The sequence below is a fragment of the Neobacillus niacini genome, from assembly GCF_023715415.1.
Lineage (GTDB): Bacteria > Bacillota > Bacilli > Bacillales > Cytobacillaceae > Neobacillus > Neobacillus niacini_C.
In genome coordinates, this window is the sequence record NZ_JAMBOB010000012.1 from 1 (window position 1) to 57,671 (window position 57,671).

Here is a 57,671-nt window from a genome sequence, read left to right on the forward strand (position 1 = left end):
ATCAGAAGGTTATGGGTTCGACTCCTTTCGGGCGCGCCATATTTTACGGGAAGTAGCTCAGCTTGGTAGAGCACTTGGTTTGGGACCAAGGGGTCGCAGGTTCGAATCCTGTCTTCCCGACCATTCTTTTAAAGCAACAAAATGGGGCCTTAGCTCAGCTGGGAGAGCGCCTGCTTTGCACGCAGGAGGTCAGCGGTTCGATCCCGCTAGGCTCCACCAATGTTTTTTAAGGAAAAATGACTTACATTTTAATCAGAATTTGGCGGTGTAGCTCAGCTGGCTAGAGCGTACGGTTCATACCCGTAAGGTCGGGGGTTCGATCCCCTCCGCCGCTACCAAGTATTTTTATAAAGAAAAAATACAAAAGTTTTTATTTGGAGGAATACCCAAGTCTGGCTGAAGGGATCGGTCTTGAAAACCGACAGGCGGGTAACACCGCGCGGGGGTTCGAATCCCTCTTCCTCCTCCATAATTTCATATTATTAAATTCTCCAATGTGGAGGGGTAGCGAAGTGGCTAAACGCGGCGGACTGTAAATCCGCTCCCTCCGGGTTCGGCGGTTCGAATCCGTCCCCCTCCACCAAAGTTTTTTGTGCATTACTTTATATTTTAGGGGTATAGTTTAAAGGTAGAACGAAGGTCTCCAAAACCTTTGGTGTGGGTTCAATTCCTACTACCCCTGCCAAATATTTGCCGGTGTGGCGGAATTGGCAGACGCGCACGACTCAAAATCGTGTTCCGTGAGGAGTGTCGGTTCGACCCCGACCACCGGTATAGTGTCACTGCTTGCCAATGCAGTGAAAAAACGTTTCTTACACATTGTAAGGAACGTTTTTTTAATTTGAAAGAAAGCTGGGGCGAAGAAACTTTCGCCCCTTAATTTTTGCTTGTTTATAGTGTTTTTGTTCAGCTTACATATCGACATTCAAATAATAAAATAATAAGACATATAAAATTAGTTTGGTGTTGACTGGGAGTGAGAAAAGAAATTGATGTTTTTCGGCAAATTTGAGACTTTTTAAAGTCATACCTATTTCCTATAATACTGTTTTGGAGAGTAACCAGTTATATTTTTAAATGCCTTAAAGAAGGTGGAGTAATCTCCAAATCCAACTGCATGTGCCACATCTAGTGCTGTATTTCCGGACATGAGGAGCTCCATGGCTCTCATAATTCTTTTATATGTTATGTACTCAAAAACCGTAAAGCCTGTACTTTTCTTGAATATATGACATAAGTAATACTTGTTAACGTAAAATTCTGTTTGCAGCAAATCTAGTGTAATCTTTTTATATAGGTTTTTATTGATGTAGTCTAAAATGGAGACTATCTTTTGATCATAATTATGACTGTTTACAACAGTATTATTATATTTTGAAAGTATTTTGTTTATAGTAATAAGCATTTGTATAAAAAGGCTTTTCATCAGTATTGGGCTTTCTGGAGAGAATTCTTGGGAAGCCTTTTCAATTTTATCCCAAATGTCACTAATCCCATCAGCGAGAACATCTTTTGCAGGTATTCTATTAAAATAACCTAGCTTTCTATTTTCAATATAGGAAAGCATGCTATATTCATCGGTTTGATAAGGGGATATATACTCTGGTTTAAAGTGTATATACTTCCTTTCATAGTGGGATTTGGAGTTAAACACAATTCTATGTAGTTCTCTGGAATTCGTTATGATCAAGTCGTTTGGATAAAGTTTGTATGCCTGACCTTCAATATAGTAGGTGAGATCTCCAGAAATAAAGTGAAACAATTCATAGCAGTCATGGATGTGAGTTGCAACATCATTAGGGGATTCAGTTACCACATGGTTCATAAAAAAATTATTACTATTATACTGTAGGATCGGTTTGTCCATGAAATCCACCTCTTTAACAATTTGTTTTGAGTGTATTTGTAATTCATCTTATTCTAATCAAACTAAAAAAAAGCAATATTTGCAATATAAAAAGCAAGAAATACAAAGATTAACCATCCAGTTTATTATAGAATACTAGATACTTAGAGAAGAAAGGCAAAAAAAGAGAGGATGGTATTTATGAGTAAATTTCTGTTATCTGCATTTGCGGATGAAATCGATTCAGATTTAAAAACACAGATGGATGTATTAGATCAGCATGGTATTAAGTTTATAGAAATGAGAGGTGTTAATGGTAAACTGCTTGTTGATTATACGTTAGAAGAAGTTAAAGAGATTAAGAATCAGCTTGACGCTAGAGGCTTTAAACTATCTGCGATTGGATCGCCGCTTGGAAAGATTAAAATCACCGATGATTTTGAGCCCCATTTAGAGCTATTTAAGCATACTTTAGAGATTGCTAAAATTATGGAATGTAAGTATATACGGATGTTTAGCTTTTTTATGCCCAAAGGAGAGGATCCATCGAACTATAGGGACGAAGTAATCCATCGCTGGAGAAGCTTTATAAAGGCAGGAGAAGGAAGTGGAGTAGTTCTCCTGCACGAAAACGAATCAGGAATCTACGGAGATACTCCAGAAAGATGTCTAGATCTACTGGAGACATTGAATGGTGACTATTTTAAAGGGATTTTCGATTTTGCAAATTTTGTCCAATGTAATGCAAGAAATTATCCAGATGGCTTTGAGTTGCTTCAAGACCATATTGTGTATGTTCATATCAAAGATGCGGTATACAGTGACCACCATGTAGTACCAGCAGGATTAGGCGATGGAAATGTGGTGGAAATCCTAAAAGAATTACATAACCGAGGATATGAAGGTTTTTTATCTCTTGAACCACACTTATCGGGTTATTCAGACTTTTCCTTACTTGAGCCGAATTCTCCTGGTTATGATTTACCAGAGGGTGGCGCTAAAAGCTTCGCCGTTGCGGTTCAGGCATTGAAAAATATAGTAAAAGATATCAAGGGGGAATAGTTATGGACAAAGTCCGAGTTGGTATTATAGGGATAGGTAATATGGGAACAGGTCATGCGCAAGGTTTGATAGAAGGGAAGGTTCCGAATGCGGAGCTCACTGCTGTATGTGATAGTAGATCGGAAAGATTAGAATGGGCGAAAGAAAACTTTGGTGAAAAAGTTAAGCGCTTTAATGATACGGAAAGCTTTTTCCAATCAAAAGCTTTTGATGCCGTTTTTATCGTTACACCGCATTATGACCATCCTACTTTAGCCATACAATCATTAAATGCTGGATACCATACGCTTATTGAAAAACCTGCTGGAGTGTTTACAAAAGCTGTTAGAGAAATGAATGAAGTTGCGTTAAAAAGTAATAAGGTCTTTGCCATCATGTATAACCAGAGAACCAATCCTTTATATAGAAAACTAAAAGATATCATCGATTCAGGGGAACTAGGTGACCTAAAGAGAACCAATTGGATCATAACGGATTGGTACAGACCACAAAGCTATTATAATTCAGGAGGATGGAGAGCTACTTGGTCTGGAGAAGGCGGCGGTGTACTGTTGAATCAAGATCCACATCAATTGGATTTATGGCAGTGGATGTGTGGAATGCCAAAACGAGTTCGATCCTTTATGTCTTTTGGAAAATATCATGACATTGAAGTAGAAGATGATGTCACCACTTATGTCGAGTATGAAAACGGTGCAACAGGTGTGTTTGTCACTTCCACTGGGGAAGCACCAGGAACCAATCGATTAGAAGTGACAGGGGATAGAGGAAAGATTGTCATTGAGCATGGTAAGCTAACCTTTTGGAGGTTACGTGTATCAGAAAGGGAATTTAATAGAGATTTTACAGGCGGATTTGGAAGCCCTGAGTCCTGGAAATGTGAAATTCCCACAGAAGGGGAAAATTCTCAACACATAGGGATCTTGAGAAATTGGACTAGTGCAATCCTCAATGGAACGGAGTTAATTGCTCCTGGGATCGAGGGTATTCATGGGTTAACCATTTCCAATGCTATGCATCTATCTGCTTGGACGGATAGCTGGGTCGATATTCCACTTGATGAAGATCTATTCTATGAGAAGCTGCAGGAGAGAATAGATAACTCTACATTTAAGAAGAATGTCAGGGATTTAACGCTAGATGTTACAGGAACATATTAACGAAATACTATTACTTGGACTAGAAATCTATTTTTAATTTCTAGTCCTAAGAAACAATCCAATACTCTGTAAAATTACCAATAACAATAAAATTAGTTATTAATCACAAATGAAAGATGATTGGGGTGTCTCGATTTATATGGAATTTATACTGACGGCTAGGAGTAAAGAACAGGAGAGCATTGACTACCTTACATTACAAGAGCATGGACTAAGTGCATCTATAGAGATAAATGATGGAGACGGTACACCTCAGGATCCATATCATGCAAGAGCCTGGATTCGTAACGATAACGCAATTAAGTGGTCCGGGGTTATACATATAGAAACTCAATTCGCAAAAATAAATCCCCGCTATTTCTTGCCAGCTTTTATGTACGGTAGAAACCGAGGTGAGGCTCCTCAGAATGTTCCTAATGAATTTCCACGGATACGAGAGGGGAATCTAAATCGCCCTTCTTCTCCTTGGTGGATGGTAAGAGCTGATAAATTATCACATCCTGCAGCCCTTGTATATGATACAGATAAAATATACGGACTTAGTGCGAGTCCATATTTTATTTACAAGAATGGATCTAAGGAGCAATGGGAGCCTGAGGCGGAAGGTGCATTTTATCAATACGGAGGGTATTCATGTTCGCTGTCTAAAGGGACGATTGGATACACGCTTGGTTATGAAAATGCACCATGGCTATTTATAAAGTCACATCTGGTTAAAGACAGAGTTCCACTGAGTGATAATTGTTTTGAATTGGAACCTGGAGAGACTGTTGAATTCACATTGAATTTATATGAATTCAATGCAAAATCGGAATTAGAAATTTATGACGTTATTCAAGAGGTTTATTACAATTATCACCAAAATCCAAGGAAGTCTAGTGACGTAAAAACAACGGTTACGGATTTGGCACAAGCCATTCATCAGGATGGATGGCTACAGGATGAACTAAATTATGCTTGCCAGGTTTTTGAGGACAACGGAGGCTTACGTTATAATAACCTGATATCTATCAGTTGGACTAATGGGTTGCCGGCAGCAATTCCTGTACTAATGGCTGGTTTGCGGCTTGGAAATGAGTCGATGCGAGCGCAGGCACTATCCTGTATTACAAACATTGTGGAGCATTCGATGAATCCAGCCTCCGGCTTACCTTATGATGCTTGTAATAGTGGAAAGTGGTGTATTAATGGATGGTGGTTCGACGGGGTACATACACCGGGTCACAGTTCCTACTTGGTCGGGCAGGCACTCTTCTATATTTTGAAAGCTTATGATTATGAAAAAAGGTTTAAAAACTGTTCTCATGAGGATTGGCTGGCATTTGTGAAGGCAGTTCTTATGAAAATTGAGCAAACGAAGAATACAGACAATGAATATCCTTATATCTTCTCTGAAAAAACCGGTGCCGGAATTGAATATGATTCGTTCAGCGGGACATGGTGCATGGCTGCTTTGGCTTATTATTATTGGCTGACAGATGACAGGACACATTTGGAAAGTCTTAAGGCAAGTGAAAAACATTATTATGAGTCATATGTTAAGCGTATGGAATGCTACGGGGCACCGCTTGATACGGATAAAGCGGTTGATTCGGAGGGGATATTAGCATATATAAAAGCAGTCAAATTCTTGCATGCTTTAACCAACGAGGAACTTTATCTGGACCATATGAGGGATGCAATATGCTATGAATTTTCTTTTAAGTTTTGCTATAATTCTCCAGTAAAGGTGCCGCCTCTTAGTAGCATTGGATGGTCGAGCTGTGGGGGCAGTGTAACTTCTACCGCTAATCCGCATATTCACCCAATGTCTAGCAATCTTGTAGATGAACTATTATATTACGTTGATAATCGTGATGATCAATATATTCGAGACCGTATTTCAGATATTATCGGCTGGGGATGTCAGACATATAACACGTATGATCTTGAATTCGATCATGGAAAGAAAGGCTGGATGTCGGAGCGGTTTTGCTATTCCGAAGGACTGGTGACTGAAACATACAGTGATGGCTCTCCTGCCAGCACATGGTTTTGTTTGATGCCATGGGCAAGCGCGAGTATTATTGAGGGAATGGCCGGTGATTATTGGGATAAATATATATTAAAATTAAGGGAAATGAAGATTGAGATATAAACCTATTGAACTATAATTAAAACTATTAAATATAATTATTAGCTAAAAAACTAACTATACTGACATACAGTAAAGGAGTTAAAATTATGAATTTTCAAAATCCAATTCTTCCAGGTTTTTATCCTGATCCGTCCATATGCAGAGTGAACGAGGATTATTATCTAGTTACTTCTTCCTTTACCTATTATCCAGGGGTACCAATTTTTCACAGCAAAGATCTTGTTAATTGGAAACAGATAGGACATGTATTAGATAGACCATCTCAGCTTCCATTAGATGGTCAAAGGCAATCTAGAGGGATATTTGCGCCTACAATTCGATATAACAATGGTGTTTTTTATATGATTACGACTAATGTAGAAAAAGGCGGAAACTTTTTGGTTACAGCAACAGACCCTGCAGGACCTTGGTCTGATCCCTATTATTTGGATGCTCCAGGTATTGACCCTTCCTTGTTTTTTGATGATGATGGTAAAGTCTATTATCACGGTACACGTCCCGCACCAGAAGGGGAAAAATACAGCGGCAACTGGGAAGTATGGCTGCAGGAGTTAGACCTGGAATCCATGACATTGGTTGGAGACTCTATCGGTTTGTGGAGAGGTGCTTTAAGGGATGTAATTTGGCCAGAAGGGCCACATATTTACAAGGTTGATGACTATTATTACCTTATGATTTCGGAGGCAGGAACAGGTCATCACCATGCTGTTTCCATTGCTCGCAGTGAAGCTATCACAGGACCATACATAGGAAATCCAGGTAACCCAATCATGACTCACCGACATTTAGGGAGAGATTATCCAATCGTTAACGTTGGGCACTGCGATTTAGTAGAAACCCAAAATGGTGAATGGTGGGCAGTTGGGCTCGCTTCACGTACTTATGGTGGTTATTACCGTAACCTGGGGAGAGAAACCTTCTTACTTCCAGTAAAATGGGAAGATGGTTGGCCAATCATGAGTCCTGGGACAGGCAAACTAGAAATGACGTATCCAATGCCTAATTTACCAGAAAGTAAGCTTCTTACACCTTCAGCATGTGACCATTTTGATGAAGATAAACTAGATTTTAAATGGAACTTTCTACGTACACCAAGAGAGGAATTCTATAGCTTATCTGAGCGGCCAGGTTATCTAAGTTTAAAACTTAGACCAGAAAGAATAACGGAACTAGCCTGCCCAAGCTTTGTGGGGAGAAGACAACAGCATATCAATTTTGCAGCTTCCACTTTATTAGAGTTTACTCCAATGAATGAAAATGAAGCAGCAGGTGTCGTGTTATTACAAAGTAATGAATTCAACTTTAGCTTTGTTTATACAAAAAATGGTGAAGAACAAGTAATCAGAGTAATCAAATGTGCCGGAGGAGAGGAAGAGATTCTGAAGGAACTGCCAATTCGTGCACCTAGAGTATTGTTGAAGGTTGAAGCACATGGTCAGGATTATAGCTTTTGGTATGGTGAAAGTCCGTCAGATTATAAACCCCTGATTGAAAATGTAGATGGAAGAATCTTAAGCACAGATGTTGCTGGAGGATTTGTTGGAACTGAAATAGGATTATATGCGAGCTCAAATGGTGCAAGCAGCAATAATAAAGCTTATTTTGATTGGTTTGAGTATGTAGGATTATGAGTATAGAGAGCAGCAATTAAGCATTTTTATTAGTATCAAATTATTAAAACAAAAACACGCAGAAATGTTGTTGAATCAACATTTGTGCGTGTTTTTTTCGTTTTGTTGAAATGGATGGGTGTTCAACTAGGCGATGTGCGTAATTTTTCTTGTTTACCCAGGATTTTTTTGTACGCTAGATTTGCAGATGAGAGAATAACGAGACCTAACATGCTTACGCTGAAAAAGAACCCTACTCCAGATAAATAAGTAACAGCGAAGTATACGGCAGCAAATCCAAAAATAAGAAATAGACTAGGTATCGGATTGGAAATCGTAATGAGAAGTGCATTTTTAATATGTGTACCTATTGGTTGATCAAATTCAACATAGGATGCTAAAGTGTAGCAAATGTTGAGAAAGTAAATACAACTTATAATAATGCTAGAATAAAAAAGAAAAGAGGACATGTTCGTTGATGTTGAGTGTAAAAATCGGATATTAACAAACAAAATAAAACCGATTGCTACTATTATTAAACCTAATTTATTACTGTTAAGGAATTCCTTTTTATAATAGTGCCAAAAAGTTTGGAACACAGGTGGATGATTTTTTCGGATAAATTGTCTTAATGTTGCTAACATCGCAATTGTTGCTGGAAAAAATCCAAAAAACACGAGTCCACTTAATGTAAATAGAATCCATAATAAATTTATATAAGCTAATCTTGCTACCCAATCACAAAAGGTATAAACAGCGTTTGAAAATGAACCTAATTGCATGGTACTCCCCCCTTATCCATAAATATATCATGCACAGAAGGAGTAAGTTTCTTTTTTTATAATGAGGTAAAAATTTTATCTAAAAAGTAAAAATAAAGCATGAAATAAATAGGTAATCGAGCAAAAGGAATGGTGAAACTGGATTTTCCACAAATGTAGTAAAAATTTTCTCAATTATGTAAAAATTCCACATTGTTGAAAGCGATTACACTAACTATACTAAAGCTACAAAGAAAGACGAAGGGGTGAAAATGTTGAATAGCGAGGTAAAGGTCGAAACAAAAGTGGTCCCAACAACGAAAAATAAAGTATCCAAAAGTGTGAAAAAAGGCTCTCCATTTAGTGGCTGGAGGGAGAATTTGGCTGGATATGCATTTATTGGGCCAATGTTTATTGGAACTTCTATACTAGTATTGTTTCCGATTCTCTCTTCATTTGTATTAAGTTTTACCGATTGGAATTTTGTATCTGGCTATAAAAATGCGAAATTTGTAGGATTTGAAAATTTCTCTAAATTGCTAACCAATGCATTATTCCTTAAAGGATTATTCAATAATGTTCTATTAATTTTAGCAGTACCGATTACTTTACTTTTTTCTCTTGCATTAGCTGTAATCATTAATAAATATGTATATTTGAAAGATTTGTTTAAGGTGATTTATTTTATGCCGTTTATTTCGAGCGTGGTAGCGGTTGCGGTTGTCTTTCAAGTGCTTTTTCATCCAACGAAAGGTCCTATAAACCAATTACTTTTGAAGCTTGGGGTTGATAATCCACCTGGTTGGATAGCCGATATTACCTTTGCATTACCATCTGTTATGCTAATTATGGTTTGGACTGGAATTGGCTTTAATTTAATCATTTACTTGGCGGGTTTGCAGAACATTCCAAAAGAATTGTATGAGGCAGCACAAATCGATGGTGCTACTGCTTGGTCTCAATTTACGAAGATTACGATACCACTAGTGTCGCCTACAACCTTCTTATTGTTTGTTACTGGTGTTATTTCAAGCTTTAAAGTATTTGATTTAATCATCGTTTTAACAAATGGCGGTCCAGCAAATTCAACCATCACACCAGTTGTTTATCTGTATCAGCAAGCATTTGTTGAATTAAAAACAGGCTACGCTTCAGCCATTTCATTAGTAATGTTCATTATTATTTTAATCATTACTTATATTCAATTTATTGGTCAGAAAAAATGGGTGAATTATTAAAAAGAAAGGAGGAGTACAGATGGTAGAAAAATTGGATATGAGAAAACTGATCGTGACTGCCATTATGGTTCTAATCGGAATTGCTTTTCTAATGCCATTTTTTTGGATGATATCTGCTTCTTTTAAAGTAGAAGAGGAAGTATTAACTTTTCCAATCCAATGGATTCCTGAAACCTGGAATGCGGTAGAAAATTATAAAGAGGTTTGGACAGGTTCTATGCCATTCCTTCTATTATATTGGAATTCTATTAAAGTAACGGTTCTAACAACACTCGTTTCATGTACAATATCCTGTTTAGCAGCCTATGGATTTGCCAAAATAAATTTTAAAGGAAGAGATTTCATCTTTTTAATTGTCTTGGCAACGTTCATGATTCCGCCTCAAACGTTGTTAGTTACACAATTTCTATTATATAGATGGCTTGGACTTTACGATACACATACAGGTCTTATTCTATTAAATAGTTTCAGTGTATTTGGAACGTTTATGCTGCGCCAATTCTATCTCGGAATTAGTAACGAAATCATAGAATCAGCGAGAATGGATGGAGCAGGACATTTTAAAATTTTCACTTCGATTGCTTTACCATTAGTAAGACCTGCAATTGCAACGTATGCAATCTTACGTTTTATTTGGACCTGGAATGACTTCCAAAATCCATTAATCTTCCTTAGATCAAAAGAATTATATACCATTCAGCTAGGAGTACAAAGTTTCTCAGATCAACATGGCAGTGTTTATTCCTTAATGATGGCAGCATCTGTGTCCGCCATTTTGCCTTTACTGATTATCTTCATAATTGGACAGAAAAATGTTATTGAAGGCATACAGCTTGGTGGAGTGAAAGGTTAATCGGTATGCGTTCTCTCTATTTAGATAGAGAGAGTTGATATACAAACAATATAAAAAGGGGGAAAGTATAATGATGAAAAAATGGGGTTCATTGTTACTAGTTGGACTAATTGCAATGTTTATGTTAGCTGCCTGTTCAGGAAACGATAAAACTTCATCAGATAAAGGTAAATCTGATTCATCTGATGAAGAAGTTACGTTGAAATTTGTCCACTGGGTTAATGAGGATGTTGGGAAATGGGAAAGTGTCATTGCAAAATATGAAGCAGAGAATCCAGGAATAAAAGTGGAATCCATCCCACTTGTAGAAAACATGAACTCTGTAGATTATTTCAAGCAGTTAGATTTAATGGCATCAGCTGGTGATGAGATGGATGTGATTATGTTCAACAATCCTCAAGAATTAGCAAAACGAGTTGATGCTGGACTGGTTGAACCAATCACTAAATTTGCTGAAAAAGAAGGCATTGATATTAATAAAGTATACAATAATAGTTATCCAGCATTTGGTGGTGAGAACTATGGCTTGCCGATGAAAAATATCACAATGCTTATTATGCTAAATAAAGCGCATCTGGATGAAGCTGGCTTAGAAATTCCGACTGAATGGACTTGGGATGACTATGCAGAATATGCTAAAAAGTTAACTACAGACAAGCATTATGGATCTTATTTACACTCTTGGCATAATTTCCATTCTGTTTTAAAAACAATGAGTAAAGCAGAGGATAATTTAATTTTACACGAAGATGGAACATCAAATGCAGATGATTCGATGTTACGGGCATCATTAGAACTAAGAAATCAATTAGAAAATGTCGATAAATCATCCGTTCCATTTACTGAAATTTTATCGCAAAAAATGGATTATCGTCAGCAATTCTTTAGTCAAGCAGCTTCAATGGTTCCTACCGGAAGCTTTATGATTACTGAATGGGGTCAATTTACACCAGAATTTGAAATTGCTTGGGCGCCGTGGCCAAAAAATAAGGAAAGTGATAAAGCAGTTGCTGTAATGAGCGGTGATTTACTATCTATCGCAAAAAGCTCAAAACACAAGCAAGAAGCTTATGAATTCATGAGATGGTTGTCAACAGAAGGTATTGTAGAACAAGGAATCTGGACTCCTTCTTGGAAGGAAGCTGATATGGACAAAGCGTTAGAAACAGTGGTGAATGGAACCAAAAAACCTGATGCCGTTCATATGGAATCATTGAGGAATGCACTTACCTCTGTTGAGCCAAGTGAAGTCATTACTCCAGCTCCTTATATTACGGAAGTATTCACTGAATTTGGTGCAGAGGTGGAATTATATCTCCTTGGTGAACAGGACCTTGATAAAACAATGAAAAACATCAAAGAAAAAGTTCAAGCGATTGTAGATGCAAATAAATAATTAGAATATTCATGCTATAATAGAGGGAAGACAGACATGTTTTCTCTCTATTTTAATTGGTTTAACTATTGGAAGCGGTGATCATCATTGAAATTTTTATGGAAAACAATAAAGCAAATGTCGCTTAGAATGAGATTAATGATTTCAGTTATTCTCTGCATTTTATTTCCTTGGGTTAGTACCTATATTGTCTCAAACTATTTTACAAAGGATGTACTAGAACAACGTGCAGCAACACAATCAGAGGATGACTTAAGGATGCTTGAATTAGGAATAAAGAATATGTTGGATGATATCATGTATACCTCTAATTATATTCAATTTGATTCAAACATGAGTCAGTTACTAAAATCTCATAAGTTAATTGATGCAGATTCCCCAAATGCAAAACAAAAAATAGCCCTTAATTATATACATATATCAAATGAATTGTCTGGAATTACAGATTTATTAATGCCTTTGTATATTACCATCATGTTTAAAAACGACTTGTATTACACCAATTATTCTCCAATAGATTTTAATCCTTTAGAATTCAAAGAAAAACCATGGTTTCAAAAATTGGATAATTTAAGTTTTTATCAAACTTATTGGTTAGGTGCACACCCAACTTACATTAAATCCGAGAGAGAGACGTACCCATATCTCATCACCATAGGGAGAAGAATTCAAAGTGCGTATTCCTCCAATTCCTATTTAATTATTAGTTTAAAAGAAAATGAGATTAAGAAACTCTTTAGTCAATATCAAAGTGAAAAGAGAGTGAAATTTTATTTGACCAACAAGGGTGGAGATATCTACTCGAGTTTGAATACAGATGAGTTAGGAACGACCTTACCCTTTGACGTTGCCAGCAGTGATTATCAAATTGTTGATTATGAAGAAGAGAAGCACATATTGGTTTCTTATCCAGTTTCCTATTCGGATTGGAGATTGGTCAGCCTTGTACCTTATAAGGACACCATTGGTTCTATAAATATGATAACGAGGACGACTATTTTAATTCAAGGTGGTTTTTTAGTTCTATTTTTAATCGGACTTATCATGCTTGTCCGGGAATTTACGAAACCAATTACAAGATTACACCAAGTAACAAAAGCCATAAAACAGGGGGACTTAACCGCTAGAATCTATTTATCTGGCAGTAATGATGTCGCTCAATTAGGGCAATCATTTAATCATATGTTGGATACCATCGAGGAAATGATTGAACAGATAAAAGTTAAGGAAGAAGCGAAACGAAATGCTGAATTAGAAATGCTTCAAGCACAAATTAACCCGCATTTCTTATTTAATGTATTAAATGCGATTCGCTTGAAGATAAGAATGGAGGGTAATACTGGCAGTGCTTCACTCATTTATTCCTTATCAGCACTCCTCCGAATGACAATCAATCGTAATAATGCATTTATTTCCTTAGAAGAAGAGGTAACGATTGTGAAGCATTATGTAGATTTGATGAATTTCCGACACCAGCATAATGTTGATTTGGAGATACATGTGAGCGAAGCTGCTTCTAGTATTGAAGTGCCTAGATTTTTTCTACAACCAGTAATTGAAAACGCTATCATCCATGGGAAATGTAATAGAAAAGAAACCATACAAATAATTGCAAATGAACAAAGTAACAGTTACTTGGAATTAATCATTACTGACAATGGGAAAGGGATGGATTTGCTCACATTAGAAAAATTGAAAGCGAAAATTTTTCATTCTAATAGTAATACCTATACTAAAAGTAACCTGTCGTTTAACGGAATAGGAGTGCAAAATGTCTACCAAAGAATGAAATTGATTTATGGAGAAGCATTTCAAATGTGGATAGACAGTATTGAAGGGGAAGGAACGACTTTAACATTTCATATTCCAGTGGAAAAGGGGAATTAAGATGTATGATGTAGTTTTGGTAGATGATGATGTGATCGTTATTGAGTTTCTGAAGACAATTATTCCATGGCATGACTATGGATTCCAAGTAGCTGCAAACTTTCAAGATAGTAGTGATGCTTTGGAGTATATGGTAGAAAACCCTTTTGATGTATTGATTACGGATATTGGAATGCCAAAACTAAATGGAATTGAATTAATTGGGAAATTGAAAAAATCTAAGATCACTTCATATAATGTAATCCTTTCTTGCCATGACGAGTTTACCTTTGCGCAACAAGCCATCAAATTAGGAGCTTTTGATTATATTTTAAAAGAATCGATGGAAGAAAGTAATATCAATGCTTTACTTGAAAGATTAAAGAATAAGTTAGACCAAGAACGTTATACAGATAATCAGCACTTAAAAGCCACCAAATTTTTAGAAATGAGTACTAGAAATGATGATGTAGTAAAAGCGCAAAAATATGTAGAAACCCATCTTGGTGAAAAGATTTCTTTAACAGAAGTAGCTGCCCATTTACATTTAAATTCTAGTTATTTCAGCAGGATGTACAAGAAAGAAACGGGAGAAGGTTTCGTTGAATATGTGACAAGAGTTAAAATGGAAAAAGCAATAGAATTAATAGACCAATCGATAAAGTCAGTAGAACAGATTGCATATGAGTTAGGCTTTGATAGCAAAAGTTATTTTCTAAAAACATTTAAAAGGTTTTATGGATTATCCCCGAAATCATATAAATTTAAAGATAAAGTATCTTTATGATGCTACTTAACCAACACGGACAAACAGGTAGGTTATTTACAAATTTAACATTTGTGAGTAACTTACTTTTTTTCTTTGTTAAAGACATTTTACAAAAGAATGGAGAAAATATTTAGTAGTGTGAGATGAGAGGCATATCTTGAATACTTTAAGGGAGATAATAATGTGAAATTGATTAAAAGAAAAGGGAATTTAGTAAGTTTGCATCCTGCACAAATACTGGTATTAGGGTTCAGCAGTCTAATACTATTAGGAACGTTTCTTTTCATGCTTCCAATCGTCACCTATGAAAAGGGTCGTGGACTCAGTTTCATTGATGCTTTATTTGAAGCAACTTCTGCAGTCTGTGTGACAGGTTTGGCTGTTGTGGATACAGGAACAACCTTTACTTTATTTGGTGAAATTGTTCTTCTATGTTTGATTCAAATTGGCGGTTGGGGTTTTATGACTACAGGAATATTTATGTTTATCATCTTAGGTAAAAAGATTGGACTAAAGGAACGCTTATTACTACAAGAATCTTTAAATGTATTTTCTCTTGCCGGAGTTGTTAGCCTGGTAACACGAATCATCCTCATTACGTTTATTGTGGAACTAATTGGTGCTGCTGTATTAGCAATTCGTTGGTCATTTGAAATGCCGCTTACGAAAGCCATTTACTATGGAATATTCCATTCTATTTCTGCTTTTAATAATGCTGGATTCGCTCTTGAACCTGACAATCTAAGCAAATGGGTAGGCGATCCCACTGTAAATATAATGATTACTTTCCTTTTCATCACGGGTGGTATCGGTTTCACTGTCATTCTAGATCTCTTTCGAAAAAAATCGTTACGGAAACTATCCCTACATTCTAAAATCGTCCTGCTTATGTCACTAATCCTTAATATTGTAGGACCTTTAGTCATATTGCTATCAGAATATAGTAATCAAGCTACTATTGGAAATTTGCAGTTTGGAGATAAGCTATGGGCATCCTACTTTCAAGGGGTTGTAACACGTACTGCGGGTTTTAATACGATTGATATTGGAGCGATGAACCTTTCTTCACTCGTTTTCATGATGGCTTTAATGTTTATTGGTGCTTCTTCAGGGTCTACAGGCGGCGGTATTAAAGTAACAACTTTTGCCATCATCATGTTTGCTTTCTGGGCTGTGGTGACGAATCGAAATGAGGTAAATATTTTTAAACGACGAATTTCGTGGGAATTGGTAAATAAATCACTATCAATTGTTGTGGCGGGAATATTTTTTATCTTCCTCATCTTCTTTTTATTAACGTTTACCGAAAATGCGGATATGAGTAAAATTCTATTTGAAACCATTTCAGCAGCTGGTACAGTAGGTTTGTCTGCTAATTTCACACCCGAACTATCACCTTTCGGAAGAGTTTTGATTACCATTATGATGTTTATTGGCAGGCTTGGACCATTAACAATGGCCTTTGCCCTTTTAAATACTCGAAAAGAAGCAAAGGTTCGATATGCAGAAGAAAAAATATTAATCGGCTAGGGTTTATTCAATCAATCTTTTGGGGTGAATGCTAATCATGGTAAAGCAAAGTTATGCTGTTATTGGACTAGGTCGATTTGGAATAAGTATTGCAACAAAGTTACATGAAGCAGGTCAGGAAGTAATGGGAATTGATATAAATGAAGAACGGATAGATGATGGGAAATTTGTGGTTACTCACGCCGTTGTACTTGATTCAACAGAAGAGGAATCACTTAGATCCGTCGGGATTCGAAATTTTGATTATGTGATTGTTGCAATCGGTAATGATATGCAAGCTAGTATCTTAACGGTTATGCTTTTAAAGGAAATGGGAGTAGAAAAGGTAATTGCAAAAGCTCTTAATAAACGTCATGGACAAGTTTTAACAAAAGTTGGAGCTGATTGGGTCATACATCCAGAAAGAGATATGGGGGAACGAGTAGCACATCAACTTCTCTCACCCAATGTATTAAACTACATAGAGCTATCAAGAGATTACAATATTGAGGAAATAATGATTCCATCAGGTATGACAAGAAAAAATTTAAGGGATCTTGACTTACGAGCAAAATATAATGTAAATGCTATTGCAATTGTTAGCAATGAGAATTTAATTATTTCCCCATCTCCTGAACAGGTGCTGCAAGAAGGGGATAAGTTAGTTGTAATAGGACATCGAGATGATATAACTGTGTTTGCAAATGTAGAATAAAAATGAAAAGGTAAATCTAAGACCTCCAGCAATCGGATGTCTTGACATCATAAAAGGAACAAAAATCGTCATACAGGACCTTAGTAACAAGGGAACAGTTCGAAATTCTACTACTTGACTCCCGACTTATTTAAGCCCCCCGGGGGTCAGGTACCATTTATTACATTTAGTTAAGATATAGAAGTGATATGTATGCGCCAACTCTCACAAAATTTAAATAATAACGTGGGGCGGTTATTCATGCAAGCAGTATTATTGATGATTATGATTAATCCACTTGAATCATAATTTTGGTGACATAATGCTCTTTATGATTTTTTACAACTGAATCGTAGATATACTCTTCAAACACATATTCACCTAATGTTACATTTAACACTTCCATCTCTAAAAAAAGTCGCTTATATGTGTGATGTATTGTATTCACATCCCCAATATGATAGCCGATGATAAAGTGACCTTTAACCGTTTTAAAATACGGATATCCTTCCTTTGGATTTGGTTGTTCAATATATAAAAAGCTGTAATTCGTGTATTCACCTTTTAATATTTGCTCCCGTTTCGAGATAACACCTATTGGATATCCAGTATCAAGCTGTGATTCGTTCAATTCATTTAGAAAATCTGAAACGACCTCTACAAAATCCTCTTCCGTTATATTTTCAATGTTTTTACTTAAATAAAGTGTTGCTTCTGGTAATTGTTCAAGCGTAACTTGATGAAAATCAAGGTGTGACGCATCTTCTATTAATGCTATTTGTGCCTCGATAAATTTTTCCTTCATTTCAATTTCCTGACGCTTTATCACAATCTCTTCTTTTTTTTGATACATTAGTGATAAATAACTTTCAGGAGATTTATTTTGCATGTAGAGTTGAATATCGTTTAGGGACATATCAAGATCTTTTAATAAGTCGATTACAAAGAATAGCTCTATTTGGTGAATTGAATAGTAACGGTACCCTTTTTCATTTTTCAATATTGGAGACAGTAGTCCAATTTGATCGTAATAAAAGAGAGTCTGTTTGTTTACTTTGCAAAGCTTCGCAAATTCGCCCGTAGTTAAATATTTTCCATGCTTTTTATTCATTTTTTACAGCACCACCCTTGACTATATAGTAACTATATACACTAGGATGGAAAAAGTAAAACAAATGATAAACAATAAGCTCGTATTGCTAAGGGGAATGTTGAAGATGAAGACTCAAAAAGTCACGTTAGGATTATTATTAATGAATTTATTCATAGCCTTTCTGGGGATTGGACTTGTGATTCCAGTTTTACCAACGCTGATGAATGAATTAGGCATAACAGGAACAACAATTGGTTATTTAACAGCAGCTTTCGCCATTGCTCAATTGATTGTTTCTCCATTTGCAGGGAAAGCAGCAGATAAATACGGCAGGAAAATTATGATTGTTATTGGCTTATTTATTTTCGGAATCTCAGAATTTTTATTTGGTATCGGCAAAGAAATTGAAATGTTATTTTTCTCTCGTATTTTAGGTGGAATTAGTGCTGCATTCATTATGCCAGCGGTTACTGCTTATATTGCAGATATAACAAATTTGGATACTCGTCCCAAAGTCCTCGGTTATATGTCCGCTGCTATTAGTACTGGATTTATCATAGGTCCAGGGATTGGTGGATTCTTGGCGGAATTTGGAACACGTATCCCATTCTTATTCGCCGGTGCACTCGGTACCATAGCCGCTATTCTTTCAATTATTTTATTATCTGAGCCAAATCGTACAGAGGAAAATAATGAACAAGTCTCAGAAACTAAGAATAGCTTCAAACGTGTGATTGCACCAAAGTATTTGCTTGCGTTTATTTTAATTTTTATTGCCTCATTTGGTTTAGCCGCTTTTGAATCGTTCTTTAGTCTTTTTGTGGACCACAAATTTCAATTTAAACCATCGGATATAGCGATTGTTATCACAGGTGGTGCCATTTTTGGTGCAGTGTCACAAGTTCTATTATTTGATAGGCTTACACGAATTTGGGGTGAAATAAAACTGATTCGCTATAGCTTACTATTATCAGCTGTGTTGGTCTTTTTAATGACCGTCGTTCATTCCTATGTCTCTATTTTACTAGTTACTTTTATTGTTTTTGTAGGATTCGATTTATTTCGTCCAGCCGTTACTTCCTATCTTTCAAATATTGCAGGAAATGAACAAGGTTTCGTTGGAGGAATGAACTCGATGTTTACCAGTTTAGCGAATATTAGTGGACCCATTCTAGGCGGGATATTATTTGATATAGATATCAACTACCCATACTATTTTGCGACCGTCATACTAGCTCTGGGAATAATTATTACTTTGTTATGGAAGAAACAAGCAAATGGTACTTCTAACGAAGTGAAGGCTAGTATTGCTAATTAATCAAATTATAAAAAGACAAAAATTGTGAATCATCGTATTTAAACAAAAGGGATATAAAGTTATAGAACATTTCTTTGTAACAGGAATCTCACTATCTTTGTCCAAAATAAAATGGGATACTTTTTAGAAAGCTATTTGCAAAGATATTATAGTTTTAATGAATGATTGCTTTTTTATTTTTAAACTTATTCAATCTTTCATAGGTTTCAATCAGAAATTGATAAATCAACTCTTCGGTTGGAAGTAATCTGGAATCTGAAAGTGGAATAACGACCGAGCTGGTAAGAAGAAAAATCCTTGTGGATTTTAATTTCCACAAGGAACTTTTGCATTTAGTAAAGGGTAGGTGTAGGATAACAGGCAACTGCATCAATAAATCTTGGATCAATACCATAAAACATCCATAATACACCATTCCATCTGTATCCAGAAACTTCACCATACTCGACGCGAGTTGGGTAAAACCAAAAACCTTCCCCATTTATGAGCCAAACATGTGATCGATAACACAGCTCCGAAAGTCAAATTTGATAGAGAAACAGGTATTCATGAAATCTCAAGTGAAGATTTGACAACAGAGAATTATGATGGAAAGGATTACACAGCTTATTGGGTTCATGGGAATGTTTATGATGATACGATTGACTATTTGAAAAGCAGAGGGCATGACCTCACACAAAAAGCAAATACGGTCTACGCTTATCAAGATTCTTTCTGGCCAACAGCTCAATTTTTCCCAACGGCAAATGGCGACTTTAAATTTGGTGTCTTACCAGAAGAATATGCAAATTATCCAACAAATATAGCTATCTATTCGTATGATTACTCTACAGCAGGAAATCCGATTTTTCCAAACTTTACTTTTATTAATAAAGGTGACAAATATTCCACAATAAAAACAACTACCGAGGGTGTAAGTCTTGGTTCAGAATTTGTAAATACGTTTTCAGTCCAAAACGCTAAAGACCTGACAAGTGCTAATGTAACTATCGATATTCCAATTTTCTATAAAGTTATAGACGTCAAGCCATCACAAGAATTAGCCGATTTAGCAAAGAAAAATAATTGGAATGTGAATGTGGCAAAGCCACAAGTTACACCAAACACTTGGTCTGAAACTTCAACATTTGCTGTAGATATCACTGACAAAAAGACGAATTTACCTGTTTCAATAAATGGTGATATTCAGTTATTGGATATAACTCTAAAAGTTATCAATGACCTAAATTATTTTCTAGAAAGTGGATTCTATTATCAAGAATCATCCTATCAATCATCTACTGGACAAAAGTACACGTTACCAACCTACGCTGATTTATTTAAATTCATTTCTCAGCACTCGACGGTAGAAGGTTATTACCATGGTGAAGCATTGAGTTATGAGAATTATGAACTAGATTTTTCAAAGATTGGTACAAAAGCTTATTTAGTAGATAAAAAAGGGAAACAGAATGAAGCTGATATTGATGAAAATGGTTATATGACGATAGTAGATATTCCTGCAATAGAAGATGAGTATACGTTAGTGGTTACTATTCCTGGTCATTATGAATACCACAAAAAAATAAAGTTAAGTAGAACAATTGATGGAAAGGTTCAGGGTATTTCTTATAGCTTGTATACAGATACAGCTGCTGCAGGAGATATTAACGGAGATCATGTCATTGATATTTATGATGCGAAACTGGTTGCAAATAATGCTGGTAATACTGGTAATAGATTAAAAGAAGATCTTAACAAAGACGGGGTTGTAGACATTATTGACTTTAACTATATCGAAAAGAATTTTATGACAATAAATCCATATTTCCCAACTTCCAATAAGCCAATTGAAAAATTGGGTAAACTTACTCTAGAGGAATTAAAAACACGTTTTAATTAATATAATACTAGCAGTGTATTACCATTTTCAATTAACAAGGAAGAAAACCAACGTGTAATAACAACACGGTGGTTTCCTTTCAAGTGTAAGCAATGGGCAAATATAATAGTATGAATGAATGATTGTATTTTTAGTTTTTAAACTCATTCAATCTTTCATAGGTTTCAATCAGAAATTGATAAAACAACTCTTCGGTTGGAAGTAGATTACGTTCGGCCGGGTAGATAACACCGACTGTTCGAGTGAGTCTCGAATCTGAAAGTGGAATAACGACGGTAGATCGTGGTGTGTTATCTACCAATGTCATCTCCGGCATCAAGGCTACGCCTAAGCCAGCAGAAACTAACCCTTTTAATGCGTCAATATCTTTCCCTTCGAATGCTATTTTTGGGGAAAAACCAGCATCATTACATGCTTGAACAACTTGGTCACGAAATACAAACCCGTCTGGAAGAACGCAGAAGGGGTCATTTTTTAAATCCCTTAATCGAATGGATTGCCGGTCTGATAATGGATGATTAAGAGGGATGAGAGCAACGATATTCTCAGTGAATAAGATATCCCCTTTAATCTTTTTTTCTTTTTCCAGATTAGGCATGGGGGCAATCATCGCCAAATTAAATTCACCATTTACAACACCATCGATTAAATCATAATAAAGGGCATTGCTCATTTGAAATTTTGCTTCTGAGTACCGAGTACGAAAAGAATAAATGATGTGAGGCAATGTATGGGCAGCCATGCTAATAGGAAATGCAATTCGAATGGTCCCTTTTTCAGGATCTAAATATTCTTTTATTTCTCTCTTTGCATCCTCCATCAAATACCACACTTGCTTAATCCGTTCCAAAAAAATTCTGCCTAGAGGGGTTAACTTTACGTTCCTTCCCTCACGTATAAAAAGCTCTACACCTAATTCCTTTTCTAAATTGGAAATTTGTCTGCTAACGGCAGATTGGGCAACATGCAACCCATCAGCTGCCTCTGTTACATGCTCTCTTTTTGCAACTTCCAGGAAATATTGAATTTGCCTCGTCTCCATATTTTTACCACTCCATTTTCATGCACTTCATGCATGGATTTCATCAAAAATAATATGGAACAATCATATTATTAAATTATAAATTTGAAACACATTAAAGAAAAGGAAATTTGTTAACTTTAAAAAAGATTAGAGTCTGAATGAAATGAAGGTGCCGGAAAGAAGTAGAATAGGAATAGCCTTCGTTCAATATGAGCTAAGGCTTAATTTTTTTATATTCTAGAGTATTTTCACCTGTATGATTGATATAAAAATGAAACTATTATGTAATAGGAATCTCTCCACAATATTATGGGGACAATAGAAATAGTTTACAAAGTTGGAACACTCTACTATAATTGCCCTTATACAAAAAAATGAATACTAGACAAATAGGTTTCTTAAATGATTAATGCAAGAATTCATTTAAGACTAAGAGGGAAGTTGGTAAAAGTCCAACACGGTCCCGCCACTGTAAGCGAGAAGGAAGGTTATATATATCCACTGTGTTATTAAACATGGGAAGGGATAACCTACCGATGATTCGCAAGTCAGGAGACCTGCCTATTATGTTTTTAAGCTTCCTCGAGGAAAGGAATGTTTAAAGTGCAGGTAATCAATTACGTAAATATTTATTATTTATTATAAAGATTGCAAGTTATTATGCTGTCTACAAGACTAAGTATAATAAAGCTGCCCTTTTTACACGCTTTCCATAGGAAAAGCGTTTTTTTGTTGCCAAAAATAGAAGGAGGAAAAAAGTAATGTATGAGATTGTAAAAAAGTGGGGTCTATTCGGTGTTGTTCTTCTGTTAAGCATGGGTATTATTGCAGGCTGTGGTACACAGGAACAGAACACCCAAGATAAAGCGGTTGCTACCCAAAACGAAAAGAAAAAGGAAAGTAAAGAGCAATTCCCAGTAACAATCACAGACGATGCGAATCAAGAGATAACGATTGAGGAGGAACCTGAAACCATCGTCTCCATTCAAGCTAGTAATACAGAAATAGCCTTTGCGCTTGGGTTAGGCGATAAAATCATTGGTGTATCGGATTACGATAACTATCCAAAAGAAGCACTTGAAATACAGAAGGTGGGTGCACAGGATATCAATGCAGAACTAGTTCTTTCTCTTCTTCCAGATATAGCTCTTGTGACGGATTATCATTACAAAACACACCCTGAAGTTTTACAAAAGTTTGAAGAGGCTGGAATTGACGTCATTGTGGTTGGAAGTGCCACATCCTTTGAGGATACATATAGCAATATTGAAAAGATTGGTGCAGCTACCGGAAGTAAGTCGGAGGCAGAGGAAATAATCTCAGATATGAAAGAACGTCTTCAAGTGATAAAAGACAAAGCAACAGCAGCGAATGTGGATAAAAAGAAAGTTTGGGTAGAAGTTTCACCGGCTCCCGATATTTTTACAACAGGCAAAAATACATTTATGCATGAGATGCTTGAATCCATTCAAGCCGTAAATGCTGCAGGAGATCAAGAGGGGTGGATAAAGATGACGGAAGAAGAAATCGTCAAATTAAATCCTGAAGTGATTATTACCACGTATGGTTTCCGTGAAGATGATCCAAAAGCTGGTGTGCTAAATCGTGAAGGATGGGCAGAAGTGCCAGCTATAAAAAGTGGAAACGTATTTGATGTGGATAGTGATACGGTTACTAGACCTGGCCCTCGTTTAATTGAAGGAGTCGAGACACTTGCGGAACTCATCTATCCCGAAATATTTAAACAATAAAATAGGCTGGTTGTATGTTATTAGCGGAGGGCTTTTACTTGGTATAAGCCTTCTTGGCTTATTTTATAGTAGTGTAACCGTTACAGTTCCTACTATTTTACATATCATAATAGATAAAACGTTAAATATGGGTTGGCTGACTAATATAGCAAAAAATGAAGAAATGATTATTTGGAATATCCGTCTGCCAAGAGTTCTTCTGGCATTTTGTATAGGAGCATCACTAGCATTAGCAGGTGCAGCTTTTCAAGGACTTTTACGCAATCCATTAGCAGACCCATATACCATAGGAGTCTCCTCTGGTGCCTCTCTTGGCGCCGTTTTGGTATTGTTTTTTCAAGTAAGTATTGTAGGGTTGGGAAGTTTTACGCTTCCGGTTGTCGCTATTTTATTTGGTTTAATTTCTTTATTGATTGTTTTCGGACTTGTTCGATTAAGCAGCAAAAGTTTAGCGATTGAAACCATTATTCTGGCTGGAATTATTGTAAGTGCCTTTATTGGTGCACTTGTTTCTCTCATTATTTCATTAAGTGATAGAGAGTCTATGACCCAGATTATCTATTGGCTCTATGGGAGTGTTGGAATGAGAGGATGGAGTCATATTCAACTAATCCTCCCATTTATGCTCATTGGTTCATTTATATTAATCTCTCATTATCGTGAATTAAATGCTCTCGCGCTGGGTGAGGATGCAGCAGATCATATTGGAGTGGATGTTAGGAAGGGAAAGACATTCGTTCTAATTGGTGCGTCATTGTTAACGGGAGCCGCAGTAGCTGTGTCAGGGTCCATTGGATTTGTTGGACTTGTGATTCCACACTTAGTCCGACTTATTACGGGCCCGAATCACCGCCATGTCCTTCCACTATCAATGCTAGTAGGAGGATCTTTTCTCATTTTAGCGGATTTAATGGCAAGAACGATCATTGCTCCAAAAGAGCTGCCAATTGGCGTAATCACGGCCTTAATTGGAGCACCGGTATTTGCTCTATTATTGATAAGAGAACGATTTGGGAAGGGGGCAAATAAATGATACGTGTTCAAAAATTAGTCGGCGGCTATACCCATTCTCCCATAATTAAGGGACTGGATTTAGAAGTAAAAAAAGGAGAGTTTTTTGCCCTTCTAGGACCAAATGGAAGTGGGAAGACAACTCTTTTTAAGCTCATTACAGGGCAGTTACCGATAAATAGCGGTAAAGTTTCAATCTGTGGTAAAGAAATTTCAACTCTCTCAAAACTGGAAAAAGCAAAAAAAATGGCTGTTTTAACACAGGAAGTTCAAGTATCTTTCGATTATACCGTTGAAGAAATCATTAGCCTGGGGCGTTATCCTCATCAAAAGGGGATCTTTAAGCAACTTTCGAAGAAGGATCGGAAAGTCATTGAAGAAGTTATGGAAATAACTCAAATAAGTGAGTTTCGGACAACTCAATTCCGACTGATTAGTGGTGGTGAAAAGCAAAGAGTCTTATTGGCCAAAGCATTAGCACAGGAGCCTGAAATCTTACTGTTGGATGAGCCTACCAATCATCTAGATATTAAACATACATTTCAAATGTTGAATCTACTAAAAGAACGACAACAAACTACGGGGCTAACCATTTTTGCGATTCTACATGATTTGAATGTTGCTTCACTTTATGCAGATCGTGTAGCCTTACTACATAATGGGAGCTTTTTAGAAATAGGAGAGGTAGATCTATTAAGGAAAGAAAGCCAATTAAAAAAGGTTTACGAGGTTAAAGTGAAATCCCAATCACATCCAACTGTTCCTAAACCACAGCTTCTGATGACACCAAGCCACTTTTCATCAAACCGGTTATTTAACTTTGATGATTCTTATAAAATAAAACAAGGTGAAGACTATCTTCATGTTCAATTTGATCAGCCACTACGCACTATATCCAATACGGAAGTCGGTGCTGGTGTCCAATGGTTAAAACATTTTTGTCAGTTTCAAGGTCCACATTCAGATATACAGCAGTTGATGACAAAATACTCCCTGCCTCATGAACAAGCAGCCGGAATCATGACAGCCGTAAAACTCGAGGAAATGGTGATGATAACGAAAGTAATAGAAGATATTCACATGATGGTAATTGTGACAGAAGGGGCAGGAAAAACCATCAATATCATGCTATATATAGATGCCCATTTTACGGATGGTGCCCTTGTTGATGGATATATGTCAGCTGTTGAAGCAAAAGTAAAAGTCTTGCATGATCTTCATTATTCCCAAACCATTGCTGCTGTTGCATCCACAGACATCGTGCTTCTTGCCCTAACACAGCAAGGGACAAAAATAGCCTGCGCCGGTTCAGGAACAGTTGTCGGAAGAGCAATCGGCCAAATGGTGTATGGTGCTATTAAGGAAAGTTTCAGCAAATATATAGAGAAGGTCCACTAAAATCGATCCATTAAAAAGGGGAATGGCAGATGACAGAACGACGAATGGTAATTGCCGGAACTGGAAGTGGTGTGGGGAAAACAACATTAACCATTGGGTTAATGGCAGCATTAATGAAAAAAGGCTTAACCGTCCAGGGGTTTAAATGTGGACCTGACTATATTGATCCTTCCTATCATACCGCAGTAACGAAACGAAACTCTCGGAATTTAGACAGCTGGATGCTTACTGAAGATCTTGTGCTGGATATTTTTAGTCATGGCAGTCAGGGGGCGGATATTTCAATCATCGAAGGGGTTATGGGCTTCTATGATGGGAAAAATCCAGAAACAAATGAGGGAAGTACGGCAGAAATTAGTATGATCACGAAAAGTCCCGTATTGCTTGTAGTTAATTGTGAAAGCATGGCCCGTAGTGCTGCCGCAATCGTGAAAGGTTTTCAATTGTTTGCCGAAGGTCCCAATATTGTAGCTGTTATCGCAAATAAAGTGGGGAGCGAAGGTCATTTTCAACTTGTGAAGAAAGCAATTGAACAGGAATGTCATATCCCTGTTATCGGTTATTTGAAACGAGAACTAGATATAGAGATTCCAGAGAGACATCTTGGACTCATTCCTTCTATGGAAAGAGGGGAACTCAATCCGTTCTTTGATCAATTAGGCACGCTAGTCAGTGAGACTGTCGATATAGATAGTGTACTTGCATTAGCTGTTGCTGAGCCGCTAAAGGTAAACCTAAAGTCTTCAATCTTTGAAAAGAAGAGAGAACGTGTAGTGAAAATAGCGGTTGCAAAAGATAGCGCCTTTAATTTCTATTACCCTGAGAATCTAGAAATCATGGAAGCAAAAGGGATAGAAATTGTTTATTTCTCGCCACTTGCGGATGAGGAGCTACCTGAAGATATTGATGGACTTTATATTGGCGGCGGATTCCCTGAAGAGTTCGCACAAAACCTAGCTTGTAATCTAAAATCAAAGCGATCAGTAAAGCTAGCGATTGAAGGTGGATTGCCAACACTTGCCGAATGTGGAGGTTTCATGTATTTAACAGAGTTCATAGAAACTACGGATATGAAAAAATTTGAAATGGCGGGTGTTATTCCAGGTAGTGCACATATGCAAAAAAAATTAGCGGCATTAGGTTATCGAGAGATTACCGGGCAAAATGCAAATTTTATTCTTGAAGATATGAGTGCCAGGGGACATGAATTTCATTACTCAACCTTCCAAGCACTCGAAGAGAATGTACCTTATGCTTATGAAACGATAGGCATGAGAGGAGTAAATAAAGAAGGATATTTACTACATAATTTAGCAGCAGGGTACACCCATTTTCACTTTGCTTCTTGTGCAGAAATGGTTGAGAATTGGATGAAAAAATGTCTGGAAAATAGGGGGAAACACATGTGACTAAACAAATAAATCGAAATGGCTTAACACTTGTTTATACGGGACATGGAAAAGGAAAAACGACATCCTCTTTAGGGCTAGCACTTCGAGGAATTGGTCGTGGATTTAGAGTGAAAATCTTTCAGTTTATCAAATCACCTGAACGCACATATGGTGAACAAATTGCACTGAAGAAGCTAGGAGTAGAGATAGTTCAGCTGGGAATTGGGTTCACATGGACAAAAACACCTGAGGAACATAGAGAAGCCTTAAGGCTAGGCTGGCCGAAAGCAAAGGAAGCTGTAATGAGCGGCGAGTACGATTTGATTATTTTAGACGAACTCAATAACGCATTAGCTATTAATAAGTTTCCAATCGATGATGTTTTGCCACTAAGCGAAGTGATAGATTTAATCAAAAATAAACCTTCCCATGTCCATTTGGTGATCACCGGAAGAGATGCCAAGCAAGAAATTAAAGATATAGCTGATCTTGTTTCAGTCATTGAATCGGAAAAGCATTATTACAATGAAGGTATCCCAGCTGTAAAGGGAATAGAATTTTAGAATCTTGAAGGGGGTTTATCTATGAGATTAATATCTATATGTCCAAGTAATACAGAATTAGCAGCTTACTTAGGATTAACATCTTCGTTAGTAGGAGTTGATAACTACTCGGATTGGCCGGAGGATATTCAATCATTGCCAAGACTAGGTTCGGATTTGAACATTGAAATGGACAAAGTGGAAGCATTACAACCTGATTTAGTATTAGCCTCTCTCTCTGTACCTGGAATGGAACGAAATATTGAAGAGATGAAAAAACGAAACATCCCGTTTGTCATTGTTCCTAATCCTAAGACATTAACTGAGGTTGGAGAAAGTATATTATTTGTTGGAGAAGTTACGAATACCTCTGACAAGGCGAATCAATTATTTAAAAAATACAATACTATACTCGAAAAATATCAATCTTTATCTAAGTTAGTGCAAAATCCTGCTACCCTTTATTGGGAATGGTGGGCAAAACCTATTTTTACTCCTGGGACAACCAATTGGCTAACCGAAATAAGTAAACTTGCAGGGGGAAGAAACGTTTTTGAAGATGTGGCACAATCCAGTGTTAAAACGGATTGGGAAGAGGTCGTACAAAGAAATCCCGATGTTTTTTGCGTGATTTGGGTGGGGGTACAGAAAGAAAAAGTTAATCCAAAGGTTATCCTAAAACGCCTTGGGGCGGAACAGATGAAGGCCATTAAAAACAATCAATTATATATTTTAGATGAGCCATTATTTTGCAGGCCATCACCTAGATTGTTACTAGGATTATTTAAGATAGCAAGTATCCTTCACCCTGCTATTTACCCGCAATTTAACGAAAATATAGATCCAATATTAGATTAAGAAGTTGAATTTTCTTTTATGATAGTTGCCGAAATGGTATGACCACTATTCGCAATCAATTATCTTTATGGCGATTTGAGCAGGTTTGCGTTACGGATTTATTAAATAAACGGAATTATGCGAAAACCGGTCATTTGACCGGTTTTTCCTGTTATTGTAAGTTGGTTTTATCAATAATTAACCTTTAATTTTTGTTTTAGTCCTTGCATGAATTCTTTTATTATAATAGGCAAGTGATTCGTTTTGGGCATTACACTAATTAGATAGGATGGACTATATTTTTTGTCATTATCAATGTATGGAATTGCTACAATGTCGCCGCGTAGCATTAAAGGATCATTTTTAATCCAAAACTCTGAATAAATACCTGCAGCGATATTATTTGCAATTAGGTTCTTAATAACATCATGACTATTAGAATAGAATACGACATTCCCTTCTCCATAATCCATAAATAATTTATTCCAAAATCTTTCCGCAAATTTTTCATTCCGTATGACTAATGGTTGAAAGCGGACAAATAGATGCATCTTCATTGCCAAGTACCTTAGTTAAAAAGTTAGTAGCGAAGGATCAGGTAGAAATTATTGCACCGATTTCAGATTTGGTTGAAATGCAGGCAGCAGGAATTTATTTATCAGGTAAAATGATGGAGAATAAGGATTTAGCTGTTCGATTCCTTGCTGGTTACATTGAATCTGCAAGATTATTATTACAAAAATGTCCTCAAAGCTGCGGACACCAATACAGATGAGTATAACCGCGATCTCGAAATACTTGCTAAACAAACAAGTATTCCAAAAGCAGGTATTGCAAAAAATTTAAATTATATTGATGAAAATGCAAAGTTCTGGAAGGAAGATTTGAAAACTTGGTCAGATTGGTATTTAGAAAATGGTTTAATACAGACCGCGCTTGATTTAGATAAAGTAGTAGATACAGAGTTATATAATGAAGCGTTAAAATTAATTGAAGAGCAAAAATAGCTTTAATGATACTAGTCGTATCTGGAAAAGCACTCATCGATGTCGGTATAAACATTGATGAGTGTTTTTTATTTTTGAAATGATATCCTTATTCTCATTTGGTTAATTTCTACGAAGTGTTCCTAAGCATTGTGGCAGTTTCATTTCAATTCTATTTAGGGTATTATTAGAATGGTATTTTATAAAATATATATATTAAATGTGCCTAGGGGGTTGTAAATGTTAGGAATCCTACTTGCTGGTATTGCCCCTGGTTTAGCTTTATTGAGTTATTTTTATTTAAAAGATAAGTATGAACCAGAACCAGTATCGATGGTATTAAACATGTTTTTTTCTGGCGCAATGATCATCATTCCGATTGCATTTTCTGAATATGTTCTTAAAGTTGAAAATATTGTTCAATATGATTCTATTTATGCTATTTTTTCTTCGGGTTTGATAGAGGAATTTTTTAAATGGTCAATTTTATTTTTCTGTGCATATAAGAGTGCGGAATTTGATGAACCGTTTGATGGTATTGTCTATGGTACCTCTATATCATTGGGGTTTGCAACCGTCGAAAATATCATTTATCTAATGACTAATGGGTTGGAATTTGCTCTAACACGTGCACTACTGCCTGTTTCAAGCCATGCCTTGTTTGGTGTTATTATGGGGTATTATATGAGCAAAGCGAAGTTTACAAAAGGATCGAAATGGCCCTTGTTCCTGTTATCTTTATTACTCCCAGCCTTCTTGCATGGGATATTTAATTTTTTATTATTGAATCAAGGAACATGGCTTGCGATGTCTCCTTATATGATGTTCTTATGGTGGTTCGGATTGAGAAAAGTACAATTAGCAGAAGTTTCAAGTTATCATCATTTCCGAAAGAATTCCATGATCAGAACAGGATTAAATCTAAAGTCAGGAAAGAAATTACTCCTTCCAATTAAGTAGATAGTTGGTGTGTTTCTAGGCTGTTTAGTAATTTAGAAAAAATTCAAAGACGTGTATAGGCTTTAGTCTATACACGTTTATTATTACCCGAAAAAATATATTGGTATATAATTGAAGAGAAACTTAGGGATGAAAGGTAGAATAATATGAAAAAATTTCCTATTACAATTCCGATAATTATCATTGTAGTGGCTATAGCGATGTGGATGCTAGAAAAGGACTACTCAGAAATAAACATTATGACAAGAATAATGATTTCTGTAGGTGCAGGTATTTTCTCAGGGCTCATTTCGTTCTTTTTGTTTAGGTTTGACAAAAACAATAATAAATAATAAATAATAAATTTTATACTTCCTCCCCATTTATGGGGTATCTCCAAAATCACATAAATTAAAGATAAATTATCTTTATGATCTACCATGGTTGTTGAATGTTAAATGGGCTTCCTCCTATGTATTTGGATGGTTTTTAGGTTTGTGGGAAAAATAAATTCGTATAACAATAGAAAATATTTTTGTTTAAAAGAGGTGTCTCATTGAAACTTGAAGTAACGAAAGAGGCGGCAGAATGGTTTATAGCGGAGATGGACCTGCAGCCAGGTGAATTTGTTCAATTTGTTGTAAAAATCTACGGAGGTATACCAACTGCACATCCTTCCTATTTCTTAGGATTATCGATAGGTAAAGAGGGGATTATCGGAATTAAAGATGTAGTTGAGGGGATAACTTTCTATTTTAGTGACCAAGATTCTTGGTTCTTAGAAAATTATGATTTGAAGGTTATAAAGGAAAACGATGATGTAGAATATATCTTCAACGTAAGGAAGTCCTCCTAAGTAGGATAGAGACACCACAAAAAGGAGTAGCAGAATATAATCTGCTACTCCTTTCTTTATTTCTTCTTATATTGTTCTACCAATGTATTCAACCTGTCCAGTTGGAAGGCGTAATTATAAATAGATGCTCCAATGACGGCCATTTGAATTTTATGACCTTCGTTATAGGATTGCATAACTTTTTCCAAAAAGCCTTCTGTTCGTTCCATAAACTCATCTTCCAATGAAGGTAGATCCATTTTAATCTTTCCATCATATTTTAATAGAAATAGCTCGTGGTGCTTTATTAAATATTCTAGTTGTTGATCAAAGAGCTGATTTTCTTCAGGTGTCGGCTTACAGGAGAAATAAAAGGAATCAATGTCCTCCAAGACAATAAATCCCTGTTGGAGTGATTTAAACATTTGCTTAAACACGACGATTTCGCGTACATCCATATTATTTACCTTGGACATTTTTTCCCGTTCTTCATCAAACAACATAAATTGCTCATCTAATAGTAAAATATCATTCTCTAATTGTTCCATTTGTTCCTTAAAACACTTTTCTGTCATTTCGTCAGAGATAGAGGTTCTTAGCAAAATGGACAGATTTTGAAAAATTCCATTCACTTTTTCAACGTAATTTTTCTTATAATTTGGTGGGTAAACAAAAATATTCACCAATAGTGCAGTGGCCATTCCGATAAAGGTAACAATAAAACGGTTCAAAGCAAAGAGCCAATCTTCGTTTCCGGGAGCACTCATAATTGCTAACACAGTTACAACTGTTAGCGAAATCGTTTCACCCATTTTTAGCTTTAAACTAATCGAAATGAGTATAATAATAACCAGTCCAATTGAAAAAGGGTCATTACCTAGAAAGTATAATCCTAGAAAGGCAATAATCGCACCTATGATATTGGTTTGGACTTGGTGTCCTACTTGTTTCCATGTGCGGTAAATGGAAGGTTGAATCGTAAAAATGGCAGCAATTCCTGCAAAAACTGCCGATTCAAGCTTTAATATCGAACAAATATATAAGGCAAATGTAACAGCTATGCCTGTTTTAATGACGCGAGGTCCCAACTTCACAATGCTCCAATCCTCCACTCAAAAGCAGCTAATCAGCAAGCCTTTTTCAGTCACTTTCATTTATTACATAATCAAATATACTTATTAAAACAAATATTTTCAATTATTTTATTTGTACTAATTTAGAGTACATGAAGTAACGAATTGAGGCTTGCTATTTATCTGCGTTGTAGTAATAGAATGAACAGGATTATTGGATGATTTGGAGAATTATATTAATGGGATGTAAGGTTTTAAACATAGAATTGCTAGTATTGCCTAATTCTTTAGATAATAAATCTAGTAATACATATTAATTTTTTTTGAGGAGAGGTAGAATATAATGATGAACGGAAAAACTCTGTTTATTGCTGGGCATGCAAAGTTACCCCAAGGTATAGCAGCTAAAAGTGTATTTGAAACGTTGACGATTACGGCAGAAATCGATAGAAAATATGGAGTCATACTACAGGCATCCTGTACATTGGCAACTGATCATGCCCGTGAATTTGTTGGTCAGGTTTTAAGGGGAATGAGTTTAAACGATGGTATTGATGAAGCAATCTCTGCGCTTCAAATCTATTATCGAGGCAAGGCTACGAATGCATTAATTGCGGCATTAAAAGATTTAGATCTCCATTATCAGCAAATAAAATCTACTGAAATAAGTAAGTAATTGGCTTTAAGATATATATTTAGAATAATTTTTTAACCGTAATTATCGAACAATTCTAACTATTCATATATAATTTTATATAACAACTGGGTGACAGCAATATCCTTGCTGCATGACCAGATTGACCGTGAAATAATGACTGAAATAATATTGACAATATTCACTTGATCTTCCTTTGCCGGAAGACGAGCTATGAGTAGGAGTCAGTAAAGCAATCAATGAGCACTTCATTGTTTGTTTTGCTGGCTCCTTTTTGTATATCGAGTAGTCTAAATAGAGGTGATATGCAGGAAGGTGCACTTAATGGAATCCGAATTTTGGATATTTCCTAGGTACTGGTGGATTCAATTATGGGAAATTTTAAAATTATAAAAAATTATTTAGGAGGAATTATTATATGATGAACTTTGAATTAACGGATGAGCAGCAAAGTGTAAAGGAAATGGTAAGAAAATTTGTCGATAAGGAAATTATTCCAAACATTCAGGAATGGGATCGCCAAGGACATTTTGAACCCGCAATTCTAAAAAAGTTGGCCAATCTGCAAGTAATGGGTGTCTGCATTCCTGAAGAATATGGCGGTGCAGGTATGGATTATAATACACTTGCTATTGTTTGCGAAGAATTAGAACGGGGAGATACTGCCTATCGGACAGCCGTTTCTGTTCATACAGGGCTAAATAGTATGACGATATTGCAATGGGGAACAGAGGAACAAAAACAAAAGTATTTGGTGCCTCAAGCAGATGGCCGTAAAATTGGTGCTTTCGGATTAACAGAACCAAATGCGGGTTCTGACGTTGCAGCGATGAATACAACTGCGGCAAGAAATGGAGATTATTATATTCTGAATGGCTCTAAAACATGGATTTCTCTTTGTGATGTTGCTGATCATTTCTTGATTTTTGCCAAGACAGATTATGGTATTGGGCATAAAGGGATCTCTGCCTTTATTGTAGACCGTAGTTTTGCTGGAGTAGAAACAAAGGCTATAAAGGGTAAACTGGGCATTCGAGCTGGAAATACGGGAGAAGTATTTTTAACGGATGTAAAAGTTCCTATTGAGAACAGATTGGGTGAAGAAGGGGAAGGGTTTAAAATTGCCATGGCTGCCCTAGATAATGGCCGATTTACAGTGGCTGCGGGAGCAGTAGGCTTAATTGAAGCTAGCCTTGAAGCAAGTCTTAAGTATTGCCATGAACGGAAAACATTTGGCAAAGAGATTGGAAAACATCAGCTTGTACAGCAAATGATTGCAAAAATGAGTGCCAATCTTGAAATTTCTAGACTGCTAGTTTTTAAAGCAGGGTGGTTAAAGAACCAGGGGAAACGGAATACGAAGGAGACATCTCTTGCTAAATGGATTTCGTGTAATGCTGCTTTTGATGCTGCAAATGATGCCGTTCAAATCCACGGGGCTTATGGATATTCCGATGAATATCCAGTAGAGCGCTTCTTGCGGAACTCCAAAGCTCCTGTCATCTATGAAGGGACGAGGGAAATCCATACGATTATGCAAGGTGAGTACGCTTTAGGTTATAGGGAAGATAAGACTCTTCGTAAACAATTGCCGGCATGGCCATTTGAACAAGTTTCCGTCACTAATTATTTGCAAAAATAAAATGAGATAAGGAAAAACCGGTCATTTGATCGGTTTTTTTAAATTAATTCTAATACTTAACTGCCTACAACAAAACCAATTACCATTTTACTGAGTAGTGGTAATTTGTTAGAATTAAAAAGAAAAATTGATGCAAAGTTATCATGGAACATTTTGATAATTACAAAGAGTAGAGGAACGCTCATCATCCAATTTCCTGAGCTTTGTCCTCCTATTTTTACTTTACATCTTGAAAATCTTTTTTAATAAGTAACATGGCTAGTAATTCAATTGGTAATTGAATCTAGCAGATAGGAGCTTATATGAGTTTAAAGATATATGACATTTTAAGGTTAGATATTTTGAAGGACGCTAAGGTGATAGCTGGAGAAAAGTTAGTTAAGGACAGAGTGGTTCAATGGGTTTCTGCAATGGAAATGCCGGTCGAGAGCTTTGTCCGTAAGAACGAATTGGTTCTAACTACTGCTATTGGTTGTGGACAGATCCTTAAGGAATTCGAAAAATTTCTTCAGGATGTTATGGATTCAGAGGCAACTGCTCTAGCGGTGGCATTAGGTCGCCATGTTTTTGAAATTCCACATGAAATCATTGAATTGGCGAATAAAAATCAATTTATTCTTATTGAAATTCCCTGGGAAGTACGCTTTTCAGAAATCATTGAAGAGGTTATGCTGCAATTAAATGATATCAATTATAAAGAAAGTCGAAAATCAGAAAAAGTTCAGCAGGAGCTTTTAAATTTAATTCTTAAAGAAACAGATCTTACTTGTATTGCAAACTATTTATACCAGAATGTTGGTTACCCAGTTATTATTACTGATCAAATTGGGACTATTCAAGCTCATAGTGAAGAGATTCCTAGTTTACTAGATAATTGGCGCGAATATGCAGTAAAAGGAATAATCCCAGCTAGAAAGAAAAGTTCATTATCTTCACATGATCCTATGATTCAAAAAATACAAACAATCAAAATTGAAGGTTACTTTATAGTACAGCTTCCTGTTATTCAAGTCTCAGGAAATACTCAGGACTTTTTATTTGTTATCCTTCCTTCTTATATATCGTTGGATAAGTTTTTAACCCAGTATACCGTCAATGTACTAGAACACGCAGTGACAACAATAGCTCTTTGGTTTTCAAGGAAAAATGCGGTCGAGGAGGCAAAATTACTGCTTCATGACTCATTTATTAAAGAGCTGATAAATGGAGAATTCACTTCTTTGGAGCAAGCGGTTTCAAGAGCCGAAATCGTGGGTTATAATCTTAAACTGCCGTATATTTGCATTATTGGTGCACCTGAAAACTTGAAAACGCTTTTTCAAACAAGGAATATAGATAAAGGAGCTTATCAGCAATGGACTGAAAGTATGATTCATTATCTGAAGGAAGAAATCTACTATGCTGCAAATTCACTAAAAAAAGAAGTGATGATTACCTATCAGGAACAGCAGTTGTTCGTTTTTCTTGAAATTTCATTAGAAAATAAAAAGGAAGGCGTAACCAACTTTTTAGATCTTGTTGAACGTCGCTTAAGAAGTTTACTGCCGAAAGTTGTCATTTCTTGGGGTATTGGAAATTATAATGAGGATATATTTGGTTTTAAAGAAAGCTATGAAAATGCCAAAGTTGCCTTAAATATATGCAGGAATAAAAAAGGGGTTGGCAATCGGGTTATGTATGAAAATACCCGAGTTGACCGTGTGCTTTTAAATCTATTTCAAAACTCAGAGATGAAAGAAATTATTATGACTACTGTTGAGCCGTTATTAGAATATAATAATCAACGGAATCTTGATTTAATCGAGACAATCAGTACATATAATCGTTATCAAGGAAATGTAAGTAAGACAGCAAAAGCACTGTTTCTGCATCGGCAATCCCTACTTTACCGTTTAAGAAAAATTGAAGAATTAACAGGTCTTTCACTTGTGGATCCTGATGATTTGTTCTTATTAGATTTAAGTATCAAAACTTGGAAAATGGGAAATTAACACAATTCTTTAAGTTATGAAACAAAGAGAATGAAACCAGCTAAAGGGATATCGTCTATCTTCTGAGCTGGTTTTTTTTTTGTACATTGAGATGGAAAAATCATTTGCATATTTCAAAAAAATGTATGAAAAGAAACGTTTCTTATCGTCAGTTTTGCCAATTGATATTAAAGATAGAAGAGCTTAGTATTTATACTATAAATACATAGAGTAACTTAGTAAGGAGGGGAGATTTCCATGACTTCTACTGAAATGAAAAAAGATATTAAAATTCGTGATGTGTGGGAAGCAAGAAAACGAATTGGTCAGATTATCAATCGGACACCACTCATTCAATCTACTATTTTATCAGAAAAACTCGGGCGCAATGTCTATCTAAAACTAGAAAATGTTCATGAGGTTGGATCATTTAAGGTAAGGGGTGCAGCCAATAAAATCCTGAGCTTAAGTCTAGAAGAAAGAAAAAATGGAGTGGCTACGTACTCTACAGGAAACCATGGCATGGCGGTTGCCTTTGTTGCGAATAAGCTTGGGATTGATGCTGTTGTCTGTATTTCAAATAGGGTGCCAAAAGCAAAAGTAGACTCATTAAAAAGGCTGGGAGCCCAAATTGAGATTGTTGGTGACAGCCAAGATGAAGCGGGTGTTCGCTGTTATGAGCTTGAATACGAGAAAGGAGTAACCGTGATTGAGCCGTTTGATGATCCTCATGTTATTGCAGGACAAGGTACGATTGGATTGGAATTGTTGGAGGAACTTCCTTATTTAAAAGATGTGATTGTTCCGCTTTCAGGGGGGGGACTGCTTTCTGGCATCGGTATGACATTGAAATCCAATGATCGTGATATAAGGGTAACGGGTGTTTCTATGGAACGTTCTGCAGTCATGTTTGAAAGTTTAAAAACTGGCAAACCAATCATGCTAGAGGAAAGTGAGACACTTGCTGATAGTTTGCTAGGTGGAATTGGACTTGAAAATCAATACACTTTTCAAATGGTCCAGCAATATATGGATGATATAGTCCTCCTTTCTGAAGAGGAGATTGCTTATAGTATGGCGTTCATGATGGACAAACACCGGATGATTATGGAAGGTGCAGCAGCGACAGGGATTGCTGCTGTTTTAGGCAGCAAAATCCCGCATCAAGAGGGTGATATTGCTGTAATTATTAGTGGCCAGAATGTTGATTTATCCGTCCTGCTTACGATAATACAAAATTATGGTTTTGAAAATTGAGAGTGAATTATGTCAAAATGACAGCCATTATTAATAAAATTGAAAACGATTTCTCTAAAGAGTAAGACAATTAACAACTATATATAGCAAGGGAGATATGTATGATGAAAAAAGGATCAGATGTTGTAAAAAGAGGTATGGCCGAAATGCAAAAGGGTGGCGTTATTATGGACGTAATCAATGCCGAACAAGCAAAAATTGCTGAAGAAGCAGGTGCCGTTGCGGTAATGGCACTTGAAAGGGTACCATCAGATATTCGGGCAGCTGGTGGAGTTGCAAGGATGGCTGATCCAACGATTGTAGAGCAAGTCATGAAGGCTGTATCCATTCCAGTAATGGCAAAAGCGAGAATTGGACATATTGTTGAGGCTCGTGTATTGGAAGCGCTTGGAGTTGACTATATTGACGAAAGTGAAGTCTTAACACCTGCAGACGAAGAATACCATCTCAATAAACGCAATTTTGTGGTGCCATTTGTTTGCGGTGCTCGAAATCTTGGAGAGGCATTAAGGCGGGTTGGTGAAGGGGCATCGATGATTCGAACAAAAGGCGAGCCGGGAACAGGAAATGTTGTTGAAGCTGTTCGCCATATGCGTCTTATTCAGGCACAAATCCGCCAAGTGTCAAATATGAATCACGATGAGTTAATGACAAAAGCGAAAGATTTGCAAGCACCATTTGAACTTCTATTGCAAATTAGGGAAACAGGACGTTTGCCTGTTGTAAATTTTGCTGCAGGCGGAGTTGCTACTCCAGCAGATGCAGCCTTAATGATGGAGATCGGCTCTGATGGTGTATTTGTGGGATCTGGAATATTTAAATCAGCAAATCCAGAAAAGTATGCAAAAGCTATTGTAGAAGCAACAACTCATTACCAAGATTATGACCTTATCGCCAAACTTTCAATGGATCTCGGAACACCGATGAAGGGGATTGAAATATCCAGCATAAAGCCTGAACAGCGTATGCAGGAGCGCGGGTGGTAAACTATAACGAATGGCCGTCAAAAGAATCTACCCTAAGGGGATTTTTATGGCGGTTTTTTCTATGCAAGAAACAGTTTTTATTTAAGTTGATAAATTTGACTAGAATCTTCAAAATTCTTTCATACAAAATGTCAGATGAAAAAACAGAATTCATTTTCGTATAATACAAACAAATAGAAATATTCAAAATATTTAACGAAACCTTAGGAGATCGGAGTGTATAGAAATTATGTCTTTCTCAATAGCGGAATATACAGAGAGAATTCGCAAAACAAAAGAACGGATGATTCAAAAAGGAATCGACGTTTTGCTCATTACAGATCCTGCTAACCTTAATTATCTATCGGGTTATGATGGATGGTCGTTTTATGTACATCAGATGCTGGTCTTAATGATGGATGAAGAGCAGCCAAAGTGGATTGGGCGCGGGCAGGATGCCAACGGAGCAAAAGCAACCACATGGCTCTCGCATGAAAATATCATTTCTTATCCAGATGATTTTGTTCAATCAGATATCAAGCATCCGATGGATTTTGTTGCTGACCGATTAAAAGAATTTGGCAAAGCACATGGCACGATAGGGGTAGAAATGGAAAACTATTATTTTACAGCCAAATGCTATGAGCAGCTAAAGAAAGGACTGCCGAATAGCAGCCTCCAAGATGCTAGTTTGCTAGTCAATTGGGTACGTTTGATAAAGTCGGATACCGAAATTGGGTATATGAAACGGGCTGCAAAGATAGTAGAAAAGGCGATGCAGGCAGGTATTGATTTAATTGAAGCTGGAGTCAGGGAATGTGATGTAGCGGCAAAAATTTTCTACACTCAGATTACTGGAACCGAAGAATTTGGCGGAGATTATCCATCCATTGTTCCATTGCTTCCATCCGGAGAAAAAACTTCTACACCACATTTAACCTGGACAGATGACCGCTATAAAGATGGAGACGCTGTTATTTTAGAAGTGGCAGGCTGCTATAAAAGATATCATTCACCATTGGCAAGGACGGTACAGATTGGGAAACCAAAAGATGAAATGAAAACCCTTTCAGGTGTAGCGGTAGAAGGCATTAATGCCTGTTTGGATATGATTCGTCCAGGCATAGCTTGTGAAGAGATTGAAGAAACATGGAGAAAAACAATTGAAAAAAGTGGATTTGTGAAAGAATCTCGGTTGGGCTACTCAATGGGATGTAATTATCCACCTGATTGGGGCGAGCACACTGTGAGCATAAGAAAAGGCGAAAAAACAATCCTGCAGCCTAATATGACCTTCCATCTCATTCCAGGATTGTGGCTTGACGATTATGGGTTTGAGGTGAGCGAGTCCATTCGGATTACCGAAAACGGTTGTGAAACCTTTGCTAATCTCCCAAGGGATTTGACCTTAAAGGGATATCAGTTTACAAAGTAACTTACCGAGGAGGTGAAAAGACAGGTGCTTATTTTTACAGAACAGGAATTAAAGGAATATGTGCAACTAAATCCTGAGGCAGTGAAGCTAGTCGAAGATGCATTTACGAAGCTATCAAAAAATGAGGCATCGATGCCACCGATTATGAGGGTGGACATTGTGGATCAAAACGGTGAAGTGGATGTAAAAACAGCTTATATCAAGGGAAAAGATATGTTTGCCATCAAAATTTCTTCCGGTTTCTTCAATAATTATCAGCTGGGGCTGCCAACAGGAAATGGAATGATGATATTAATCAGCACGCAAACTGGAGTTCCTGAAGCAATTCTTTTAGACAATGGATACTTAACAGATGTTCGTACTGCTGCTGCAGGTGCGGTTGCGGCTGCCTATCTTTCAAAAAAATCGATTGAAACCGTTGGTATTATCGGTGCAGGAAGCCAGGCAAAATATCAGCTTAGGGCACTAAATATTGTGAGGAAGTTTAATAAAGTCCTCGTATATGCTAGGTCATTGGAAAGGTCCCAAACATTTGCTGAAGAAATGACAGCTGAATTAGGGATAGAAGTGATTGCGGTTGGAAGTGCTGAAGAAGTGGTTAGAAACAGTGACACGGTGATTACGACCACCCCGGCGAAAGAGCCGATTATCAAAGCAGATTGGCTGCATCCAGGTCTTCATATTACAGCGATGGGATCGGATGCAGAGCATAAACAAGAATTAGAGCCAGAAGTATTGGCGAAAGTAGACATCCTGGTCTGTGATACAAAAGCCCAATGTGCTCGTTTAGGAGAGCTCCATCATGCCCTTACAGCTGGTGTACTCACTGAGGAGTCACAGGTTGTTGAATTAGGTGACCTGACATCCTTAAAAGTTGTAGGACGGGTAAATGAAGAACAAATTACCGTTTGTGATTTAACAGGTACGGGTGTACAGGATACAGCCATTGCCCTGTTTGCATATCAAGAAATGATTAAGAGGAATAAAGGGTTAAAAATTGAAAACAACAAAATTTTACAAAAAAATTAAAGAGGAGTGGTTTTAATGACAAACACAAACGCAAAAATGGGAACGAAAGCAGTATGGGCAGGAGAAAAGGATTATTTAGTACATGGAGCAACACAAGTACCAGTCGTGTTAAGTGTAGCTTACGGTTACGACGATATGGATGAATGGTATGATGTAGCAATCGGAAAAAAGAAAGGCCATATTTATGGACGTAATACAAATCCAACTGTTCAGGCTTTTGAAGATAAAATCAAAATTCTTGAAGGAGCAGAAGCAGCAACAAGCTTTTCAACTGGGATGGCAGCAATCAGTAATACACTTTCTACCTTCTTAGTTCCTGGTGACCGTATTGTTTCTATTAAAGATACATATGGCGGAACAAATAAAATCTTTACTGAGTTCTTGCCTCGGCAGGAAATTGAAGTAGCATTATGTGAAACCGGAAATCATGAGCAAATTGAACGTGAAGTAGAAAAAGGCTGCAAAATTTTATACTTAGAAACACCAACAAACCCGACTGTTAAAATTACCGATATCGAACGTATGGCAAAAGCAGGAAAAGCTGCTGGTGCACTCGTCATCGTAGATAATACATTTGCTACACCAATGAATCAAAATCCACTTTCATTAGGTGTTGATTTAGTTATTCATAGTGCAACAAAGTTTTTGGGTGGACACGCAGATGCATTAGGAGGCGTGGTTTGCGGTTCTGAAGAACTAGTAGAAAAGATTTATCACTTCCGTGAAATTAATGGAGCAACAATGGATCCAATGGCTGCGTACCTTATTTTACGCGGGATGAAAACTCTTCACTTACGAGTTCGTCAGCAATGTGAAAATGCAATGAAGCTAGCAAAATATTTGCAGACAAAAGAAATGGTAGAAGCTGTTTATTACCCTGGTCTCGAAACACATCCGCACCATGATATTGCGAAAAAACAAATGAAGGACTTTGGCGGCATGCTTAGCTTTGCGGTTAAGGGCGGTGTTGATACAGTACGTGATCTTCTTCCTAAACTACAGTATGCTAACCGTGCAGCCAACTTAGGTGCAGTAGAAACAACAGTTGGACCAGCTCGTACAACAAGCCATGTGGAATGTACACCAGAAGAACGTGCTGCAGTGGGAATTCCAGAAGGACTTATCCGAATCTCTTGCGGAATTGAAGAAATCGAAGATATCATCGCTGATTTTGAACAAGCATTCAACCATGTGGAAAGTATTTTAAAAGTAAAATAATCTTCCATTCAAATTGCAGGGGGAAATGAACAGATGGCAGACCATTCTAATCATCCTATAGTCATTCAGGCAAATGGATTATCAGATCAACTTATTGAATGGAGACGTAGATTTCATCAGTATCCCGAACTCAGTTTTCAAGAGTTCGGCACCTCTCATTTCGTTGCTGAAGTCCTAAAAAAGATTAAGGGTTTACGTGTTGTAACAGGAATAGGAGTAGAAACAAGTGTAGTCGGGACATTGACTTCGGGAGAAGGACCTGTGATTGCAATCCGGGCCGATATGGATGCACTGCCAATCAAGGAAGAAAATACATTCGACTATAAATCAAAAAATGAAGGGGTTATGCATGCCTGCGGACACGATGCCCATACGGCAATCTTACTTGGGGCAGCCCATCTTTTGGCTCAAAGGTTTGAAAGAGAAGAGCTGAAGGGAACAATCAAATTTATTTTCCAACCAGCAGAAGAGAGTACAGATGAAAAGGGACTTTCAGGTTCGCCATACATGGTTCAAGCTGGTGCGTATGACGGTGTTGATGCTGCCATTGCGCTTCATATGTGCCCATGGCTTCCTGTTGGAGCGGCACAAGTGAATGATGGATACAGTATGGCAAATGTTGATGTATTTACTGCAAAGATATTTGGAACAGGCGGTCATGGTGCATACCCTGAACTTGGGACGGACCCGATTTGGATGCTTGGAATTGTAATGCAGGCCTTGCATGGGATTGTTGCCCGAAAATTACCAGCTCTTGAAGCGGGGGTGATTAGTATTGGTCAGATTCATGCAGGAACCGCTAGCAATATTATTCCAAATGAAGTAGTCATAAACGGGACGATTCGCAGCTATACTCATGAAGCCCGTGATTTATTGAGTTCGGAGTTAATGAAGGCTTTGTCAATAGTGGAACCATTGGGAGGAAGCTATTCGCTTGATGTGGAAAAAGGTGAGCCTGCTTTAAACAATGACGCTCATATTAACAGCTTATTTTTAAAGTCGATTGAAGATTTATATCCGGATTTTGAGATTGTCAAGCGCCCATTTGGTATGGGCGGTGAAGATTTTGGATATGTGACTCAAAAGATACCAAGTGCTTTATTTTTCCTTGGAAGTGGAACACAGGATGGAATCCAAAGGGACTTGCACACCACTATCTATGATCTAGATGAGAGTAGCTTGGTAAAAGGTGCTGCGATTCTTACTCAGACAGCATTGAGTTTTCTGAAAGAAGAATCCCATTCTCCAATTAACATAAAAACGGAGGTTCAGATACATGTCACATAAATTAGCTTTTATCGGATTCGGTGTAGTAGGACAAGGGTTAGCAGAAATTTTGCTGGAGAAAAAAGAAGAATTAAAACGAAAAGAGGATTTTGAGGCCAAAGTTGTTGCTATTTCAGATTTTATCAAAGGTTCCATCTATAATCCAAACGGTCTTGATATAGAAGTAGTTTTAAAGACATTAAAAGAAACAGGGAATTTAGAAAATTATCCGCATAGTCCTGGCTTAATTAAAGGATGGGATAGTTTTAAAACAATTGTTGACACAAACGCTGATACGATAATAGAAGTTTCCTATACGGACGTAAAAACAGGGCAGCCTGCGATTGACCATTGTAAGGCAGCATTTGAAAGCGGGAAAAACGTGGTGATGACAAATAAAGGACCAGTGGCACTTGCCTATAAAGAGCTTTCAGAACTTGCTAAAAAGAAAGGTGTTTCATGGGGCTTTGAAGGTACCGTCATGAGTGGTACTCCATCATTAAGAATGCCACTTGTTACATTAGCAGGAAATGAAATAAAGGAAATACGCGGAATATTGAATGGAACAACCAATTACATTTTAACGAAAATGGAACAGGAAGGCGTTTCCTATGAAGCTGCATTAAAGGAAGCACAGGAGTTTGGGTATGCTGAAGCAGATCCTACTAGTGATGTAGAGGGCTATGATGCAAGATATAAGATTGTTATTCTTGCAAATTATATTATGGGTATTCCCTTAAAGGTAGAAGACGTTTCCTGCAAAGGGATTACCGATATTTCGTTAAAAGACATTGAAATCGCTAAGGCTGAAGGAAAACGGTGGAAGTTACTGGCAAAGGTTAAAAAGGAAAACGGGAATGTGGTTGCCTCAATTGCACCTGAAAAAGTTGACATTACAGATTCTTTGGCGTCTATAGGCGGTGCTTTCAATGCGATTACCTATGAATGTGATTTACTAGGTCCAGTCACATTAAGCGGGGCAGGAGCAGGTAAAACAGAAACAGGATTTTCTCTTTTAATAGACTTGATAAATATCAACCGTGAACGTAAACCGGTGATGGTTTAAGTAAAAAGGGAAGGGTGGGAATTTGATGACGGTTCAAATTAGAGGTCAGAAGATGTTGATCGGTGGAACATGGGTAGGACGTAATGAGATCATTGAAGTTCGAGACCCTCAAGATAATAGTTTAATTGATACTGTACCTGCTGCAAGTAAAGAAGACATGATTCAATGTATTGAGGACGCAAAAGTAGGTGCGAAGATTGCTGCCGCCATGCCTGTGCACGAAAGAATCAGAGTAATCAATGCCGCTGCTGATTATATTGAAGAACATAAAGAAAGATTCGCTTTTATCATAAGTAAAGAAGGCAGCAAAACCATTCGGGAAGCGCTAAAAGAGGCAGCGAGATGTATTCAAACGTTACGCATTAGTGCCGAAGAAGCAAGAAGAATCAATGGTGAAACACTGTCCTTTGACCAAATGCCTGGAAGTGAGAATCGGGTTGGTTATTATTACCGTTTCCCTATTGGCATTATTGCGGCCATTACCCCATTTAATGATCCGTTAAACCTTGTCGCCCACAAAGTAGGACCAGCCATTGCGGCTGGAAATGCGATAATTGTGAAACCTGCAAGTGTAACACCGCTAAGTGCGCTTTTGCTCGCAGAAGCTTTCTCACATGCGGGACTCCCACCTAAAGTGTTATCTGTTATAACAGGACACGGTCGTGAAATTGGAGACACTCTTGTCACACATCCAGCTATTCGAATGATTAGTTTTACAGGAGGCTTGGAAGCGGGAGAAGATATTGTTCGTAAAGCTGGTTTAAAAAAGATAAGTATGGAACTTGGATCGAATTCTCCAGTTATTGTGCTGGAAGATGCAGATATGGAGGAAGCAGTTGACTCATCTGTATCAGGTGCATTTTGGGCAGCAGGTCAAAATTGCCTGGGTGTACAGCGAATTTATGTTCAAGAGAGCATTATGACAGCATTCCAAAAAGCGTTTATTTCCCGTACAGAGCTGTATAGGGTAGGGGATAAACAATCTAACATAACGGATATGGGACCACTGATTAGTGAAAAAGAAGCAATCCGAGTAGAAAAAATGGTGGAGGAAGCAATTGGAAAAGGTGCTCAATTACTCACTGGCGGAGAGCGAAACGGAGCATTTTACTCCCCGACTGTCCTAACAAATGTTCCAGAAAATTGCAAAATTGCAAAGGAAGAAATTTTTGGTCCAGTAGTTCTTCTTTATCCGGTAGCGGATTTGGATGAGGCAATCCAAAAATCAAATAGTGTGGATTATGGTCTGCAGGCCGGTATTTTCACGAAAGACATTGAAAAAGCTCATAGGGCGATTGCCCAATTGGACGTTGGTGGGATCATAATCAATGACAGCAGTGACTATCGGATTGATGCGATGCCATTTGGCGGGGTTAAAAAATCCGGATTAGGCAGAGAGGGGATTAAGTTCGCCATTCAAGAAATGTCCGAACCAAAAGTGGTGTGCTTTAAATTAAATTAGACTATTGGGTTAACAGTCGTAGGAGGGAACTTCGCAATGCCATTTGCAACGTATGAGTATAAAGAGAGAATTCGCAAAACAAAAGAACGTATGCAGCAAAAAGGAATTGATGTTCTGCTAATCACTGATCCGGCTAATATAAATTATCTATCTGGTTACGATGGCTGGTCGTTTTACGTGCATCAGATGTTAGTCGTCATTATTGACGAAGATCAGCCGATGTGGATTGGAAGAGAAATGGATGCCAACGCTGCAAAGGTAACCACATGGCTTTATCGAGATAACATTATTCCTTATCCAGATGATTATATTCATTCCGAAATCAAGCACCCGATGGATTTCGTGGCCGGGATTTTAGAGGAAATTGGTCAGGATAACCGTTCGATAGGTGTGGAAATGGAAAACTATTATTTCACAGCAAAGAGCTATTTGCAGCTAAAAAAAGGATTGCCGAATGCGACTTTTCACGATGCAACCTTATTAGTGAACTGGGTACGGCTAATCAAATCAAATGCTGAAATCGAGTATATGAAACGCGCAGCGGTCATCGCCGAAAAATCGATGAAAGCTGGGATTGAATTAATTCAAGAAGGCGTCAGAGAATGTGATGTTGCGGCCAAAATTTTTCATACGCAAATCACCGGAACAGAGGAATTTGGCGGGGATTATCCGGCAATTGTACCGCTCTTGCCATCAGGTGAAAAAACCTCAACCCCGCATTTAACCTGGACCGATGATCGTTATAAGGACGGAGATGCCGTGATCATCGAATTAGCGGGCTGCTATAAAAGATATCATTCACCTTTAGCACGAACCGTTCAAATTGGGAAGCCAAATGAAAATTTGAAAACTCTTTCAGAGGTGGCGGTAGAGGGCATTAACGCTTGTTTAGAAATGGTAAGACCTGGAATTGTTTGTGAGGAAATTGAAGAAACATGGAGAAAAACTATAGAAAAAAGTGGATTTGTAAAAGAATCACGACTTGGCTACTCCATGGGGTTGAACTATCCGCCTGATTGGGGTGAGCACACGGTAAGCATTAGAAAAGGAGACAAAACCATACTGCAGCCGAATATGACCTTCCATCTGATTCCAGGATTGTGGCTCGACAATTATGGCTTTGAAGTCAGTGAGTCCATCCGAATCACAGAAAACGGTTGTGAAACATTCGCAAAAATGCCAAGAAACCTAGCGTTGAAGGAATTTGTTTAACGTTGTTTAAAATTTAAACGTTTTAAAATAAAAGGGGATGATGCATGAATGAAGAAAGCTACAACTGCTACTGCAATAGGAAATCTAGTCGAATGGTATGAATACGGTATCTATAGTTATACTGCTGCAATTATCGGAGCACAGTTTTTTCCAGAAGAGAGTAGTTCTGTAGCTTTATTATATGGTTTTGCGATATTTGCGATTTCATTCTTCTTTAGGCCGCTTGGAGGTATCATTTTTGGTTCCATTGGGGACCGGCTGGGACGAAAGAAGATATTAGTTGTAACGATTATGATGATGTCATTGGCTACAACAATCATCGGGGTGATACCAAATTATGAGTCGATAGGATTTATTGCTCCACTATTATTAATTATCATGCGGATGATTCAGGGCTTAGCAGCTGGAGGAGAATATACAGGTGCATCTGTATTTATGAATGAGTCAGCACCTAATTCCCGCCGAGGTTTATTTACTAGTTTACTTGAATCAGGTTCATTGCTAGGTTACATTCTTGGTTCTGTGTTTGTAGCGATATTAACTACCACACTAAGTTCCGACCAAATGGCAGCATGGGGATGGAGGATTCCATTTATTTGTTCATTGCCTTTAGCGTTAGTGGGAATGTACGTAAGAACGAAAATCGATGATACTCCAACTTTTATTAAGATGAAGAATGAAAATAATTTGTCAAAGCATCCGCTAAAGGAGATGCTCTCGACTGCAAGGAAACCACTGGCAATTTCATTTTTAGTTGTTGCATTTGCCAATGGTGCCTATTATACATTACTGACTTATCTTCCATCCTATTTTGAAACGCAAGTGGGTTTGTCGACAATGGAATCTCTCATTGTCACAACAAGTGGAATGATTTTAATGATGATTCTATTCCCAATCTTTGGGATGCTAGCCGATCGCTATGGCAGAATAAAGTTCCTGCTTTTGTCGGCTTTACTGGCAATCTTTTCAGCGATTCCAATCATGGCCTTTGTCTCTAGTGGTTCGTCAGCAGGGCCGCTCGTCGGTTTCTTTGCCTTAGGAGTGATTGTAGCGATTTTTATTGGCGTATTTCCATCAACACTTCCTATGTTGTTTCCGAATCGAGTAAGAAACAGTGCCTATGGTATTTCCTATAATGTATCCACGGCGATTTTTGGAGGTGGGGCACCATTTATTATCACATCCTTGCAGACTGCTTCAGGAAATAAACTCATGCCGGCGTTCTATTTAATTGCAACCGCCTTACTGGCAATCGTGGCAATGATCTTTTTGCCAAAATCCATGAAAGCAGCAAATGCAAACCGGAACATTACAGATATAAAAGACGCAATGTAGAAAAATAAAGTCCTTTACTTTAATAAAGTGAAGGACTTTGAATAGCTGATTTGATGGAATTGTCTATGGTACTTCTATATCATTGGGATTTGCAACAGCCGAAAATATATTGTATTTAATGAATAATGGAATGGAATATGCATTAACACGCGCTTTACTGCCTGTGTCAAGCCATGCCTTGTTTGGCGTTATTATGGGGTATTATATGAGCAAAGCGAAGTTTACAAAAGAATCGAAATGGTCTTTGTTCTGGTATCTTTATTGCTCCCAGCCTTCTTACATGATTATTGATGTTCATACAAAAAAGAGTTTCTCTTTTAAAGTTTTTTGTATGAACATCTGTGATTGCATTATCAGAAGTAGTATGGATAATTAAGTTCGGTTTCCTTACTGATTTCTTTAGATGATTTTTTATAGGTTTCAATTGCGCCATGTATACTAAGCATGAGTTCAATCAGTAATAATATGATAACTACCCAAACACCTATCTTTAGGATTGATTCAATTACAAAGGAATCAATAAATATTTGGGTATGGAAAAGGGCTGTAAAAGTGTAAAACATGGCAAAAGTGAACACTCTACTCCATTGAGTTACATCATAAATGAAGATTGCCTCTTTGTACCCATAGTGTTTAATCCGTCTAAAAAGCCTACTGAGTTCCATAGCCTCAACCGCAATGAAAATAATAAAGGCAGCTCTCCATATCCATCGTATGATATCAATGCTAATGATGCCCGTGACTAGACAGGCAATCCCAGAAATAGACAAAGCCCCATGTAAAATACAGTTCGTATTGTTCCAATCCTTTTGGATCGACCAAGAATAATTGAAGTATCTAGAGAAAATAAAGAAAACGCAAACCAGATAAAAACAAAATCCGATGATGAGCAAAGATAGGTTAATGATATCCGGGAATTCATTGAAAACTGTGTTAAGTAAAAGGACAATTGACTGTGTGCTTACAGTAGTCAGCAGAAGAATGCCGTGGACATTTTGATAGGATTTTGTCCGAGAAATTTCTATAAATGCTTTTACGCTTATCCCAATATAAATAAACCAAAGAACAATATTTATGAAAGCAATAATGACCGAAATAAATCCCCAGTGGGAAAATTGTTTATAAAATAGAATGCCGCTTATTGACGTGCCAGCAACCCATGTACCAATACCAAAGCGGTTGATCACATTGGAATAATGAATGACTTTAAATTTTCCATTCAAAGTGGCTATGAAAAAAGATGATATAAAGGCAAACCATAGGGATAGGCTTATAATACATAGAATTTTTCCGAAAAGGTGTTGGAAGAATTGGATGCCAAAGTAGTTTAATAGAACTCCTTGCGTAACAATCCCAATGGCCATAACGATCGCCATGGTAGAAGTTCGAATGTATATTTTTTTATAAGTGAAAAAGATAGTAATACAAACAATGAGGAAGACCAAAATGAATAAATAAACCAATTTTATCACCATTATGTAATAGATATTTATTAGTATATCATCAATTAATTTTGTGGTCTGTACAAATGTTCCGACTTATGGTTTCCACTATAAACAATAAACAGCATTAATGGTATAATCCGTAAATACAAAAAAATAAACTTGAGGTAAAAACATGATGATGTTTAAAAATATCTATTGTATTGGAAGAAATTATGCTTCACATGCAAAGGAATTGAATAATGAGGTACCAACCTCTCCATTCTTATTTTCAAAGCCAACACATGCAGTCGTTGAAGCAAATGGTCAAGAGGTAATCTTACCAGGGGATAGAGGGCCTGTGCACTATGAGACGGAGCTTGTCCTTCATATTGGTCAAGAGTATAAAAAGGGGATTACTGTCGAGGAAATTGTTGATAAAATGGCACTAGGGATTGATTTCACTTTAAGAGATGTACAAAGCCATTTAAAAGAGCAGCGTTATCCATGGTTATTAGCAAAAGGTTTTCCTAATTCAGCTCTACTTACGAAATTTATTGATTTTCCCGGAGAGGCTGCATGTAAAAAAACAAATTTCTCCTTGCTGAAAAATGGGCAGCAGGTTCAAATCGGCAATATCACAAATTTACTTTTTGACCTACAAACAATCGTTGACTTCTCAGCTAAGCATTTTGGATTGGGGAAAGGGGACATATTATTTACAGGAACTCCAGAAGGCGTTGGTCCTGTTTTAGATGGTGACACCCTTTCATTAATATGGGGCGAAGAAATACTCGGGCAAAGTATTGTTAGACTAGTGTGATCACTAGTTCATCGAGTCAATTTCTACGTTATATTTTATCTAGAAAATGTAAAAGCTATAAAAAAGGCTGTTTCTAAAATCGTCAGTAATGGCGACTTTTGAACAGCCTTATTCTATTATTGTTTATGGTTTTTGATTGATTTTTGTGAGAGTAGTGTTACCTGTAATGTATGTATTTCATTAAGAGAGTTGCTTTTGTTATCTGTGTTGATCCATAAGAATCTGATTACCATCTGGATCCTCAATCGTAAAATGTGCTGGTCCTTTAGTTGATTCATCTGCTTCAGTAAGTATTTTTATTCCTCTTTCTTTAAGCTGCTTTTGAATTTCGCGGATGTCCGTAAACGATTCAAGATTTTCAGCATTTTGATTCCATCCAGGATTAAAAGTCAAAATGTTCTTCTCGAACATGCCTTGGAATAGTCCAATGATGCAATTTTCGTTTTTCATAATAAGCCAATTTTGATTAATATCTCCACCAAGGGCTTGAAATCCTAGGTTTTCGTAAAACTCTTTTGATACATGAATGTCCTTTACATTTAAACTAACAGAAAATGCTCCTAGATTCATAATTTTCTCCTCCAAAATATGTAATTTAGATATAAATCCAATTATAAATGAGTTATTCAAGATAAACAATATTTACCAAAGTGAGTAGTGAAGGCGATTTCATACTATTTTTTTAAAAAATTCATAAAAGTTCAAAAAATTGTAATATTTCAGGTGATTTTAACCTTTCTACTTTTTGTATAATAGAAACATAAGAAAGGTGGAGAAATAAATGAGAAAACGTAATATAAGCTTTAAGAAATTAGTAGATGATAATAAGCAGGAATTAAAAAGTGATGTAAAAGCAATGGAGAGAATCGAGGCGAAAATAGATAAAAAACATTCAAAAAGATAAAAATTCTATATATCTTAGTTAACAGAAGAGCAACCCTACTAGAAATGGTTGCTTTTTATTATGATTTTAGGAGAATTATTTAGGTGAAATTGCTATACTTAATATAAAAGACTAGCAGTGGAGATGTGCAGCGTATGAACTTTATTACAAAACTCTTTACGAAGGAAAAAAAATTAAAAGTTGACTTCTGTGAAAAAAATCTAAATCGTTTTTTACCTGATGAGCTTCAAAATGAATACAGTGCATTTTTGGGTAAAAAAAATATCGAATATAAAGAGTACCATTGTCAAAGTAGATGTGAGGAATGCAAAATATCTCCTTATGCGATTGTAAATGGTGAATTTATTGCAGCTGAAAACTCAGCGCAATTATTGGAAAAGCTTAAACATCTAGAAGGTGATAAAAAGTAGTTTACAACTTTTGGGCATGGTGTTATAATGTTTCATGTACTATTTGATGGGCACAATAAATGCGGGTGTAGTTTAGTGGTAAAACCTCAGCCTTCCAAGCTGATGTTGTGAGTTCGATTCTCATCACCCGCTCCAATTCTCTAAATGGGCCTATAGCTCAGCTGGTTAGAGCGCACGCCTGATAAGCGTGAGGTCGATGGTTCGAGTCCATTTAGGCCCACTTACTAAATAATTAATAATACCAAAAACCGAACTTTAAAAAGTTCGGTTTTTTTGCGTTTCTGAGGAAAAGATATGAAAAAGTCATAAAGGGGAGTAGATAGATGCCTGAGCTTCCAGAGATGGAAAATTACCGAAGATTATTAAATCAAAAAATAGCGGGTCAAACCATTACAGAGGTACAAATCAATCGTGAGAAATCTGTTAATGTGAACACTAAGCACTTTATTAATAGTGTCACAAACCAGAAGCTCATGACAGTCAACCGTAGGGGTAAGCATTTATTATTTCAATTAGAGAATGGGCAGGTTCTCCTCTTACATTTAATGCTAGGCGGCTGGATGTATTTTGGGACGGAGGATGACAAACCGGAAAGAACGGTACAGGTTCGATTATCGTTTGGAAATCACCATCTATATTTTATTGGAATGCGACTCGGGTATTTGCATTTATATAGTGAACAGGATGTTCAAAAAGAATTATCTTCATTGGGACCGGAGCCATTGGAGCCCCTGTTCACTTTACAGGCTTTTTTGAAATTACTTGATGAAAGAAGAGGGAAAATAAAAACAAAACTTCTCAATCAGGAGTTTATTGCGGGTATTGGGAATTGTTACTCCGATGAAATTTGTTATCATGCTGGAATTAAGACAAAACGGAGTATAGAAGACATAAGTGAGCCTGAACGAAATCAACTTTACCTATCGATGAAACATGTGCTCCTAGATGCCCTAAAGCATGGTGGATACATGGAAAATCCCTTTTTCCAAAGAGATTGTTTAACAGGGGGGTATAATAATCTTTGTCTTGTATATGACCGAGAAGGAGAGGTTTGCAAAAGATGTGGTGGCACGATTATTAAAGAAATGATTTCTTCTCGTAAAACCTTTTTCTGTTCCAATTGTCAAAAATAGTAAGAATCCATCTCCTGAGATAGGATTCTTTTTTTTTGAAAGTTTGTTAATTTGTCAAAAATGTGTTGAACAAATTGTTCCTTATAGTGTATAAATGTAATATACTATATATTAATAAGTATAACACATTTGTATTTTTATTAAAAAATATAACATGATTAAATTGAAAAGGGGGTCAATGTGATTAAACTGACGAAACGCCAAGATGAAATTCTAAAGATTGTGAAGGAAAGCGGACCTATTACGGGTCAGCAAATTGCAGAAAAACTTTCCTTAACAAGAGCAGCGTTAAGACCAGACTTAGCTATCTTAACAATGGCGGGTAATTTGGATGCCAGACCTAGAGTTGGTTATTTCTTTAATAATAACCAAGAGGTAAAGCATCAGGCAGAAAAATTTCTCATCAAAAAAGTTGCCGATTATAAAGCTCATCCAATCGTAGTGGAAAAGTCTACATCTGTATATGATGCGATTGTTCAACTATTTTTAGAAGATGTTGGTACTCTTTATGCAGTTGATAGTAACGGCTATTTAGCAGGTGTAATTTCTAGAAAAGATTTACTAAGAACAGCCATTGGCAATAAAGATTTGCAAGAATTACCTTGCAGCGTCATTATGACCAGAATGCCTAACATTATCACAGTCACACCTGAGGAAACAATGTTAGAAGCTGCTAAAAAAATGATTACGAATCACATTGACTCCTTACCTGTAGTGAAAGAAATCAATCCGGGAAACCATACATATTTACTTGTCGGTCGGATTACAAAAACAACCATCACACGAGCATACCTAGAAATAATGGAGCAAAAATCGGTATAAAGGGGAGTGGCAGTAATTTTGGTAGAGAAGGAAGTAGTCTATGTGGTTTCGGACTCTGTTGGGGAAACAGCAGAGTTTGTTGTAAAAGCGGTAGCAACACAATTTAACGGTGGAAATGTAGAGATTCGACGAAATTCCTATGTTGATGATTTTGAAGACATTGAGGATGTCCTCATCCTAGCAAGAACAGGAAAATCAATTATTGCCTATACGATTGTCATTCCCGTTTTGAAAGAATATTTAGATCGACGTGCAGCAGAAGAAAATATTAAGGCAGTGGACTTGCTTAGTCCATTAATCAATGCTTTCACCACTAGTTTTAATAAAACCCCTCATCATCAGCCAGGCTTAATGAGAAAACTAGATGAAGAGTATTTTAGAAAAATAGAAGCCATCGAATTTGCCGTTAAATATGATGATGGACGTGATCCACGAGGAATTCTCAAGGCAGATATTGTCTTAATCGGTGTTTCAAGAACCTCAAAGACACCATTATCGATGTATTTGGCTCATAAACGCTTTAAGGTTGCCAATGTTCCGTTAGTTCCGGAGGTACCAGCACCAGAGGAATTGTTCGAGATTCCGAGAAAGAATTGTATTGGATTGATTATTTCGCCCAATAAATTAAACGAGATTCGTGTTGAAAGGCTAAAAGCTTTAGGGTTAGGCTCTAAAGCAAGCTACGCAAGCTTCGAAAGAATTCTTGATGAGCTGGATTATGCTGAAAAAATAATGAAGCGAGTAGGCTGTCCGATTATCAATGTTTCAAATAAAGCAATCGAGGAAACAGCTGGATTAATTTTAGAAGTGTTGAAAAAAGAGAGGAGCTTATGAAGATGGAGAAGTTTGTTTACTTGTTTCATGAAGGAAATGGAAATATGAAGGAAACGCTTGGAGGAAAAGGGGCAAACCTAGCGGAAATGACGCGGATTGGACTGCCAGTCCCTTATGGTTTTACCATTTCGACACAAGCATGTAATGCCTATTATGATGCAGGAAAAATGATTCCATCGCTCGTTGAAAGCCAAGTATTGGGAGCACTTAACACCCTAGAGGAAAAAATGGGGAAGAAACTAGGGGATGCACAAAATCCGTTACTTGTTTCTGTCCGTTCAGGTTCTGTATTTTCAATGCCAGGTATGATGGATACCGTATTAAACCTTGGAATGAATGATGAAACCGTTATTGGCATGGGAAAATTAACGAATAATCCTCGTTTTGCCTATGATTCTTACCGACGTTTTATCCAAATGTTCAGTAATGTTGTCCTTGATATCAATACGTATTATTTTGAACAATTATTAGAAGAAACACGTGAGGAAAAGGGTTATAGTGCTGACCCAGAAATGACTGCTGAGGACTGGAAAGAAGTCATTGAAGGATATAAAGGAATTGTAAAAAAGCATACAAGAAAAGACTTCCCTCAGGATCCGAAGGAACAGCTATTTCTTGCCATTAATGCAGTGTTTGATTCTTGGAATAATCAGCGTGCGATCGTCTACCGCCGCCTGAACAAAATTCCGGATCACCTTGGAACGGCTGTAAATATCCAAAGCATGGTATTCGGCAACATGGGCAATGATTCAGGTACTGGCGTGGCCTTTACTCGAAATCCTTCTACTGGTGAGCATGTCCTTTACGGTGAATATTTAATTAATGCGCAGGGTGAGGATGTGGTGGCAGGAATTCGTACACCACAGCCAATTCAAACTTTAAAAGATGAGATGCCTGCAGTTTTCAAACAATTTTCAGAAACATGTAAACGCTTGGAGCAGCATTATCAAGAAATGCAGGATATTGAATTTACAGTAGAACGCGGGCAATTATTTATTCTTCAAACGCGAAATGGTAAACGGACGGCACAAGCTGCGATTCGGATTGCCGTTGAAATGGTGGAAGAAGGAATTATAGATAAGAAAACTGCCTTGCTTCGTGTCGACCCAGATCAATTAAATCAACTGCTTCATCGCCGAATTGATGATAAATATGAGCGTACATTATTAGCAAAAGGTCTGCCAGCATCACCAGGTGCGGCAACTGGTCAAGTTGTTTTTGATGCAGACGAAGCTGAGGATTTAGGGAATGCTGGTAAAAAGGTTATTCTTGTTCGTCCAGAAACAACCCCTGATGATATTCATGGAATTGTTGCTGCTCAAGCAATCCTTACCAGCCGAGGTGGTATGACAAGTCACGCTGCAGTTGTTGCCCGCGGTATGGGTAAAGCATGTATTTGCGGATGTGATGCGCTTAAAATTGATGTAAAAGCAAAACAATTTAAAGTGGATGAAAAGGTTATCAACTACGGTGATGTCATCACGATTGATGGATCAACAGGGGAAATCATGCTAGGAGAAATTCCAATGATTGAGCCAGAGCTTTCAGATGAATTCCAGCTTTTGCTTGCTTGGGCTGATCAAGAACGAAAAATTGGTGTTCGAGCAAATGCTGATAATCCTGAGGATGCACAAAAAGCCTTTGAATTTGGTGCCGGTGGTATTGGATTATGCCGTACTGAGCATATGTTTATGGACTTGAAACGTATTCCAATCGTTCAAAAAATGATATTAGCTGAAACTTACAGCGAGCGTAAGGACGCACTAGCTGAATTGCTGCCAATGCAGCAGGGTGACTTTGAAGGAATCTTTGAAGCGATGCAGGGATATCC

At 37.1% G+C, this 57,671-nt stretch carries 52 protein-coding genes, 9 tRNA genes, 1 pseudogene and 1 riboswitch (1 of these 63 running past the window's edge); of the genes and pseudogenes, 53 read left to right on the forward strand and 9 right to left on the reverse strand.

The annotated features are described in order from the left end of the window. The first annotated feature begins 46 nt into the window (after positions 1 to 46). From M3189_RS22590 to M3189_RS22620, 7 genes are all read left to right on the forward strand, one after another. Positions 47 to 123 (forward strand) — tRNA-Pro (locus M3189_RS22590). 20 nt (positions 124 to 143) lie between these two features. Further along, positions 144 to 219 (forward strand) — tRNA-Ala (locus tag M3189_RS22595). A gap of 42 nt (positions 220 to 261) precedes the next feature. After that, positions 262 to 338 (forward strand) — tRNA-Met (locus tag M3189_RS22600). 38 nt (positions 339 to 376) lie between these two features. Then, a tRNA-Ser gene (locus tag M3189_RS22605) sits at positions 377 to 469 on the forward strand. Positions 470 to 498: 29 nt separating this feature from the next. Further along, a tRNA-Tyr gene (locus tag M3189_RS22610) sits at positions 499 to 583 on the forward strand. A gap of 28 nt (positions 584 to 611) precedes the next feature. Further along, a tRNA-Trp gene (locus M3189_RS22615) sits at positions 612 to 685 on the forward strand. Positions 686 to 692: 7 nt separating this feature from the next. Further along, positions 693 to 774: transfer RNA gene (locus tag M3189_RS22620), tRNA-Leu, on the forward strand. A 256-nt stretch (positions 775 to 1,030) separates the two neighbouring features. Here M3189_RS22620 and M3189_RS22625 read toward each other — a convergent pair. Further along, positions 1,031 to 1,867, reverse strand: coding sequence for an AraC family transcriptional regulator (locus tag M3189_RS22625; protein WP_251638232.1), 837 nt, complete (start codon positions 1,865 to 1,867; stop codon positions 1,031 to 1,033). A 180-nt stretch (positions 1,868 to 2,047) separates the two neighbouring features. On the opposite strand from M3189_RS22625, the gene M3189_RS22630 reads away from it, so the two are divergent. From M3189_RS22630 to M3189_RS22645, 4 genes are all read left to right on the forward strand, one after another. Next, positions 2,048 to 2,908, forward strand: a complete 861-nt coding sequence (locus tag M3189_RS22630; RefSeq protein WP_251638234.1) for a sugar phosphate isomerase/epimerase family protein — start codon at positions 2,048 to 2,050, stop codon at positions 2,906 to 2,908. A gap of 2 nt (positions 2,909 to 2,910) precedes the next feature. Beyond that, positions 2,911 to 4,068 carry a Gfo/Idh/MocA family protein gene (locus M3189_RS22635; protein WP_251638235.1) on the forward strand — a complete coding sequence of 386 codons (1,158 nt, stop codon included), beginning with the start codon at positions 2,911 to 2,913 and terminating at the stop codon, positions 4,066 to 4,068. A gap of 109 nt (positions 4,069 to 4,177) precedes the next feature. After that, the gene (locus tag M3189_RS22640) at positions 4,178 to 6,205 is read left to right on the forward strand and encodes a hypothetical protein (protein WP_251638237.1); all 2,028 of its coding nucleotides are present in this window, start codon (positions 4,178 to 4,180) and stop codon (positions 6,203 to 6,205) included. Between the two features lie 86 nt (positions 6,206 to 6,291). Next, positions 6,292 to 7,836, forward strand: a complete 1,545-nt coding sequence (locus M3189_RS22645; protein WP_251638240.1) for a glycoside hydrolase family 43 protein — start codon at positions 6,292 to 6,294, stop codon at positions 7,834 to 7,836. A gap of 122 nt (positions 7,837 to 7,958) precedes the next feature. Here the strand turns inward: M3189_RS22645 and M3189_RS22650 are convergent, their stop codons facing one another. Then, a complete protein-coding gene (locus tag M3189_RS22650; RefSeq protein ID WP_251638241.1) occupies positions 7,959 to 8,597 on the reverse strand; it encodes a YesL family protein in 639 nt (212 codons plus the stop codon). Between the two features lie 251 nt (positions 8,598 to 8,848). Between M3189_RS22650 and M3189_RS22655 the strand changes: the two genes are divergently transcribed. From M3189_RS22655 to M3189_RS22685, 7 genes are all read left to right on the forward strand, one after another. Then, positions 8,849 to 9,814 carry a carbohydrate ABC transporter permease gene (locus tag M3189_RS22655; protein WP_435368117.1) on the forward strand — a complete coding sequence of 322 codons (966 nt, stop codon included), beginning with the start codon at positions 8,849 to 8,851 and terminating at the stop codon, positions 9,812 to 9,814. Between the two features lie 19 nt (positions 9,815 to 9,833). Then, the gene (locus tag M3189_RS22660; RefSeq protein ID WP_251638245.1) at positions 9,834 to 10,667 is read left to right on the forward strand and encodes a carbohydrate ABC transporter permease; all 834 of its coding nucleotides are present in this window, start codon (positions 9,834 to 9,836) and stop codon (positions 10,665 to 10,667) included. Positions 10,668 to 10,737: 70 nt separating this feature from the next. Then, the gene (locus M3189_RS22665) at positions 10,738 to 12,063 is read left to right on the forward strand and encodes an ABC transporter substrate-binding protein (RefSeq protein WP_251638247.1); all 1,326 of its coding nucleotides are present in this window, start codon (positions 10,738 to 10,740) and stop codon (positions 12,061 to 12,063) included. A gap of 138 nt (positions 12,064 to 12,201) precedes the next feature. After that, entirely contained in the window at positions 12,202 to 13,950 is a 1,749-nt protein-coding gene (locus M3189_RS22670) for a sensor histidine kinase (protein WP_251638255.1), read from the forward strand. Position 13,951: 1 nt separating this feature from the next. Then, positions 13,952 to 14,716 (forward strand): response regulator transcription factor, encoded by a 765-nt coding sequence (locus M3189_RS22675; RefSeq protein ID WP_251638264.1) that lies wholly within the window; start codon positions 13,952 to 13,954, stop codon positions 14,714 to 14,716. 165 nt (positions 14,717 to 14,881) lie between these two features. Beyond that, the gene (locus M3189_RS22680; protein WP_251638266.1) at positions 14,882 to 16,228 is read left to right on the forward strand and encodes a TrkH family potassium uptake protein; all 1,347 of its coding nucleotides are present in this window, start codon (positions 14,882 to 14,884) and stop codon (positions 16,226 to 16,228) included. A 37-nt stretch (positions 16,229 to 16,265) separates the two neighbouring features. Beyond that, on the forward strand, positions 16,266 to 16,922 hold the full coding sequence (locus tag M3189_RS22685; protein WP_251638268.1) for a potassium channel family protein: 657 nt from the start codon (positions 16,266 to 16,268) through the stop codon (positions 16,920 to 16,922). Between the two features lie 268 nt (positions 16,923 to 17,190). On the opposite strand, the gene M3189_RS22690 is transcribed toward M3189_RS22685, so the two are convergent. Continuing rightward, a complete protein-coding gene (locus M3189_RS22690; RefSeq protein ID WP_251638270.1) occupies positions 17,191 to 18,012 on the reverse strand; it encodes a MerR family transcriptional regulator in 822 nt (273 codons plus the stop codon). Between M3189_RS22690 and norA the strand changes: the two genes are divergently transcribed. After that, the gene (norA, locus tag M3189_RS22695) at positions 17,957 to 19,312 is read left to right on the forward strand and encodes a multidrug efflux MFS transporter NorA (protein ID WP_353057484.1); all 1,356 of its coding nucleotides are present in this window, start codon (positions 17,957 to 17,959) and stop codon (positions 19,310 to 19,312) included. The two genes, M3189_RS22690 and norA, sit on opposite strands and share 56 nt — an antisense overlap. Positions 19,313 to 19,466: 154 nt before the next feature. Here the strand turns inward: norA and M3189_RS22700 are convergent, their stop codons facing one another. Beyond that, on the reverse strand, positions 19,467 to 19,754 hold the full coding sequence (locus tag M3189_RS22700) for a hypothetical protein (protein ID WP_251638275.1): 288 nt from the start codon (positions 19,752 to 19,754) through the stop codon (positions 19,467 to 19,469). A 54-nt stretch (positions 19,755 to 19,808) separates the two neighbouring features. Here M3189_RS22700 and M3189_RS22705 point away from each other — a divergent pair, with 54 nt between their 5' ends. After that, on the forward strand, positions 19,809 to 21,194 hold the full coding sequence (locus M3189_RS22705) for a hypothetical protein (RefSeq protein WP_251638277.1): 1,386 nt from the start codon (positions 19,809 to 19,811) through the stop codon (positions 21,192 to 21,194). Positions 21,195 to 21,324: 130 nt separating this feature from the next. Here the strand turns inward: M3189_RS22705 and M3189_RS22710 are convergent, their stop codons facing one another. Further along, positions 21,325 to 22,236, reverse strand: coding sequence for a LysR family transcriptional regulator (locus M3189_RS22710; RefSeq protein ID WP_251638279.1), 912 nt, complete (start codon positions 22,234 to 22,236; stop codon positions 21,325 to 21,327). Positions 22,237 to 22,593: 357 nt separating this feature from the next. Next, positions 22,594 to 22,797: riboswitch (cobalamin riboswitch) on the forward strand. Positions 22,798 to 22,979: 182 nt separating this feature from the next. On the opposite strand from M3189_RS22710, the gene M3189_RS22715 reads away from it, so the two are divergent. From M3189_RS22715 to M3189_RS22740, 6 genes are read left to right on the forward strand one after another with little or no spacing between them, the layout of a single operon-like run. Next, positions 22,980 to 23,969 (forward strand): ABC transporter substrate-binding protein, encoded by a 990-nt coding sequence (locus M3189_RS22715; protein ID WP_251638281.1) that lies wholly within the window; start codon positions 22,980 to 22,982, stop codon positions 23,967 to 23,969. Beyond that, positions 23,932 to 25,002, forward strand: a complete 1,071-nt coding sequence (locus M3189_RS22720; RefSeq protein WP_251638283.1) for a FecCD family ABC transporter permease — start codon at positions 23,932 to 23,934, stop codon at positions 25,000 to 25,002. Before M3189_RS22715 ends, M3189_RS22720 begins: the two co-directional genes overlap by 38 nt. Further along, positions 24,999 to 26,378, forward strand: coding sequence for an ATP-binding cassette domain-containing protein (locus M3189_RS22725; RefSeq protein ID WP_251638290.1), 1,380 nt, complete (start codon positions 24,999 to 25,001; stop codon positions 26,376 to 26,378). Before M3189_RS22720 ends, M3189_RS22725 begins: the two co-directional genes overlap by 4 nt. A 29-nt stretch (positions 26,379 to 26,407) precedes the next feature. Continuing rightward, positions 26,408 to 27,787: a cobyrinate a,c-diamide synthase gene (locus M3189_RS22730; RefSeq protein WP_251638292.1), complete on the forward strand. Its 1,380-nt coding sequence runs from the start codon at positions 26,408 to 26,410 to the stop codon at positions 27,785 to 27,787. Further along, entirely contained in the window at positions 27,784 to 28,332 is a 549-nt protein-coding gene (locus M3189_RS22735) for a cob(I)yrinic acid a,c-diamide adenosyltransferase (protein ID WP_251638294.1), read from the forward strand. Before M3189_RS22730 ends, M3189_RS22735 begins: the two co-directional genes overlap by 4 nt. Positions 28,333 to 28,353: 21 nt before the next feature. After that, on the forward strand, positions 28,354 to 29,169 hold the full coding sequence (locus tag M3189_RS22740) for a cobalamin-binding protein (protein WP_251638296.1): 816 nt from the start codon (positions 28,354 to 28,356) through the stop codon (positions 29,167 to 29,169). A gap of 170 nt (positions 29,170 to 29,339) precedes the next feature. Here the strand turns inward: M3189_RS22740 and M3189_RS22745 are convergent, their stop codons facing one another. Next, complete coding sequence (locus M3189_RS22745; protein WP_251638298.1) at positions 29,340 to 29,705, reverse strand: hypothetical protein; 366 nt, start codon at positions 29,703 to 29,705, stop codon at positions 29,340 to 29,342. Here M3189_RS22745 and M3189_RS22750 point away from each other — a divergent pair. The 4 genes from M3189_RS22750 to M3189_RS22765 all read left to right on the forward strand — a co-directional run bounded on the left by M3189_RS22750 (position 29,705) and on the right by M3189_RS22765 (position 31,929). Next, complete coding sequence (locus M3189_RS22750) at positions 29,705 to 29,923, forward strand: hypothetical protein (protein ID WP_251638300.1); 219 nt, start codon at positions 29,705 to 29,707, stop codon at positions 29,921 to 29,923. The two genes, M3189_RS22745 and M3189_RS22750, sit on opposite strands and share 1 nt — an antisense overlap. After that, a complete protein-coding gene (locus M3189_RS22755; protein ID WP_251638302.1) occupies positions 29,850 to 30,155 on the forward strand; it encodes a hypothetical protein in 306 nt (101 codons plus the stop codon). The genes M3189_RS22750 and M3189_RS22755 overlap by 74 nt, the downstream gene beginning before the upstream one ends. A 219-nt stretch (positions 30,156 to 30,374) precedes the next feature. Next, entirely contained in the window at positions 30,375 to 31,094 is a 720-nt protein-coding gene (gene prsW / locus M3189_RS22760) for a glutamic-type intramembrane protease PrsW (RefSeq protein ID WP_251638304.1), read from the forward strand. A gap of 535 nt (positions 31,095 to 31,629) precedes the next feature. Beyond that, positions 31,630 to 31,929 (forward strand): HesB/YadR/YfhF family protein, encoded by a 300-nt coding sequence (locus tag M3189_RS22765; protein WP_251638306.1) that lies wholly within the window; start codon positions 31,630 to 31,632, stop codon positions 31,927 to 31,929. A gap of 56 nt (positions 31,930 to 31,985) precedes the next feature. Here the strand turns inward: M3189_RS22765 and M3189_RS22770 are convergent, their stop codons facing one another. Next, positions 31,986 to 33,020 carry an FUSC family protein gene (locus M3189_RS22770; RefSeq protein ID WP_251638308.1) on the reverse strand — a complete coding sequence of 345 codons (1,035 nt, stop codon included), beginning with the start codon at positions 33,018 to 33,020 and terminating at the stop codon, positions 31,986 to 31,988. Positions 33,021 to 33,324: 304 nt separating this feature from the next. Between M3189_RS22770 and M3189_RS22775 the strand changes: the two genes are divergently transcribed. From M3189_RS22775 to M3189_RS22840, 14 genes and pseudogenes are all read left to right on the forward strand, one after another. After that, positions 33,325 to 33,657 carry a DUF3870 domain-containing protein gene (locus tag M3189_RS22775; protein ID WP_435368118.1) on the forward strand — a complete coding sequence of 111 codons (333 nt, stop codon included), beginning with the start codon at positions 33,325 to 33,327 and terminating at the stop codon, positions 33,655 to 33,657. Positions 33,658 to 34,057: 400 nt separating this feature from the next. Further along, complete coding sequence (locus tag M3189_RS22780; protein WP_251638435.1) at positions 34,058 to 35,278, forward strand: acyl-CoA dehydrogenase family protein; 1,221 nt, start codon at positions 34,058 to 34,060, stop codon at positions 35,276 to 35,278. 302 nt (positions 35,279 to 35,580) lie between these two features. Next, complete coding sequence (locus M3189_RS22785; RefSeq protein WP_251638311.1) at positions 35,581 to 37,269, forward strand: PucR family transcriptional regulator; 1,689 nt, start codon at positions 35,581 to 35,583, stop codon at positions 37,267 to 37,269. 237 nt (positions 37,270 to 37,506) lie between these two features. After that, entirely contained in the window at positions 37,507 to 38,505 is a 999-nt protein-coding gene (eutB, locus tag M3189_RS22790) for a hydroxyectoine utilization dehydratase EutB (protein WP_251638313.1), read from the forward strand. Between the two features lie 104 nt (positions 38,506 to 38,609). Then, on the forward strand, positions 38,610 to 39,491 hold the full coding sequence (gene pdxS, locus M3189_RS22795) for a pyridoxal 5'-phosphate synthase lyase subunit PdxS (protein ID WP_435368119.1): 882 nt from the start codon (positions 38,610 to 38,612) through the stop codon (positions 39,489 to 39,491). A 229-nt stretch (positions 39,492 to 39,720) separates the two neighbouring features. Then, on the forward strand, positions 39,721 to 40,905 hold the full coding sequence (locus M3189_RS22800; protein ID WP_251638317.1) for a M24 family metallopeptidase: 1,185 nt from the start codon (positions 39,721 to 39,723) through the stop codon (positions 40,903 to 40,905). A gap of 24 nt (positions 40,906 to 40,929) precedes the next feature. Beyond that, a complete protein-coding gene (locus M3189_RS22805) occupies positions 40,930 to 41,934 on the forward strand; it encodes a cyclodeaminase (RefSeq protein WP_251638319.1) in 1,005 nt (334 codons plus the stop codon). A 15-nt stretch (positions 41,935 to 41,949) separates the two neighbouring features. Then, positions 41,950 to 43,152, forward strand: a complete 1,203-nt coding sequence (locus M3189_RS22810) for a cystathionine gamma-synthase family protein (protein ID WP_251638320.1) — start codon at positions 41,950 to 41,952, stop codon at positions 43,150 to 43,152. A 33-nt stretch (positions 43,153 to 43,185) separates the two neighbouring features. Then, on the forward strand, positions 43,186 to 44,439 hold the full coding sequence (locus tag M3189_RS22815; RefSeq protein WP_251638322.1) for a M20 metallopeptidase family protein: 1,254 nt from the start codon (positions 43,186 to 43,188) through the stop codon (positions 44,437 to 44,439). Further along, entirely contained in the window at positions 44,429 to 45,484 is a 1,056-nt protein-coding gene (locus M3189_RS22820) for a homoserine dehydrogenase (RefSeq protein WP_251638323.1), read from the forward strand. The genes M3189_RS22815 and M3189_RS22820 overlap by 11 nt, the downstream gene beginning before the upstream one ends. A gap of 25 nt (positions 45,485 to 45,509) precedes the next feature. Continuing rightward, positions 45,510 to 46,946 carry an aldehyde dehydrogenase family protein gene (locus M3189_RS22825; RefSeq protein ID WP_251638325.1) on the forward strand — a complete coding sequence of 479 codons (1,437 nt, stop codon included), beginning with the start codon at positions 45,510 to 45,512 and terminating at the stop codon, positions 46,944 to 46,946. A 36-nt stretch (positions 46,947 to 46,982) separates the two neighbouring features. Further along, entirely contained in the window at positions 46,983 to 48,158 is a 1,176-nt protein-coding gene (locus tag M3189_RS22830) for a M24 family metallopeptidase (RefSeq protein ID WP_251638327.1), read from the forward strand. Positions 48,159 to 48,206: 48 nt separating this feature from the next. Then, positions 48,207 to 49,493, forward strand: a complete 1,287-nt coding sequence (locus M3189_RS22835) for an MFS transporter (protein ID WP_251638329.1) — start codon at positions 48,207 to 48,209, stop codon at positions 49,491 to 49,493. Positions 49,494 to 49,542: 49 nt separating this feature from the next. Beyond that, positions 49,543 to 49,761: pseudogene (locus M3189_RS22840) on the forward strand (PrsW family glutamic-type intramembrane protease); the annotation flags it as partial. A gap of 85 nt (positions 49,762 to 49,846) precedes the next feature. Here M3189_RS22840 and M3189_RS22845 read toward each other — a convergent pair. Beyond that, the gene (locus M3189_RS22845; protein ID WP_251638331.1) at positions 49,847 to 50,869 is read right to left on the reverse strand and encodes a hypothetical protein; all 1,023 of its coding nucleotides are present in this window, start codon (positions 50,867 to 50,869) and stop codon (positions 49,847 to 49,849) included. 241 nt (positions 50,870 to 51,110) lie between these two features. Between M3189_RS22845 and M3189_RS22850 the strand changes: the two genes are divergently transcribed. After that, on the forward strand, positions 51,111 to 51,737 hold the full coding sequence (locus tag M3189_RS22850; RefSeq protein WP_251638340.1) for a fumarylacetoacetate hydrolase family protein: 627 nt from the start codon (positions 51,111 to 51,113) through the stop codon (positions 51,735 to 51,737). Positions 51,738 to 51,935: 198 nt separating this feature from the next. Here M3189_RS22850 and M3189_RS22855 read toward each other — a convergent pair whose 3' ends face one another. After that, positions 51,936 to 52,307: a VOC family protein gene (locus M3189_RS22855; protein WP_251638342.1), complete on the reverse strand. Its 372-nt coding sequence runs from the start codon at positions 52,305 to 52,307 to the stop codon at positions 51,936 to 51,938. A 211-nt stretch (positions 52,308 to 52,518) separates the two neighbouring features. Here M3189_RS22855 and M3189_RS22860 point away from each other — a divergent pair, with 211 nt between their 5' ends. From M3189_RS22860 to ppdK, 8 genes are all read left to right on the forward strand, one after another. After that, positions 52,519 to 52,641, forward strand: coding sequence for an FbpB family small basic protein (locus M3189_RS22860; protein WP_251638344.1), 123 nt, complete (start codon positions 52,519 to 52,521; stop codon positions 52,639 to 52,641). Between the two features lie 134 nt (positions 52,642 to 52,775). Further along, on the forward strand, positions 52,776 to 53,051 hold the full coding sequence (locus M3189_RS22865; RefSeq protein WP_251638346.1) for a DUF1450 domain-containing protein: 276 nt from the start codon (positions 52,776 to 52,778) through the stop codon (positions 53,049 to 53,051). 61 nt (positions 53,052 to 53,112) lie between these two features. Further along, positions 53,113 to 53,186 (forward strand) — tRNA-Gly (locus M3189_RS22870). Between the two features lie 11 nt (positions 53,187 to 53,197). Further along, positions 53,198 to 53,271 (forward strand) — tRNA-Ile (locus tag M3189_RS22875). A 103-nt stretch (positions 53,272 to 53,374) separates the two neighbouring features. Then, positions 53,375 to 54,184, forward strand: coding sequence for a bifunctional DNA-formamidopyrimidine glycosylase/DNA-(apurinic or apyrimidinic site) lyase (mutM, locus tag M3189_RS22880; RefSeq protein ID WP_251638355.1), 810 nt, complete (start codon positions 53,375 to 53,377; stop codon positions 54,182 to 54,184). A 180-nt stretch (positions 54,185 to 54,364) separates the two neighbouring features. Further along, on the forward strand, positions 54,365 to 55,006 hold the full coding sequence (locus M3189_RS22885) for a helix-turn-helix transcriptional regulator (protein WP_251638357.1): 642 nt from the start codon (positions 54,365 to 54,367) through the stop codon (positions 55,004 to 55,006). A gap of 18 nt (positions 55,007 to 55,024) precedes the next feature. Then, on the forward strand, positions 55,025 to 55,840 hold the full coding sequence (locus tag M3189_RS22890; RefSeq protein WP_251638437.1) for a pyruvate, water dikinase regulatory protein: 816 nt from the start codon (positions 55,025 to 55,027) through the stop codon (positions 55,838 to 55,840). Positions 55,841 to 55,842: 2 nt separating this feature from the next. Continuing rightward, positions 55,843 to 57,671 carry the 5' portion of a pyruvate, phosphate dikinase gene (ppdK, locus tag M3189_RS22895; protein ID WP_251638360.1) on the forward strand. Its footprint extends 841 nt past the window's final position, so the window shows 1,829 of its 2,670 coding nt (coding positions 1-1,829); the start codon lies at positions 55,843 to 55,845; its stop codon lies beyond the right edge, outside the window.

Coding starts and splice junctions, on each gene's coding strand:
- M3189_RS22625 (WP_251638232.1), bottom strand. CDS start 1,867: ATGGACAAACCGATCCTACAGTATAATAGTAATAATTTTTTTATGAAC.
- M3189_RS22630 (WP_251638234.1), top strand. CDS start 2,048: ATGAGTAAATTTCTGTTATCTGCATTTGCGGATGAAATCGATTCAGAT.
- M3189_RS22635 (WP_251638235.1), top strand. CDS start 2,911: ATGGACAAAGTCCGAGTTGGTATTATAGGGATAGGTAATATGGGAACA.
- M3189_RS22640 (WP_251638237.1), top strand. CDS start 4,178: ATGAAAGATGATTGGGGTGTCTCGATTTATATGGAATTTATACTGACG.
- M3189_RS22645 (WP_251638240.1), top strand. CDS start 6,292: ATGAATTTTCAAAATCCAATTCTTCCAGGTTTTTATCCTGATCCGTCC.
- M3189_RS22650 (WP_251638241.1), bottom strand. CDS start 8,597: ATGCAATTAGGTTCATTTTCAAACGCTGTTTATACCTTTTGTGATTGG.
- M3189_RS22655 (WP_435368117.1), top strand. CDS start 8,849: ATGTTGAATAGCGAGGTAAAGGTCGAAACAAAAGTGGTCCCAACAACG.
- M3189_RS22660 (WP_251638245.1), top strand. CDS start 9,834: ATGGTAGAAAAATTGGATATGAGAAAACTGATCGTGACTGCCATTATG.
- M3189_RS22665 (WP_251638247.1), top strand. CDS start 10,738: ATGATGAAAAAATGGGGTTCATTGTTACTAGTTGGACTAATTGCAATG.
- M3189_RS22670 (WP_251638255.1), top strand. CDS start 12,202: ATGATTTCAGTTATTCTCTGCATTTTATTTCCTTGGGTTAGTACCTAT.
- M3189_RS22675 (WP_251638264.1), top strand. CDS start 13,952: ATGTATGATGTAGTTTTGGTAGATGATGATGTGATCGTTATTGAGTTT.
- M3189_RS22685 (WP_251638268.1), top strand. CDS start 16,266: ATGGTAAAGCAAAGTTATGCTGTTATTGGACTAGGTCGATTTGGAATA.
- M3189_RS22690 (WP_251638270.1), bottom strand. CDS start 18,012: ATGAATAAAAAGCATGGAAAATATTTAACTACGGGCGAATTTGCGAAG.
- M3189_RS22700 (WP_251638275.1), bottom strand. CDS start 19,754: ATGGTGAAGTTTCTGGATACAGATGGAATGGTGTATTATGGATGTTTT.
- M3189_RS22710 (WP_251638279.1), bottom strand. CDS start 22,236: ATGGAGACGAGGCAAATTCAATATTTCCTGGAAGTTGCAAAAAGAGAG.
- M3189_RS22715 (WP_251638281.1), top strand. CDS start 22,980: ATGTATGAGATTGTAAAAAAGTGGGGTCTATTCGGTGTTGTTCTTCTG.
- M3189_RS22725 (WP_251638290.1), top strand. CDS start 24,999: ATGATACGTGTTCAAAAATTAGTCGGCGGCTATACCCATTCTCCCATA.
- M3189_RS22730 (WP_251638292.1), top strand. CDS start 26,408: ATGACAGAACGACGAATGGTAATTGCCGGAACTGGAAGTGGTGTGGGG.
- M3189_RS22740 (WP_251638296.1), top strand. CDS start 28,354: ATGAGATTAATATCTATATGTCCAAGTAATACAGAATTAGCAGCTTAC.
- M3189_RS22745 (WP_251638298.1), bottom strand. CDS start 29,705: ATGAAGATGCATCTATTTGTCCGCTTTCAACCATTAGTCATACGGAAT.
- prsW (WP_251638304.1), top strand. CDS start 30,375: ATGTTAGGAATCCTACTTGCTGGTATTGCCCCTGGTTTAGCTTTATTG.
- M3189_RS22775 (WP_435368118.1), top strand. CDS start 33,325: ATGATGAACGGAAAAACTCTGTTTATTGCTGGGCATGCAAAGTTACCC.
- M3189_RS22780 (WP_251638435.1), top strand. CDS start 34,058: ATGAACTTTGAATTAACGGATGAGCAGCAAAGTGTAAAGGAAATGGTA.
- M3189_RS22785 (WP_251638311.1), top strand. CDS start 35,581: ATGAGTTTAAAGATATATGACATTTTAAGGTTAGATATTTTGAAGGAC.
- eutB (WP_251638313.1), top strand. CDS start 37,507: ATGACTTCTACTGAAATGAAAAAAGATATTAAAATTCGTGATGTGTGG.
- pdxS (WP_435368119.1), top strand. CDS start 38,610: ATGAAAAAAGGATCAGATGTTGTAAAAAGAGGTATGGCCGAAATGCAA.
- M3189_RS22800 (WP_251638317.1), top strand. CDS start 39,721: ATGTCTTTCTCAATAGCGGAATATACAGAGAGAATTCGCAAAACAAAA.
- M3189_RS22810 (WP_251638320.1), top strand. CDS start 41,950: ATGACAAACACAAACGCAAAAATGGGAACGAAAGCAGTATGGGCAGGA.
- M3189_RS22815 (WP_251638322.1), top strand. CDS start 43,186: ATGGCAGACCATTCTAATCATCCTATAGTCATTCAGGCAAATGGATTA.
- M3189_RS22820 (WP_251638323.1), top strand. CDS start 44,429: ATGTCACATAAATTAGCTTTTATCGGATTCGGTGTAGTAGGACAAGGG.
- M3189_RS22825 (WP_251638325.1), top strand. CDS start 45,510: ATGACGGTTCAAATTAGAGGTCAGAAGATGTTGATCGGTGGAACATGG.
- M3189_RS22830 (WP_251638327.1), top strand. CDS start 46,983: ATGCCATTTGCAACGTATGAGTATAAAGAGAGAATTCGCAAAACAAAA.
- M3189_RS22835 (WP_251638329.1), top strand. CDS start 48,207: ATGAAGAAAGCTACAACTGCTACTGCAATAGGAAATCTAGTCGAATGG.
- M3189_RS22845 (WP_251638331.1), bottom strand. CDS start 50,869: ATGGCGATCGTTATGGCCATTGGGATTGTTACGCAAGGAGTTCTATTA.
- M3189_RS22850 (WP_251638340.1), top strand. CDS start 51,111: ATGATGATGTTTAAAAATATCTATTGTATTGGAAGAAATTATGCTTCA.
- M3189_RS22855 (WP_251638342.1), bottom strand. CDS start 52,307: ATGAATCTAGGAGCATTTTCTGTTAGTTTAAATGTAAAGGACATTCAT.
- M3189_RS22860 (WP_251638344.1), top strand. CDS start 52,519: ATGAGAAAACGTAATATAAGCTTTAAGAAATTAGTAGATGATAATAAG.
- M3189_RS22865 (WP_251638346.1), top strand. CDS start 52,776: ATGAACTTTATTACAAAACTCTTTACGAAGGAAAAAAAATTAAAAGTT.
- mutM (WP_251638355.1), top strand. CDS start 53,375: ATGCCTGAGCTTCCAGAGATGGAAAATTACCGAAGATTATTAAATCAA.